The 48,197-nt window shown below is 33.4% G+C and carries 38 protein-coding genes and 2 pseudogenes; 14 read left to right on the top strand and 26 right to left on the bottom strand.

The annotated features are described in order from the left end of the window. Positions 1–259: 259 nt before the first annotated feature. Positions 260–1,570, bottom strand: coding sequence for a methyl-accepting chemotaxis protein (locus tag LS81_RS12335; protein ID WP_034346684.1), 1,311 nt, complete (start codon positions 1,568–1,570; stop codon positions 260–262). A gap of 218 nt (positions 1,571–1,788) precedes the next feature. Here LS81_RS12335 and murA point away from each other — a divergent pair, with 218 nt between their 5' ends. Next, the gene (gene murA, locus LS81_RS06885; protein WP_104696552.1) at positions 1,789–3,069 is read left to right on the top strand and encodes a UDP-N-acetylglucosamine 1-carboxyvinyltransferase; all 1,281 of its coding nucleotides are present in this window, start codon (positions 1,789–1,791) and stop codon (positions 3,067–3,069) included. Between the two features lie 1,386 nt (positions 3,070–4,455). Here the strand turns inward: murA and LS81_RS06880 are convergent. From LS81_RS06880 to LS81_RS06855, 7 genes and pseudogenes are all read right to left on the bottom strand, one after another. Then, entirely contained in the window at positions 4,456–4,698 is a 243-nt protein-coding gene (locus LS81_RS06880; RefSeq protein WP_034345907.1) for a cell division topological specificity factor MinE, read from the bottom strand. A 10-nt stretch (positions 4,699–4,708) separates the two neighbouring features. Then, positions 4,709–5,530 (bottom strand): septum site-determining protein MinD, encoded by an 822-nt coding sequence (gene minD / locus LS81_RS06875; protein ID WP_034345911.1) that lies wholly within the window; start codon positions 5,528–5,530, stop codon positions 4,709–4,711. A 364-nt stretch (positions 5,531–5,894) separates the two neighbouring features. Then, positions 5,895–6,401, bottom strand: coding sequence for a hypothetical protein (locus tag LS81_RS06870; protein ID WP_034345913.1), 507 nt, complete (start codon positions 6,399–6,401; stop codon positions 5,895–5,897). A gap of 101 nt (positions 6,402–6,502) precedes the next feature. After that, positions 6,503–7,258, bottom strand: a pseudogene (locus LS81_RS12445) (sodium:solute symporter family transporter); the annotation flags it as partial. 288 nt (positions 7,259–7,546) lie between these two features. Continuing rightward, positions 7,547–8,311 (bottom strand): annotated as a pseudogene (locus LS81_RS12440) (sodium:solute symporter family transporter); the annotation flags it as partial. Between the two features lie 293 nt (positions 8,312–8,604). Further along, positions 8,605–9,264 (bottom strand): methionine ABC transporter permease, encoded by a 660-nt coding sequence (locus LS81_RS06860; RefSeq protein ID WP_052096596.1) that lies wholly within the window; start codon positions 9,262–9,264, stop codon positions 8,605–8,607. 181 nt (positions 9,265–9,445) lie between these two features. Beyond that, entirely contained in the window at positions 9,446–10,489 is a 1,044-nt protein-coding gene (locus LS81_RS06855) for a methionine ABC transporter ATP-binding protein (RefSeq protein ID WP_034345919.1), read from the bottom strand. Positions 10,490–10,794: 305 nt separating this feature from the next. Between LS81_RS06855 and LS81_RS06850 the strand changes: the two genes are divergently transcribed. Then, positions 10,795–11,466 (top strand): porin family protein, encoded by a 672-nt coding sequence (locus LS81_RS06850; RefSeq protein ID WP_034345922.1) that lies wholly within the window; start codon positions 10,795–10,797, stop codon positions 11,464–11,466. Between the two features lie 224 nt (positions 11,467–11,690). On the opposite strand, the gene LS81_RS06845 is transcribed toward LS81_RS06850, so the two are convergent. Together LS81_RS06845 and murI are read right to left on the bottom strand one after the other, a co-directional pair. Next, complete coding sequence (locus LS81_RS06845; protein ID WP_052096519.1) at positions 11,691–12,806, bottom strand: tRNA1(Val) (adenine(37)-N6)-methyltransferase; 1,116 nt, start codon at positions 12,804–12,806, stop codon at positions 11,691–11,693. A gap of 83 nt (positions 12,807–12,889) precedes the next feature. Continuing rightward, on the bottom strand, positions 12,890–13,666 hold the full coding sequence (murI, locus tag LS81_RS06840) for a glutamate racemase (RefSeq protein WP_104696553.1): 777 nt from the start codon (positions 13,664–13,666) through the stop codon (positions 12,890–12,892). A gap of 54 nt (positions 13,667–13,720) precedes the next feature. Here murI and LS81_RS06835 point away from each other — a divergent pair, with 54 nt between their 5' ends. Next, complete coding sequence (locus LS81_RS06835; protein ID WP_034345925.1) at positions 13,721–14,251, top strand: methylated-DNA--[protein]-cysteine S-methyltransferase; 531 nt, start codon at positions 13,721–13,723, stop codon at positions 14,249–14,251. Between the two features lie 327 nt (positions 14,252–14,578). Here LS81_RS06835 and rnpA read toward each other — a convergent pair whose 3' ends face one another. The 9 genes from rnpA to rpsO all read right to left on the bottom strand — a co-directional run bounded on the left by rnpA (position 14,579) and on the right by rpsO (position 20,995). Beyond that, a complete protein-coding gene (rnpA, locus tag LS81_RS06830) occupies positions 14,579–15,028 on the bottom strand; it encodes a ribonuclease P protein component (protein ID WP_034321935.1) in 450 nt (149 codons plus the stop codon). Between the two features lie 38 nt (positions 15,029–15,066). Next, on the bottom strand, positions 15,067–15,678 hold the full coding sequence (locus tag LS81_RS06825; RefSeq protein ID WP_034345929.1) for a hypothetical protein: 612 nt from the start codon (positions 15,676–15,678) through the stop codon (positions 15,067–15,069). A 2-nt stretch (positions 15,679–15,680) separates the two neighbouring features. Next, entirely contained in the window at positions 15,681–16,487 is an 807-nt protein-coding gene (locus LS81_RS06820) for a hypothetical protein (RefSeq protein ID WP_034345932.1), read from the bottom strand. Positions 16,488–16,618: 131 nt separating this feature from the next. After that, on the bottom strand, positions 16,619–16,828 hold the full coding sequence (locus LS81_RS06815; protein WP_034345935.1) for a DUF4006 family protein: 210 nt from the start codon (positions 16,826–16,828) through the stop codon (positions 16,619–16,621). Between the two features lie 15 nt (positions 16,829–16,843). After that, positions 16,844–17,731, bottom strand: coding sequence for a cbb3-type cytochrome c oxidase N-terminal domain-containing protein (locus LS81_RS06810; protein ID WP_034345938.1), 888 nt, complete (start codon positions 17,729–17,731; stop codon positions 16,844–16,846). Positions 17,732–17,733: 2 nt separating this feature from the next. Beyond that, positions 17,734–17,967, bottom strand: coding sequence for a cytochrome c oxidase, cbb3-type, CcoQ subunit (locus tag LS81_RS06805; protein ID WP_034345941.1), 234 nt, complete (start codon positions 17,965–17,967; stop codon positions 17,734–17,736). A 24-nt stretch (positions 17,968–17,991) separates the two neighbouring features. After that, positions 17,992–18,690, bottom strand: coding sequence for a cytochrome-c oxidase, cbb3-type subunit II (gene ccoO, locus LS81_RS06800; protein WP_034345944.1), 699 nt, complete (start codon positions 18,688–18,690; stop codon positions 17,992–17,994). Positions 18,691–18,699: 9 nt separating this feature from the next. Next, on the bottom strand, positions 18,700–20,163 hold the full coding sequence (gene ccoN, locus LS81_RS06795) for a cytochrome-c oxidase, cbb3-type subunit I (RefSeq protein WP_034320458.1): 1,464 nt from the start codon (positions 20,161–20,163) through the stop codon (positions 18,700–18,702). Positions 20,164–20,719: 556 nt separating this feature from the next. After that, positions 20,720–20,995: a 30S ribosomal protein S15 gene (gene rpsO, locus LS81_RS06790; RefSeq protein WP_034345947.1), complete on the bottom strand. Its 276-nt coding sequence runs from the start codon at positions 20,993–20,995 to the stop codon at positions 20,720–20,722. A gap of 130 nt (positions 20,996–21,125) precedes the next feature. Between rpsO and flhA the strand changes: the two genes are divergently transcribed. The 5 genes from flhA (at position 21,126) to LS81_RS06770 (ending at position 26,736) form a co-directional block, all read left to right on the top strand. Then, positions 21,126–23,363, top strand: a complete 2,238-nt coding sequence (gene flhA, locus LS81_RS06785) for a flagellar biosynthesis protein FlhA (protein ID WP_034345950.1) — start codon at positions 21,126–21,128, stop codon at positions 23,361–23,363. Positions 23,364–23,506: 143 nt separating this feature from the next. Next, positions 23,507–23,899: a hypothetical protein gene (locus tag LS81_RS11995; RefSeq protein WP_237022208.1), complete on the top strand. Its 393-nt coding sequence runs from the start codon at positions 23,507–23,509 to the stop codon at positions 23,897–23,899. Positions 23,900–23,915: 16 nt separating this feature from the next. Continuing rightward, a complete protein-coding gene (locus LS81_RS06780; protein WP_233715955.1) occupies positions 23,916–24,365 on the top strand; it encodes an FkbM family methyltransferase in 450 nt (149 codons plus the stop codon). Between the two features lie 354 nt (positions 24,366–24,719). After that, the gene (locus tag LS81_RS06775; protein WP_034345455.1) at positions 24,720–25,931 is read left to right on the top strand and encodes an ABC transporter permease; all 1,212 of its coding nucleotides are present in this window, start codon (positions 24,720–24,722) and stop codon (positions 25,929–25,931) included. 97 nt (positions 25,932–26,028) lie between these two features. Then, a complete protein-coding gene (locus tag LS81_RS06770; RefSeq protein ID WP_034345452.1) occupies positions 26,029–26,736 on the top strand; it encodes an NlpC/P60 family protein in 708 nt (235 codons plus the stop codon). A gap of 542 nt (positions 26,737–27,278) precedes the next feature. Here the strand turns inward: LS81_RS06770 and LS81_RS06765 are convergent. After that, positions 27,279–28,748, bottom strand: coding sequence for a hypothetical protein (locus tag LS81_RS06765; protein WP_034345449.1), 1,470 nt, complete (start codon positions 28,746–28,748; stop codon positions 27,279–27,281). A gap of 243 nt (positions 28,749–28,991) precedes the next feature. On the opposite strand from LS81_RS06765, the gene LS81_RS06760 reads away from it, so the two are divergent. Then, positions 28,992–29,813, top strand: coding sequence for an SIMPL domain-containing protein (locus tag LS81_RS06760; RefSeq protein ID WP_034345446.1), 822 nt, complete (start codon positions 28,992–28,994; stop codon positions 29,811–29,813). Positions 29,814–30,188: 375 nt separating this feature from the next. Here LS81_RS06760 and LS81_RS06755 read toward each other — a convergent pair whose 3' ends face one another. The 4 genes from LS81_RS06755 to LS81_RS06740 all read right to left on the bottom strand — a co-directional run bounded on the left by LS81_RS06755 (position 30,189) and on the right by LS81_RS06740 (position 36,292). Then, complete coding sequence (locus LS81_RS06755) at positions 30,189–31,259, bottom strand: LptF/LptG family permease (RefSeq protein WP_034345444.1); 1,071 nt, start codon at positions 31,257–31,259, stop codon at positions 30,189–30,191. A gap of 199 nt (positions 31,260–31,458) precedes the next feature. Further along, entirely contained in the window at positions 31,459–32,394 is a 936-nt protein-coding gene (locus LS81_RS06750; RefSeq protein WP_034345442.1) for a D-2-hydroxyacid dehydrogenase, read from the bottom strand. 279 nt (positions 32,395–32,673) lie between these two features. Next, a complete protein-coding gene (gene hisS, locus LS81_RS06745; protein ID WP_034347049.1) occupies positions 32,674–33,990 on the bottom strand; it encodes a histidine--tRNA ligase in 1,317 nt (438 codons plus the stop codon). 832 nt (positions 33,991–34,822) lie between these two features. After that, entirely contained in the window at positions 34,823–36,292 is a 1,470-nt protein-coding gene (locus tag LS81_RS06740; protein WP_034345439.1) for a coiled-coil domain-containing protein, read from the bottom strand. A gap of 148 nt (positions 36,293–36,440) precedes the next feature. Here LS81_RS06740 and LS81_RS12525 point away from each other — a divergent pair, with 148 nt between their 5' ends. After that, on the top strand, positions 36,441–40,931 hold the full coding sequence (locus tag LS81_RS12525) for a DNA translocase FtsK (protein ID WP_419664290.1): 4,491 nt from the start codon (positions 36,441–36,443) through the stop codon (positions 40,929–40,931). Positions 40,932–41,466: 535 nt separating this feature from the next. On the opposite strand, the gene LS81_RS06730 is transcribed toward LS81_RS12525, so the two are convergent. Next, positions 41,467–42,759 (bottom strand): M16 family metallopeptidase, encoded by a 1,293-nt coding sequence (locus LS81_RS06730; RefSeq protein ID WP_034345437.1) that lies wholly within the window; start codon positions 42,757–42,759, stop codon positions 41,467–41,469. 321 nt (positions 42,760–43,080) lie between these two features. Then, a complete protein-coding gene (locus LS81_RS06725; RefSeq protein ID WP_034345435.1) occupies positions 43,081–43,617 on the bottom strand; it encodes a 50S ribosomal protein L25/general stress protein Ctc in 537 nt (178 codons plus the stop codon). Between the two features lie 255 nt (positions 43,618–43,872). Here LS81_RS06725 and LS81_RS06720 point away from each other — a divergent pair, with 255 nt between their 5' ends. The 4 genes from LS81_RS06720 (at position 43,873) to flhB (ending at position 48,137) form a co-directional block, all read left to right on the top strand. Then, positions 43,873–44,613, top strand: a complete 741-nt coding sequence (locus tag LS81_RS06720) for a HugZ family heme oxygenase (RefSeq protein ID WP_034345432.1) — start codon at positions 43,873–43,875, stop codon at positions 44,611–44,613. Between the two features lie 115 nt (positions 44,614–44,728). Continuing rightward, positions 44,729–45,412 (top strand): acylneuraminate cytidylyltransferase family protein, encoded by a 684-nt coding sequence (locus LS81_RS06715; protein ID WP_034345429.1) that lies wholly within the window; start codon positions 44,729–44,731, stop codon positions 45,410–45,412. A 676-nt stretch (positions 45,413–46,088) separates the two neighbouring features. After that, positions 46,089–46,916, top strand: a complete 828-nt coding sequence (locus LS81_RS06710) for a hypothetical protein (RefSeq protein WP_034345426.1) — start codon at positions 46,089–46,091, stop codon at positions 46,914–46,916. Between the two features lie 96 nt (positions 46,917–47,012). Next, complete coding sequence (flhB, locus tag LS81_RS06705; protein ID WP_034345423.1) at positions 47,013–48,137, top strand: flagellar biosynthesis protein FlhB; 1,125 nt, start codon at positions 47,013–47,015, stop codon at positions 48,135–48,137. Positions 48,138–48,197 lie beyond the last annotated feature (60 nt).

The following is a 48,197-nucleotide window of genomic DNA, read 5'->3' as shown; positions in this document are numbered from 1 at the left end:
ATATCGGTTATATTTTTGGGATAGAATCTAGATTCATTCTCTCATTCCCACTCTCATAAAAAACTTTTCTGCACAATTAGTCAGATATAAATCTTGTTGGATATAAAAAACTATTAATTTAAAATCCCAAGTGTCTTGTATTACATACCCCATTTGTTCACACAATTTAAACTAAGTAAAAACGACTCAACTTGTTGGAGTTCTTACATAGATAGTATACATAAGATAGATGCATATCCCAAAATTCTCATTCTATAAATCAAAGCGAATTGTCACAATTAGATCCACATAACTTTCGCAATTCACTATTCTTCTCATTAAGCATATTATCAATCTCACGCACGACACCCTTTGTGCCCTCTTCAAATACAGCGAGATTTTTATCGACAAAATCCTTACCTATTGTCCGACTTTCTTTCATTGATATAGCAATAGCATTTGCACAAGAATGCACGGTTGCATGCTCTTTTTCTAAATCTTTGTATCCTTTTGTGTCTCTGAAATGTTTATATCCATCACCTTCATAATACCATTTGCCAAGACGACAGCCCTTATGATCTGTAATACCAAATTCATCAGAAATATCAAGTATAAACGAATAAAGATTATTTTTATAGATCACATGATCTAGTTTTGCGAGCGAACAAAATACAAGATTATTTATAATGCTAAGCATATACTTAGATCGAACTGAGGAGGAGGATAAATCTTGCATCGTACCCACCATATCATCAACATTACAACGCATAGATTCTGAAATGGTATTAATTTCTTCTGTATTAACTTGTATATCCCCACTCTCTTGTTGCATTGCCTTCACAACAATTGCGATATCCTTTGTAGCTTTTTGAGTCTTTTCTGCAAGTTTTCTTACTTCATCAGCAACAACCGCAAATCCCCGTCCATGCTCCCCTGCCCTTGCCGCCTCTATAGCCGCGTTTAACGCAAGCAAGTTTGTTTGCTCTGCAATATCATCAATAAGTGAAATAACATTTGTAATATCATTGCTTCTTCCGCTAAGAGATTGTGCCAAAGTCTGTGCATGCTGCATCTTATCGCACAACTCACCAATGTCATACAAGGACTTTCTTGTAATATCAAGTCCTTGTTGTGAAATATCTGCAGCCGCTTCTGAACTCTTTAGAATCTGCCCTAAATCATTAAAGATAGCAACAAAAGACTCTTGTGCTGCACCAAGCCCACCTTTCAAAGCAACATGATGTAAATGTGTGATGTCTAACCCACCTAGATCCCTATCTCTGAAAGAACATTTTTTAAGACAATACAAATCCACATCATGCACTCTCTTATGTTTTACCGCATAAGACACATCATCTAAAGCTACAATTGCATTTTTACTTGCCAACTGCGTCAATAACGACTTTGTATCCTTTATAGATTCTGCATTTGCATTACGAAAAACAATCTCACCCTCAGAGACGCCAAAAATAATCTCTTCAAATGCAAATGCACTTACTTGGCGGTAAAATTCAACCTCCTGTGCCAAAGCTTTATTCTCTTGTTCCTTAGTTTGCAACTCTTGTCGCAATGTTTTTGAAGATGAAAACATACAAAATTACCTTAAAAGATTTAAAATATATGCCTATATTCTATCACAATTTTATTATTTTTCATACTTTATTTACCAAAAGAATACTATGCTTATGGTATTTTGTGTATTAATTTGATAACAAAAACTGCACATATTATAAGATTCTGTAAAATATGCTACAATAATATTTCATTAATATTTCTTTTAGTTATCAGTTTCATTCAAGAGGACTTTTTATGGATTATTTAGAAATTGAAGGTGGACATACGCTGCAAGGAAGTGTTAAAATTTCGGGTGCAAAAAATGCGGCACTACCTCTGCTTGCTTTATCACTGCTTGCTAAGCAACCTATGGAATTTTATAACCTTCCAGAAGTAGCAGATATTAATACTTTCATGCGTTTACTTACAATGCTTGGAGCAAATATCACAACAAAGAGTGCAGGACATCGAATTATAAATACCGCAAATGTAAATAACACAAAGGCAGTCTATGATATTGTGCGTAAAATGCGTGCATCAATCCTTGTTTTAGGACCACTCTTAGCACGTTTTGGACATTGCGAAGTAAGTTTACCAGGTGGATGTGCAATTGGAGCTAGACCGGTTGATTTACACATAAAGGCAATGCAAAAGCTTGGAGCTACGGTGGAAGTGCAAGGTGGCTATATTATGGCACATGCAAAAAATGGACTAAAAGGTGCTGATATAGTATTTGATAAAATAACTGTCACAGGCACAAGTAATGTGATCATGGCAGCTGCACTTGCAAACGGAAAAACACGTATTGTTAATGCTGCCAAGGAACCAGAAGTTGTACAATTGTGCCAGGCATTACAAGAAGGTGGGTTGCAAATTCAGGGTATTGGCACTTCAGAAATTGTTATAGAAGGAACAAATGGAGAGTTACTTGACTTCAAGCCAACAAGAGTTATACCAGATAGAATCGAAGTGGGTACTTATTTGTGTATTGGAGCAATTACAAACTCACAAATCACGCTACATGATGTATGCGAAGAACATATTGAAAGCATTGTATTAAAATTAAATGAAATTGGTTTTTCAACAGAGTTTTGCAATAATGATAAAAATCAATCAATAACACTTTATCCGTGTGAAAAAGCCCTACAAGCATTTCGCATCACAACAACAGAATATCCAGGTTTTCCAACCGACATGCAAGCACAATTTATGGCATTAAGCACACAATGCAATGGATCAAGCTTTATTAAAGAAACCTTATTTGAAAATCGTTTTATGCATGTTAATGAACTACAACGATTAGGAGCTGATATAGCTATTGATGGCAATGTAGCACAAATTAATGGAAAAACTGAACTCATAGGTGCAGATGTGATGGCAACGGATCTACGTGCTTCATCTGCTCTTGTGCTTGCCGCCCTTGTGGCAAAGGGAATTACGAAAATACATAGAATTTACCACTTAGACAGAGGATATGAACAGCTTGAAGTGAAACTTAGCGCCTTGGGCGCAAAGATACGTCGCTTGAGCGAGTAACAACAAGCCAATAACTAACAACAACATTGCTATAAGTATTACCAACTGATTATATCCTATCGTGTTTGCTTCTCAATGATTTATAAAAGATGGCGAATTATTCTTATAGTAAAAACATGCCCTCATTTATCAATGTCGGTAAATGGGAAAACTCTATATAAATCTTGAAAACATGAAGCAATGTATGCAAACTTAGAATGCTAATTGCAAATTATGAAGTATTGCCACAAATTATAGAATCTAGTTATACTATTTTTATCTTTTAATATTCTAGATCTATTAGATTACACGCACCATTTAAAGCTGCATTTGTTAAGAAGGTATTGCTCAAAGCTACCTTATACAACACCCACCACATTAAACCACATTTACAAGGTTTTTAGCCTGTGATGTGCTTGAGGTCTCTTTAATCTCTTACACACTATACACAAAAAACATTTTATAAAGTATGTTTTAAAGACTTCTAGCTTTTATAGATTCCTTTAAGTATTTATGTGTAGTGAGTATGTAGAAATGCTTACTAAGTTGTTTCATATTTGTATCAAATATTTAACTTAAATGTTGCATGCATGGCGTGTAAATATTGCTGCTGTTGTGATAGATTATATTAAAGGCTTAATACATTAAACGCCTTTAAGGTATATTCGTTAATGCTAAAAGGTGTTTTTTTGATTTTGCAAATGCGGAAGTATATAGAAAAAACCTATCGCATTACTCTTTGGAAAATAATCTAGTAATACTAGCAAAAAGGGAAAAAGGGTAACAAAAAGCTTTATAAAAGAAACTTAAAGATTTCTTAATATTTCTAAAACCATACATAAAAATTATTAAAGCAAGCATGTTTTAAGAATCTTTATCTTTGAATAATCTTTTAGATGTTTTGATGCAAAGAGTATGTAAGATATATCGCTATATTATTTGTGTATAGTTTGTAAGAAGTATCAAAGAAACCTAAAACACATCACAAGCTAAAAACCTTGCAAATGTAGCTTAATGTGGTGCGTGTTGTTTTTGATATATTATTTTATATGTTTATATTAATTGTTGGGTTTAAATATTACATGTATGATTTGCACTTATTTTTATTACAACATGTATATTAGAAGCTTAATAATTGGATACCTTTTTAACCTCTTTTGATTTTTTTACTCATACTTAAAAAGAGTGTTTGATGATTTGTAGAACTAAAGCAAACAAAATAAATAGAAATGTTACTCTTTTTTGAATAGCTATGTACTACAAAAAAGTAAAAGTGCGTAATTTCATTGAGATAGCTTTATAAAAACATATAAGTGTGCTTACAATACCCTGTGTGTATCTTTTACAATTAAGACATGCCCTCGTAGAGTAGATTTAACTTCACCTGCACTACCCTATATAAAGACTTTATTGCTCTGTTTTTCCAATACAAATTTGAATATCAAGGACATTATTTCTATATGCTGTTGCATTGACCACAATATGCGGTGTTTTTGCATATTGTTTCATAAGGTTTGTGATGTCTTTTGTTAAATTATCAAGATAATTAATTTGCAACCCTCTTTCATTGATTAGCACATTATTTAGTCTATTTTTTGCTAGTGTGGCAGTGCCGCTACTTTCACTCTTGTTTCTAAAAAGAAATAACATAACAAGCTCCCTAAAAACCAAAAAATTTCTTTAAACTGCCAATGAAACCAGTTGATTGCGTGAATGTTGCAAATGGCACTTCTTCCCCTAAGATTCTACGTGAAATTCTTTCATATGCTAAACCACTTTCCGTCTTTGAAAAGATAGTTGGCTCACCGCTATTTGTCGCACTGATCACCTTTTCATCTTCTGGTACGATGCCAATCAATGGCAAGGCAAGAATTTGCAACACATCATCACATGATAACATATCCTGCTTTGCAACTAGCTCTGGTCGCAAACGATTAACAATAATATGTTTTTCTAATTCTACACCTTGCTTTGCCTTGTCACTTTTTGAATCTATGATTCCAACCACGCGATCACTATCCCTCACTGAACTTACCTCTGGTGTTACCACGATAATTGCCCTATCAGCCCAAAATATTGTATGCTCAAAACCACTCTCGATACCCGCAGGACTATCAAGCAAGATATAGTCAAACTCCAGTTTTAGCTTTTCAAGCAAGTCTTTAACCTTATCTTTATCAAGTATTGTCTTATCTTTTGTTTGACTTGCGGGTAAAAAGTAAAGATTTTTTGCTTTTTTGTGACTCACTATTGCTTGAGAAAGATTGCATTTATTTTCCATCACATCAATCACATCATAAACAATACGACGCTCAAGCCCAAGTATCATATCAAGATTACGTAAGCCAATATCAAAATCTACCGCAATGACTTTTTTACCACTTTCAGCCAAACCAACACCAATATTAGCAGTAGCTGTAGATTTGCCAACACCACCTTTACCTGAAGTGATAGCAATAACAACACCTTGCTTTTTTCCCATTCATACCCTTTCGCATTTACTATCTATTATTAAAGCGTATTCTAGCCAAACTTTTAATACTTTATATAAATTAATACAAAACTTTAAAGAATATTTTAAGCTAAATCAACATGCAGATATGCTGCTTTTTACGCACGACTTATCTAATAGAATTTTTCAAAAATATTTTAATTATCTTTTAATGAAAGCATAACTCTCTTGCACTAAAACGTCCATATATATACCGCAATATTGCATCAATAATATTTTAAATTATCAACACTCCATCGCACTAAAACTCAAATACCTACGTGTAGATTCTTACACTTCATTACCAATAATTTTAGCACCACACTAATTTAGAAAAATATCTCACATATTATGTTTAGAATCTATTGTCTGGATTTGATAAAATAGCATTTTTAGAGCTCTCTATCAATGCTTCTTCCTCACTTGATTCTAACTCTTGCGATGTAAGCTTTTCATCAAATTCTTGTGTTACATCTGATTGCCTAAAAATATCTAATTCCAACACATTCATTGCATTCATAAATACACAGATATCTCGCATCGCACTATTATTTACAGGGATAGTAATCTGTATAATACTTGAGAATGGAATAACAACAAGGCTTGGAAAATTATCTTTACCAAAACCTGCTTCAAATGACATATCATCTTGCCATATTTCAATGCTATCAAATGTGAAGCCTGCAAGTATAAAGTCTATAATAGGATGAAACTGACTTGAAATCTCTTCAGGTAGTTCTGGATCAAATTGCACTTTTTGTCTACTGCACTGCACAGAAAAGTGAATATTTTGATTAATAAGCAATTGTATGATTTCTCTTGCATGTTTTGCAAGCATAGGTTTTAAATCTCTATTTTGCATTGAACTTCCTTTATTTGCAATAGCTTAAGATTATACAAAAAAACTCTAAACCCGCTAAATAGAATAATATATAATCTACTCTCCATATACAACATAAAAACCTAGATATTACCTGCTTTCATTTCCACCATCATTTTATCAAACGCTTCCTTAGTTCCTGGTCGCACAGGTTGCATTAAGCTCACGATAACAATAGCTAAACTAGCACATACAAAACCAGGCACAATCTCATATATAGGGAAATATGTATATAAAAAGTTATTATGGAGCACTACAACAACTGCTCCAGTTATCATACCAGCAATGGCACCCATACGTGTCATTCGTCTCCAAAATAGAGAAAATAATATAACACTTCCAAAACTTGCACCAAAACCAGCCCATGCATACGCCACAATGCTAAGAATACTAGAATCCTTATTTGTAGATATAAAAAATGCCACAAATGAGACAATTAAAACACTAGCTCTGCTGAAAAACATAACCTGCTTTGGTGTTGCATCAGTTTTTAGAATCTTTTTATAGAAATCTTCTGCCACGGTAGAAGCTGATACTAAAAGTTGGCTACTAGCTGTACTCATAATTGCTGCAAGCAAAGCAGAAAGTAAAATCCCAGTAACCCATGGATTAAACAAAACTTGAGACATAATAATAAAAATCTTTTCAGGATCACTAAAACTTAAATTGAATTTTGTTGCATAAGCTAATCCTAGCATACCCACAAAACACGCACCAATAAGGCTTATAATCATCCATGACATGCCTATAATAGTCGCAGTTGGAATATCTTTCGTGGATCGGATAGACATAAAGCGAACAATAATATGTGGTTGTCCAAAATAGCCAAGCCCCCATGCAACAGTAGAGATAACACTAAGCAATGTAACACCTTGAAAGAAAGAAAAGTGGTTTTTCTCTTCCAACGAACTAGCAATCGCAGAATCTATATCAGAGAGCAGAGTTTGCAACTTCTTATCAATATCTTTTGGTGGATTTGAAAGAACTGCATTTATATCATTAGCTTCTTTAGCAAGCGTCTTAAATCCTTTAGAGTTATTGCTTATCTCACTAAGGGTATTTAAAGATTCTATAAGCATAGGTAGATTCTGTTTTACATCAACAATAGATTTATTTGTTTGTGCCTGTTTGATTTCATCTAAAATTGTATTCACATCTGTGTCAAGATATTGTTGTGTCTTTAACACCCTCTCATTAAATGTTTCATCGCTTTTTTGTATATAATTCTTTGCCTCACTAAGGCCACCAATCTCATTCAACATCACAATAGGCACAATAATTAATGCCAACATCATAAGTACACCCTGTAAAAGATCGGTCCAGCAAACAGCTAAATACCCACCAAAAAAAGTATAAACTACAATGATACCAGCACCAATCATCAACGACACGTGATAATCAATATGAAAAGTCTGTTCAAAAAGTTTAGCCCCAGCGATAAGCCCAGATGAAATATAAAATACAAAAAATATAAGGATAACAATTGCTGATATAAGTCGCAAAATATGCTTATCATCAGAAAATCTTGTTTCAAAATAATCAGGGATAGTAATTGAATTGTCAATTACCTCTGTATAGATTCTAAGTCGCTTTGCTACAAAAAGCCAATTTAACAACATACCAACGCTAAGCCCAATAGCAATCCACGCATTCAAAAGCCCCGCAATATATAACGCACCAGGTAACCCCATAAGTAACCAGCTACTCATATCAGAAGCTCCAGCAGACAGAGCACTCACCGTTGGACCCATACTCCTCCCACCAAGGAAAAATTCTTCGGGATTTTTTGTCTTTCGCCAGAAATACAACCCAATACCTATCATCACTGTAGCATACAAGCCAAAAGTAGCAAAAATAGGGAATCCCAAACTCTGTACCTCAAGTGTATTCATAGTATCTCCTAAAAAATTTAATTTTCATAGCATTAGTATTTCATAATAATATAAGTTGTTAAATCGGGTTCTATTTAGCTTTTAAAAAAGTAAACCAAGCACAATAAGTAACATTATTTAAGCAGAGTATAAAATCCTAAAATAAATACAATAAGATTTAATCTATTGTATTTTAATCTTAAAAACGCAACTACAAGCTTTCTTGTCAAATCTTTAAATAACTTACCAACCCAACACTTCACTATGCTTAAAAATTACAAATCAAACAATAATTATAGTATTTATCAATCCTGCTATCTTTGTGTTCTGCCACATACCTTATACACAAAATGTATGATAGGTGTTAATACTCCATATTGATGAGTGCGTAAAATACGTGCCAAATAATCACCAGTGCTTTGCACACACTGAACCATAATAATCAATACAATCACACAAGAGTATAATACATCAAGCCTAGAATCATAAAAGCCATACTTAATTGCTAAATCACCTAAACCACCACCACCAACACTTCCAGCCATAGCCGAAAAACCAATAATTGCAATAATTGCAATTGTAGCGGCATTAATAAGTGAAGGCAAAGATTCAGCAATCATCATGAATACTACTTCCAATTTACTTGCACCCATGCTCAAAGTCGCTTCAATGATTCCATGCTTTACCTCTTCTAACGCTCCCTCAAAAAGCCTTGCCACAAAAGGTATAGCTGCGATAGACAAGGCAAAGGATGCTGCATCTGGTCCTATACTCGTGCCAATTAACATTCTTGAAAAAGGTAGCAATACTACAATTAATACAATAAAAGGAAATGATCGTATAGTATTTACTATCATACCCAAAATTTTATTGAAAGTCGGAGCACTTAAAAGAGAATCTTTTTTTGTAATCGTAAGAATCACGCCTAAAGGTAACCCAAATAATATTGTAAAAAAACTAGATAAAAACACCATATATAGCGTCTCAAATGTGCCATCTATAAGCAAATCAAGCACATCAAATACTCTTGCTGCAACATCTTCATTACTAAAAAGTAAGTAACAAAGCACTTGCAATGATGAGCTAACTTCATCATCAGCTAAAGTCTGTGGTAATTGGATAAAATTTAAAATCCATGGTTGTATATCCTGCATATTAATCCCCCAGCATAGAATCTTGTATCTGTGCAACTTTGTTTATAACTAAATCCTGCAAAGACTCTACAATTAAACCCTTACTTCTCAAATACTTTATTGCCCTCTCTCTCTCCTCCAAATCATCACCAAAATCAACAATCAAATGTCCCACCTCAGCCGTTGCGAGTGCCTCAATATTACCTGCTAGAATATTGACATCTACATTGAATTTTTTAATAATCTCAGCAATTAAAGGTTCATGAATATATTCACCAACAAATGAAATTTTATATGCAGCTTTATGCGATTTTTGCAGTATTTCCTCTTGGGATAACGCAGGTAGAAATGATATGAGTTCTTTTGTTACCTCATGCTTTGGATTTGCAAAGATTTGCTCAACACGCCCCTCTTCTACAATCTCTCCATTACTCATCACACACATGCTATTGCAGATTGAACGCACTACTTCAATTTGATGTGTAATCATAACAATAGTTAATCCAAGTTTTTTTTGAATATCTTTCAAGAGTTGTAAAATTGATTGTGTAGTTTTGGTATCAAGTGCACTTGTAGCCTCATCACACAATAAAATCTTTGGGTGGTTTGCTAGTGCCCTTGCAATCGCTATTCTTTGTTTTTGTCCACCACTTAGCTGGTTGGGGTAAAAATCTGCTTTATCTTGCAAACCCACAAGCTCTAAAAGCTCCATAACTCGTATTTTAATATCTGTCTTCTTCCATTTAGCAATTTCTAGGGCAAAAGCCACATTACCAAAGACATTTCTAGAATCTAAAAGATTAAAATGTTGAAAAATCATTCCTATTTTTTGTCTTGCTTTTTGTAGTGCAGACTCTTTTAGTGTTAAAATATTCACTCCATCAATTACTATTTCACCAGTTGTTGGACTCTCTAATTTATTTATGAGACGCACAAGTGTTGATTTCCCCGCACCAGAATAACCTATAATCCCCATAATATCCCCTTGTTTTATTTCAAAATTTAAGGGCTTAATTGCTTGGAAACCATTTGCATAAGTTTTTGTAATATTTTTTAATATGATCACTCTATGCCTTAATTAATATAATTTCTTGTGTAAGTTTCATATTCTGTCTATAACCACAAGATTCAAAAATACAACAAAGCCAAAATAATAACATATTTACATAAATACGATATGTAATTAATATTTTTAGGTGTAATTTTAACATTGTATTGTATCTTGCTAGTCAAAAGATGATGCAAGATAACTTGTAAAATTATGAAATACCTATGATATTATAAAGCACATAAACGATACTTAGTTATTCTATTATTTATATCAATATGAGATAATTCGCATTTTATTTAATTTATGTTTAGGAGAGTAACATGAAGGTTATAAAAAAGTTTGCTATTTCATTCAGTATATGCACATGTTTATCCATGTTGGTTTATGCAGATGAAAATAATGATTCCAATAAAGCAGGAAATCAAAATAAGTTTGTATTAGGGGTCTATGGTGGTGGTAGCCTCATGCAAATGTCATCAGAATATTATAGCACTTCACGCCCTTACGATGATTTGCCTGGTGATTATGACAAAAGCCTATTTGGAGTAAGCTATGGTGCTAAAATCGGCTATGACATGTATTTTCTTGCTCGTCATGGCGTAAAATTATATATTGATTACATGCACTCATATTTGAATAGCAAGGAAATGACACTTGGTGCATACAATATGCATACAATCGGACTTAATGTGGATTATCGCTTTGTTATTGCAGGTGGGTTAAGCACATTTATTGGTGCTGGATTAGCACATAATATTATCAGCACTCAATATCTTGGCAATATGAATGCTTTTGGTGGTAGTATTAATGCTGGGGTGGCTTACGCCTTATCATTTCTTGAGTTTGAATTTCGACTTCGCTATCTCGCCTATGACATACCACAAAGAAATTCAAGCTACCTTCCAAACATTATGGGACAAGCAACGCAATATCACCTAGTAGAATTAAATAGTCCATTTAGCCTCCATTTAGGTATAAACTTTAGATTCTAAGCTTATATGTTAGTCTATTAACACATTGCAAAAACAAGAGCAATGCAAGTCTTAAATAAATCTTGAAATAAGATCTCATTAAGACTTTAAAATATGTCTTATTATATAGTTTTATTCTTAATCCAAACATTTAAAATTGAATGCAGCTCCAAGCACACTGATGTTGACTAGCAAGTAAAACTAATCTTCATATAAATCAATCTAATCTCCTAATCTCACAAACATTACAATAAATCTTCCCATACAATATCATCATAGGAAACTTTAAGGCTTTGTGTATATGCGGCATTATAAATAGATATCACTTCTTCTGTATTATCTTGTTGGGCTAATCCATTGTGCGTTATAAGTGGAGGTAGGATACGCGTTTGAGCTTTACTATTATGCCTTGCATACACAAGTACAAGAGTAGAGTGTTTATCCTTGCGAGGATATACAAAACGCAAAGCTTCAATACCAAAATTAAATGCCATTAAAGATTCTAAAATTTCTGCAATCATAGTAGGAGCATAGCAAAAGATCAATTTGCCATGTGGTTTTAAGACTTTTTTTGCTAACTTTAGTATTGTTGAAAAAGGGAGAAAATGACTTTGTGTGGCTTGCGCTTTAAATGGATTATTTGATTGCAAAGTCTGCGTGTGATAAAAAGGCGGATTGCTTACAATCATATCAAAATAAGGAAGCGAAGGAATATCTGCGTGTTGTAGAGTTTGACTTTGGTGTAAAAATGCTTTAGATTCTATATGCTCTTGTGTGGAATCTAAAGCATTTCCTACTATTTGAGCACAAGTAAGACTTTTTGATAGAAATCTTTCAGAATCTATCGAATTTAAATAATTGCAAGTTTTTGAGTATAAACTTGTGGAATGGAGATTCTTGCAATCTGTTGTATTTTGTTTTAAATCATTCAAGTTTTTATCTGCTAAAACCTTAGATAATTGTTGCTTTGTAAATATTGCCTCTAATTTTTTATCGTTGCACAGCATATTTGCATGCAATTCTTTTAATATATCTTTAGATTGAATAATCATGTTGCAATCAGCATGAATAATGACAGAATCTATATGATTTATCTGTGCATTTTTTGCATTCATTAGTGCATATTCAACCTGCTTTTCGATTTGATAGAGTGCCACATTCTTTGATCTTACACAAAGTAACCCTATGATGCCACTCCCACTTCCAAGTTCAAGAATCTTGGCTCTAGGTTTTATATGCGGTAATATAAAATCCCATAAAAACAAGCTATCGCTATTATAACAATAACCCTCAGCTATCTGATAGATTTTTAAGCGTCTTTTATTGATCAACTCTTTATTTATTTGTGCATTGTGGTACATTGTTGCCTTTAATAATGTTATTAGCGTGATTATAGCAAAAACAAAAATAGATTATAATGCTATATAAACTTGCATGAAAGGTTTCATCTCTCATTAACTAAGTATGTGCCCTCTTTGAGCCACAATCTTGCAGTGCTTTTTAGCTTTGCTACATTATCACTTGCAAAAAAATCAATGAGATTTCTAGAGTTTTGTGCTATTTGAAAATGTTCTCTTACATAACATGCAATCGCCTCACCAGAATGGATAAATTTTACATTATTACCAAAAAATTTCTGCATTGGTTGCAACAAGAGGGGAAAATGTGTACAACCTAATATCACCACATCAGGCTTCAAGGTTGATGAAAAATAATGTCTCAATACAGAATCCACAACTTCTCCACTAAATACACGCTCCTCTACCAAGCTTACAAAAAGATTTGTAGCAAGGCTTGTGATATTTGTATATCCTAGATTCCGCAGACTTTTTGCATAACTATCTGATTTTATTGTAGCTTCTGTTGCCAATACAAGTATATGCTTGTCTTTTGCTATCTGCTGCTGCGTAAGTGCGGCAATACCAGATTCAATAACACCTATAATTGGTATCTTAGAGCATCCCTGCATAGCATGCAGAGCATGAGCTGAAGCAGTGTTGCATGCCACAACGAGCAAATCAAGTTCAAAATTCGAGAAAAATTCTAAAGCCTCCAATGAAAAACGGCGAATGGTCTCTGTATCCTTATTGCCATAGGGTACACGTGCAGTATCACCATAATATACAATATGATTAAAACCTACCTCCTCAATGAGGCTTTTTAACACGGTTAAACCACCCACGCCACTATCAAAAATACCAATATTGTTAATTGTTTGCATACATTACCTAATATTTAGAATCTATATCGTAATTGTAGCGTAAAAGGAAAAAGTATGCGAAATCATTATGGCGGACTATATAAAAGCGTGATTGGTGATATAGGCATTATGATTTATAAAGACAAGATTATAAATATAGAGCTCTTTAATGAGGAAACACAACATTCATTGCATAGTATTGAAATGTATAAGCTTTTAGAAGAAAACCATATAAGTAAGCAGGCTATAAAAGCCTTAACACTTTATTTATCAGGCAGTATTCCATTAAATATGAAACATAATAGCATGTTCTTATTATCCATACCATTATATATGCAGGGAACCTCATTTCAAAAGGATGTGTGGAATACACTCATGTATATTCCTCATGGGGAAACAAGGAGCTATAAAGATATTGCCAATATTCTTGGAAAACCAAATGCTATGCGTGCAGTTGGTAACGCATGTAAAAACAATCCAATATTATTTTTTATCCCTTGTCATCGCGTTGTAAGTCACAATGGAAAAATAGGTGGCTATCGTGCAGGACTTGATACTAAAAAGCATTTACTCACACTTGAAGCGCAAACAAAACACAAGTTCTAATAATATAAATCTCTGCAATATATCAACAAAATAAACATATAGATTTTATAAACCTAACTCCAAAAAAAATATAAATATGCACTGATGAAATCACAAGAATGCAGGGTTGAGGGTGTGATTTTGATACTTAGGTTCTACATATTTGCAACCATGAAATAGCCTATACATCGCAATTAACTTTCTTATTCTACCAACAACACACACAATCGAAAATTCTAGTATTTTTGTAATGTTAAACGATAAAATGAAACTCAGAAGATATATGATAAAGTTTGAAGTGTTGCTGCTTGTGCTTTTGATGTCTTAATTAGTGGACTTATTGCATAACTATGATATAGGCGAATATTTGCTTGTATCTCTTATATCTCTTGTATTTTTTGATTGAGTAAGTCGTTTTATACTATAGAGAATATGCTTCTTTAAAGCAATAAAATCATATTCTACAATACCTTTTCGACATATAAAAACAAAGGCATAGCCCTTATAATTTACATGAAACTCTTGCATAATAGCTTTAATCTGACGTCTAATAAGATTCCTCTTGCATGCTGTTGCTACTTTTTTATTTATGCTGAAACCTAAAAGCATTTTAGATTCTATCATACGATTATACTGCTTTTTTTTGCGTAAATGCAGTATAAAATCACGTAAAGGAATAACATAAATTGCCATAAATTCCCTATTAAAACGCCAACCATTCTTAAACACTATATCAAACTCATAGGAGTTTTTCAGTGTGTCTATTTTTTTACGTTTCATACCTATAGATTGTTGCATAATTTACCACTTACAAAACACTGCGGCTGTGAATTATCCTATCCATTAAATACCCAATGATAGAAATAAACAGGGAAGCTCTCATCTTGCTTTGTATTTGTAGCTTTGGCATTAATCTTAAATCGAGCCTGATAATATCCCTGCATAGGTAATGAAAAAGCTTTGGTAGAATACGTATTTTCTCCACTTTTTATCATAGGAACTGAGAGTTTGCTTGCTTTCTTCTCACCTTGATCAAGCCTAACAAACTCTAAATCAACAGATTTTATGTATATATCCTGAGTACTCTCATCATATTTCTTCCTTTCAAGATATATTGTCAACACACTATTATCTCCGTGCAATAAACCCTCATTCTTTGGTATATCCCGCGGAACGGGTATTGTGTAGTAAGGGTTTTTCATGATTGGCGCATTCACACCATCACCAATTGTGCTGATACGTACATTATAAAGATTCTCAAAAGCATTTTGTTGCTGCATGATAGAATTAATTTTTTCATCCAATTCTATACGTTTTATGTTAAAAGTATGGTCTGTATCGATACTTTGCTTACTCGAAATTCGAATACTTATCACAATGAGAACAATACCCAATGCAATAACAAGCAAAATTCCAAAAGGCCATAATGTGCGTTTTTTTGCTGTCATTTTTATCCTTTCTTCTTAAATGCAAGTAAACCAAAACGCACCAATACAAATAGACCAAGAAGAATGAGCAACATGGAATATATTATAACCTTTGTCACATCGCTTTGTCTCTCCATGGGTTTTGGTGCATTCAGCTCCACATTGTAAGATTGTGCTATTGCGTGTATTAGTGCAAGATACAAGTTTGACACTCCCTCATTTACACCATTATCATAACGTGGTGTCCCTACTTTATCTGCAGGTAAATAAGGATACGCATAATTCTCTAGTAGTTCTGCTACATTAGAATCACTTAAAAAATCCAAATTACTCTTTAATGTTATAGCATGATCACTATAGAAAAGAAATATAATAGCATAGTTACCATGTATCTGCTCTATAATGCGAGACTCATAAGATCTGCGGTTATGAAATCTTTCATTTATGTCTGTATCATCATGCTCTTTGGCATTATCCTGTGGTGTCCTTTCAACAACATGTAAAAATACCTTAACGCCTGTCTTCTTGTATAAAACACTAGATAACTCTTGTATAATTTTAGGTGCATCTTGCGAGAGTATATCAATATCTCCTTGCAAATAACCATTTTTATCTATTAAATTAGCACCACTATTTTGTTTCTTATAAGTAGTATCAGTTTGAGAATGTCTATTGGAGCTATCTAAAAGATTAGATGTCGCAGGAAATTGTTCTGTTGCAACAACACCGCTAGACTTTTCACTCTCAACTGCAAATGCAAACACCTGCAACGCAACTAAATTGATAAATACTGCAAGAACATAATGCACTCTACTCAAACTAAAACTCACCTTTCAATCTCTATATTGCATGTAAAAATTCATATGGCGTAAGCGTAAGCACTATAGTAAGCAAACCAAACCCAACAAGCACAAGTGCTACAAATTTTTCAAGTCCTGTAAATTTCATTATAAACTCCTTTTTATTCCTTATTATCTATAATCTTAAACGCATTTTGATTTGCAGTATCATTCTTTTTTAAATTATGCGAATCAACACTATAGAATGTTGTGGCACTTGATTGCTGAATCTTCATAGCATTATAACCACCAATTGCTGCCACTATTACTACAAGCAACACAGCAAGGAAAAAACCAACTAAACTATTAAGAACATTTATGATCGCTTGCATACACTTCTCCTTAGACTACTGAATCTTTTGTTTTGCCGCAATAAATATTTGCAAAGCTTCTACTTCTTTTTGACTTAGATTGAGATATTGGAAAGATGGCATAACTCCTATTTCACCTTTTTTACCATGCTGTAAAACATTTGCTAGAAACTCAGTTTTTCCATATGTTTGAAGTGCTGGACCCATATCTTCTACACCCTCACCATTGGCACCATGGCATTGGAAACATGTACCATTTTCTTCACTATGATAAATTTCATTTCCAGCTTTTACTAGCTCTTCATCATACTTCATGGAGGTATCTTTAACAATCTCACTCATCACATAGTGGGCAACTGCTTGTATATCCTTTTCCTCACTTAAAAGACCAGATGGCATACCGCCAAACTCTTCACCATTTTCTTTTGTAAGTCCAAAGCTACCATTACGAACAGTATCCATAACACCATCAAGTTTACCCCAATGAGTAAGGTTTTGTGCCTTACCATCATTACCTTCAGCACTCAACCCATGACATTGTGCACATTGCACAAGAAAGATTTGCTCACCCATCTCACGCATTTTATCTGAATCTAAATTTGCATGTACTGTTTCAAACTTTTGATTATAAGCATGAGATTCTTGATTATATTCACCAATTTGTGAATAAGCATTTAAAGGGTAGCCAAAAAGAATATACCAAACAGCCCATATCATAAGTCCTAAGAGAGATAAAAGCCAACCTGTTGGAATATTATTATTAAATTCTCTAATACCATCCCATGAATGTTCTGTAAGCTCTCCTCCTACGCTCTCTGTTTTCATCTTTTGAATATAAAACCATGCTATCGCAATAGTTAGCAAAAGAATCACCACAGCACCAATAAAGCCAATTAGATTGACGTGATCGCTTAACCAACCCATTATTATCTCCTTTCCGCCATCTTGTTGTTTTTGTTATCACAAGATTCTATCAACACATCATCTAGAGAATCTTGAAGTGCAAGTTTACTATATTTCTCATAATCTACTTCCCCAGTCGCCTGAGATCGGTAAAGATGGTAGATATAAGCATATAGCCAAATTATTAAAAAAATGGTAGAGAGCAAATAAGCCCCCTTCAAACTCAATAAATCAAAACCATATATTATAAGACTCATGCAAATCTCCTTTCAGATTTTCACCTATTTAACAATTCTGCTTGAACCTAGACTATTAAGATAAGCAATAAGTGCCACAATCTCAGTAATCTTACCATTTCCATCTTCAAACATTTGAGTTGTTTGACTATGTTTCATTTCCTCTACAATCTGTCCTGCTTCCACCTTAAATTGTTCTTTCGCTTCTTTAATAGAACCAAGCTTAACACTAGTTTTCAATCCCTCAACATCATAAGGCACATTAAAAACTTTCTTTTGAGTTAATGCTTCCGCATAAGCAGTCTCAAAATCTACTTCCTTATTGTATAAGTGCTTGTATGCTGGCATAATAGACTTGGGTACAACAGAGTTTGGATCATACATATGATTAGCATGCCAGTCGCTACTGCTTCTATCACCAATCCTATGCAAATCTGGTCCTGTCCTCTTAGAACCCCATAAGAATGGTCTATCATAAGCATATTCACCACCAAGACTATACATACCATAACGCATCACTTCGCTTTTAAACTGGCGAATAAGCTGTGAATGGCAATTATAGCAGCCCTCCTTGATATATACTTGTCTTCCAGCAGTCTCAAGCACAGTTAATGGACGCAAACCTTCTAATGGAAGAGAAGACTTTCTAAAATCAGGTATAATCTGTACCAACCCAGCTACAGAAAACACAACAACAAATGCAATTGTGAAAAAGAATGGATTTTTCTCCAACCAAGCAAACATAAAACCTCCTTAAGATGCCATAGGGGAAGCATACTCAGGTTCTTTGTTGAGCTCACGAGCAGCCACTATAGTCATTACAACATTATAAATAAACATTACAAAGCCAATAAGATATAACAACCCACCAATACTTCTCATGATAAAATATGGCTTCAACACCGCAACAGTATCAATGAAAGAGTATTTAAGCTGTCCTAAAGGTGTAATATCTCTCCACATCATACCTTGCACTATACCCGCAATCCACATGCTTGAGAAATAGAACACAATACCTATTGTCATAATCCAGAATTGCGCCTCAATAATCTTTTTAGAGTAGATTTCTCTACCAAATAGACGAGGCAACATGTGATACACGCTGGCAATAATAGTGAAAGCCACCCAGCCGAGTGCAGCATCATGCACATGTCCAATAATCCAATCAGTAAAGTGTGCTAACGCATTAACTGATTTAATAGATTGGATTGGACCCTCAAGTGTTGCCAACATATACCATGTAGACGCAAGAATTAAAAACTTGATCAACGGTGACTCTTTGAGTTGATGCCATTGTCCTCTCATGGTTAAAAGCATATTCACAGCAGTTCCCCAAGAAGGTAAAATAAGCACAACAGAGAACACAGAGCCAAGAGTTTGCACCCAATCTGGCACGGTTGAGTAAATAACATGGTGTCCGCCTGCCCAAATGTATACAAACATTAAGCTCCAAAATGAAAACAAGGTTAATTTATATGAGAAAACGGGTTGTCCAGATTCTTTTGGCAAGAAATAATAAATCAAGCCAATAATCCCTGAAGTGAAGACAAAAGCAACCGCATTGTGTCCCCACCACCATTGAATCAACGCATCATTGGTTCCAGCATACATTGAGATACTATACCAAAAGCTACCATAACCTGTAACTAGTTTTGTAGGAACAGCAAGATTGTTAAAGATATAAAGCACAGAAATAGCAGTAAAAGTAGCAATAAAGTACCACAATGAAATGTAGATAACTTTCTCCCTTCTAACCGCCATAGAGCCAAACATACTTACACCCCATAATACCCAAGTAATCACAACAAAAATATCCACAATCCATGGAAGCTCTGCATACTCTTTTGATTGAGTGATACCAGAAAACAATGTATAAAGTGCCAATACCAACACAACAAGATACATGAGAAAGTGCAACACACCAACAAACTTTAAAAATGGATGGTCATGATAAGTGATTTTAAGCACTCTTTGTCCTAAATAATACCAACCTGCCCAAATACCACTCAATGTAAAACCATAAATAATTACATTTGTGTGTAATGGTCGCAATCTACCAAAAATGGAATATTCCCCAGCAATATAGTTTAAATCTGGGACTGCTAACTGAAATGCCAAAATTACACCTATCAACATACCTAGAAAGCCCGTTGCTATACAGACAAGCAAAAATAGCTTTGCAAGCGAGTAGTCATATTGTTTTATGCCCTCTTGCATACAATTCTCCTTCTTCCAAAATTTTGAGTCACACGAACACGAATATAATTTTAGTATTCATTTTATTAGTAATAGCTTAAATGCGTTAAATGGTTAATAAAAAATTAACAACAAACATGAGCCATAAACTACAATTAAGAAGATTAAATTTAATATCAAGAATTATTAAAGAAAGATTATATTGCATATACTATAGTAACCCATATAAGATTGCATCATAAAACATCATAAATGCAAAACTAAAACGAGTTTAAGCAACAAGCTAATAAATTTAGAAATAGTGCATCTCAAATACATATAACAATTATGCAAGAATTAATAAAACTCAATTTAATAATGAATATACTCTAGGGTAGCTTGGATTCTATGCGGTATAACACTAAGATGATCGAGAAATAGGCGTGAATAACCGAAGATGGTTAAAAATTTGTGTCTCTAAATTCCAAATCCAACTCGCACACATACTCCCTCAAAAACGGGAAAAACCAAAAAAAAATGTGAAACTCTAAAAGTAACTTTTAGAGCCTAATTGATAGTTATGAAAGTAAAACTAATATCAGACTTTATCTTTAATTTCTAAAGCTTTTATAGTCTTAATATAACTCTCATATTTATTTTTCTTCAAATACTTCAACAAACTTTTTCTTTGTCCAACAAGCTTCAAAAGCCCCAACCTACTTGAGTGATCCTTTGGATTACTTTTTAAGTGTTGTGTTAAATTTGCAATCCTATGTGTTAAAAGTGCAATTTGCACCTCACTTGAGCCTGTATCTTTAGAATCTCTAGCAAATTGTGAGATAATCTCTTGCTTATTTGCCAATTCAGTAGCCATGATGACCTCCATAAATGGTAAAATGAAATTAAAGAATGGATTTTAACATATTTTTCAATATTTTTGGTAAAATATGAGGATATTTTTAGAAACTTAGAAATCATATGAAACTTTTAAGGTAAACATTACTATGGCAGACAAAGAACAAAATAGTGGTATTCTGCAGAGAGCTTTTCCATTTTTAAAACTCATTGGAAAGTCAAAGGATCTTGGTGTTGTTGTGTTTGTGGTGATGATTCTAGCAGTAATCATTATACCACTACCAGCACCAATGCTTGATTTACTTTTAACCATATCTATTGCATTATCCATTCTTATTATCTTAATTGCACTCTACATTAATAAACCTATGGATTTTTCTACTTTTCCAACACTATTATTATTTGTAACAGCATATCGACTTGCATTAAATGTGGCAACCACACGTATGATTCTTAGTGAAGGTAGCAATGGTGCAGAACATGTAAGTCGCATTGTGGAAGCATTTGGTGAATTTGTAGCAAGTGGTAGCTATACAATTGGTGTGATCATCTTTATTATTCTTATTATAGTGAATCTACTTGTTATAACCAATGGTTCGACACGTGTAACAGAAGTTAGAGCACGTTTTGCACTTGATGCAATGCCTGGTAAACAAATGGCAATTGATGCTGATATGAATGCTGGACTTATTGATGAAAAAGAAGCAAAACAAAGACGCGAAAGTTTGGCACAAGAGGCTGACTTTTATGGTGCAATGGATGGTGCGAGCAAATTTGTAAAAGGTGATGCTATTGCTGCTATTATCATTACTATCATTAATATTATTGGTGGATTCTGTATAGGGGTATTTCAAAATGGTATGACAATGGCAGAGGCTGCAAAAGTATTTACAATTCTTACAATTGGCGATGGCTTAGTAGGGCAAATTCCAGCATTGATCGTAGCGACTGCAACAGGTATAGTTGCAACACGAACTACAAAGGGCGAAGAAGAGAATTTCGCAAATAACCTTGTAAAACAATTAACAGATAAATCAAAAACACTTGTTATTGTAGGCTTTATTCTTTTTATTTTTTCACTTGCACCTAGTTTTCCCACATTGCCTCTTGCATTTGTTGGAGCAATTTTTTGGTTTGCAGCATGGCTTATCAATAAAGACAATGAAGATTCTATGTTTGCAAAGTTTAATCAACTGATAAGTGGATTTGGCGGTAAAAAAACAAAGGAAAAACTAGCAGCCAAAAAGGCAGCACAAGCGAGTGGAGAAAAAGTGCCAATACAAGAACCAGCGCCAAAACGACCGCCAAAAACACAAGAAGAAATCAAAAAAGAAGAAGAAAAAGCAATTAATGAGGTGTTAAAAGTGGAATTTTTGGAGCTCCACCTAGGCTACCACTTAATCCGTCTTGCCGCGGTAGATCAGGGAGGGGACTTGCTTGAACGAGTCCGTGGAATCCGAAAAAAGATAGCAAGAGACTATGGTTTTTTAATGCCTCAAATCCGCATGACTGATGATCCAGGCATTGGTCCTACAACCTATCAGTTTTTCTTGAAAGGTATTGAAATTGGTAGTGGTGAAGTTATGCCTGATAAATTCCTTGCTATGAACACAGGTATGGTAGCAAAAGAAATTGATGGGATACCGACAAAAGAACCAGCTTTTGGACTTGATGCAATGTGGATTGATGCAAATTTAAAGGAAGATGCAATTATTCAAGGTTACACAGTAATCGATCCATCAACTGTTATTGCAACTCATATGAGTGAACTTGTGAAAAAATATGCTGAAGAATTTATTACAAAAGATGAAGTCAAAAAGCTTATGGATAGGCTCGAAGAAGAATACCCAGCAGCAATCGAAGAGGCAAAAAAAGTGCCCTCCAGTGTTATCCGCAGTGTATTACAAGCTTTGTTGCATGAAGGTATACCTATTAAGGATATGCTCACAATCCTTGAAACAATCACAGATATTGCCCCAAGCGTACAAAATGATGTTGCAATTATTGTAGAGCAAGTTCGATCTAAACTTTCACGTGTTATTACAAATGTCTTTAAGTCTGAGGATGGTAATATCAAACTTGTGACACTTTCTCAAGATTCTGAACATTTCTTGTTAAATAAACTAAAAGACCAACATGGTGCAAAATTCTTGTTACTCAACACAAGCGAAATGCAGAAGCTAATCGATGCAGTAGAGCAAGAAAGTGTAAAAATCCTGCAAAGGAATATTACCCCAGTTATTTTAGTAGTTGATCCGCAATTGCGTATGCCTTTAAGCATTAAATTAGAGCAATTTAAATTAGATTCTGTCGTAGTATTAAGCCATGCTGAAATTGATCCAAATGCTTCATTCGAAGTACTTGGAACTATTGAAGTTGGATTTTAGATTAGCAAGAATATAAATTATTGTAATGCAATAAGTGCTCTATATTTATGGGTGGTAAATTGGAGTTAATTGATAGCAAATGTTGCTTAAATCCAAAGTGGATGTTTAAGGAAGATTAAAGTATTAATAAAAAGTTGTATGTTTTGCAAAAAAATATAATAACAAATCTTGCAATACAAAATTGTGTGCAAAATAAAGAGCATCAAGATTTGCTTTTTGCAATGCTTCAATTAGGACTACAAGTATCAGTTGATTCACGTAAATCTTGTGTTGAAAATATGAAAAAGTATCTTTATTCTGTGCGTCCAGCACAACTTAATAATCTCGTGAGAATAGGTGGTAAGATGGATGGTGGATATGTGATGTTACCCCCCCCCCCCTCATCATCAACCTCGCAGCCAAAAGCAGTCTCTCTAGGTATTTCTGATTTTTCCCCTTGGGATTTAGAAATGGCAAATATGGGGTATCAGGTGTTGCAGTATGATGCAAGTATAAAAAAAGGCACCAGATACCCACAAAAATATGATATTCCATAGAAAGTTTATTGGAACAATGAGAGATCGCCAAACAATTACTTTTGAAGATATTATACAACAATATGATTTTGATGAAAAAGCTCATAATATATTGCAAATGGATATTGAGGGTGCAGAGTGGGAAATTTTTGAAAAACTTGATTTTAATATACTTGAAAAGTATTTTTCACAAATTATTCTTGAATTCCATAATTGTGATCCAAGATCTTCATTACAGACAGAAAGACATGTGGCCATACTAGAAAAGTTTCATCATGCCTTTCATCCAATACACCTACATTACAATGCGGGTGGTCATAATTTTTATATCAAGGATCGCTTTATGTCAAGTTTATTGGAAGTAAGCTATGCAAGAAAATATTTATTGCCAAAGGATTTTGCATTACGAAATGAATGTGGTGATATACCCTATCTTGATTATCCTAACCTTGAGAAGCAACCAAATATCCCAATACTATTTCAATGATCTCTATATTACATAAAGAATAAAAGTGTGGCTTAGTAAAATGGCATACAATATGCGATGATGAACTTAATGCGATATGTTTTAAGGTATTTGTCCATTCTTAGCCTTTACTAAAAGTCTACTTTTTATTCTTTATATATACTTAATGAAACTGCATTTTATAAAAGCTTACATAAGATTTACAACTTTAAATCTCTTTTAAAAACCTCTTATTTCTTTTTTATATTTTATATAACCCCTCAACTCCATAGATTTTATACTCTAAACCCCATATTCACTTAAACAGAAGAGAATCTAGTTTGCATAAAATATCTTATAATTAAGCCTAAGATATAAGTTAATATAGAGGTATATATGATTTGGAATGCTATATCACTTGCTTTTCGGCAGATTTCACGCAATTATTTAAGAGCATTTTTAACAATGTTGGGGATTATTATTGGTGTTGGCTCTGTAATTGTAATGATTTCTTTAGGAAATGGCACGACAAAAAAGGTGCAAATGCAAATCGCAAGTATGGGTAGTAATGTGCTTGTTATACGTCCAGCATTTAGACTCAATACAGGGGGTGGTTCTCTAAGTAAAAAATTTACAAATAGAGAAGTTGAGATTTTGGAATCTAGATTAACTGCTTCTATAAAACATATTGCTCCCCTCTCTAGCACAAGTGCTATTGCACAATACATGGGTGTTAATACCAATACAACAATTAGCGGAATAACAAATAATTATTTTAAAGTAGCAGACTGGCAAGTAGAGCTTGGTCGCCCTTTTAATACTGAAGATCTTAGCTCCAATGTATGTATATTAGGGCAAAGTGTGCGTCTTGTTTTATTTAAAGATTCTAATCCTCTTGGGGAAAAAGTGCGTATCAGTAAGAGTATTTGTGAAGTTATTGGAGTGTTTAAGGCAAAAGGGCAAGGTGGTTTTGGTAACGATCAAGATGATTTTATTGCACTCCCATTTAAAACTTATTTACGTGATATATCAGGTGTTACAAGTAATTATAATATTGATAGAATCATGATATCGATGAAAGATGGTATAGATTCTAGTAATCTTAGTGAGCAGATTCGACAAATCTTAAGGGAGCATAGAAATATCAAACGAGGACAACTTGACACATTTGACATTATGGATACAAAGCAGTTTGAAGAGAGTATGACATCTACCATGCGCATTTTATTTATATTTTTAAGCTCAGCTGCAGGTATTAGTTTGATTGTAGGTGGTATTGGGATTATGAATATTATGCTTGTATCAGTGACAGAGCGAACAAAGGAAATTGGTACTCGTCTTGCCATTGGTGCATTAGAGAGAGATGTTTTGTTGCAATTCCTCATAGAATCTGTTGTAGTAAGTGCACTTGGCGGTAGTATTGGAATCATTCTAGCTTTTTTTATCTCATGGGGGGTTGCAATAAAAATGGATATACCTTTTGTGTTTGATATGTGGGTTGCATTTGGTGCATTCTTGTTCTCTGCAATAATTGGAGTAATTTTTGGTTATCTACCCGCCAAAAGAGCATCAAAACTTGATCCTATTGAAGCATTACGCTATGAGTAATATTATAGTTGTTATGATAGTTACCTTATTGCAAATTGGTTTTTTTATTTGAGGCTTTAAGCTATAATTCGTTCTTTATTTTATTGCAAGGAAAAATATGAAAAATATATTGCTTATGAGCGTGATGACAACCTTGATGTGTGCCTTACTTTTTGCAAAAGAGCAAGTAAAACATGTGGCTTATAGTGTACAGGTTGGAAGTTTCAGTGAGTTAAAAAATGCTGGGAATCTCGCTGATTTTCTCAACAAACAAGGTCTTGATGCTTTCTTTTTTAAAGAAAAAGGGATGTATAAAGTTCGCTTTGGTAACTATAAAGATTCTGCAACTGCAAGAAAGGTTGCAGACACATATAAAAAAAAGCGCATTATCAATGATTTTTTTATCATTAGCCCTCAAAGTTATGCAATAAACCAACATAAACCGCAAACACAGGACAAGGTAAGAAAAAATATTTCAAAAGATGCACATCAATATATAGGTGTCCCATATAAATGGGGTGGGACAACTTCGAGTGGTTTTGATTGCAGTGGATTAGTAAGAGCAGTGTATAGGCTAAATGGACTAACCCTACCCAGAACTTCAATCGAGCAATATAATAGCGGTAAATTTGTGGCAAAAAGCAACTTAAAGGTAGGAGATTTAGTCTTTTTTACTAATAATGGAAAACAAGTAAATCATGTTGGAATCTACATTGGCAACAATCAATTTATCCATGCACCTGGGAAAGGAAGAAAGGTAATGATAGCAAACCTCACCAATAAGTATTGGGTAAAAGCATATCGCGGGGGACGCACTTACTTATAAAAACAAGAAGAATAGCATAATACACCACAACCATCATCAAAATTATAGATAAATGAGCATCAAATGTTTTTATAATGCTTTTTACATCCTGTAAAAATGACAATCGGTATAAAAGATATTAAGATCATGCTCATCAAGAAGAACGAGAAAAACATGTTTGACACTCTGTTGCACTCATATCTCTAATCAATAAATGTAAAAGATGAATATATAGCAACAAAAAAAATCGATGGATTATATATGAAGTAAGGTTTTTAGCTAATTGCGTGAATATACTTTTGCATAGATACAACCACTTCTTATTATATAAGTTCTACTTCGCCCCAAGCAAACATATGACATTACAACTTGTATGCAAAGATTGATAGAATGATAAATGTAGCTCTTATATAAAATTTTAGATTCAATAGGACAAAAAGACTTCCATAAAACATCTAAATACAAGATTTAGGAGTTGCTAGGTCATATAAACACAACTCCAACATGATAGAAAGCAGGCACAATGCATTCAAACATTATGCGATAAGGTAATTGAGAAAAGATTAGAAGGTATATTTTAATTCTGTTCTTGTTTTAAAGAAATTTATATCACCTACTAATGTTGCTGCTAGAAATGAGAGCTCTAATTTATCAAAGAATTTGTAAGTAATATGTGGTGTAACCTCTACAAAACTTGCGTCTCTAATAAACTTTTGACTAAGTCCTGATACTTGTTCTGTAACACTATGTGGAGAGACATTAAGTTGTGGCATATAGGTATTACCAAATACATAAGCCACATCAACCCCTATTTTCAAAGGAATCTTAAATCCATATTCAGCTGCAAGATAAGCCACATTTATGCTTGAGTTTTTAAAGCTACCAGACCCAAACATACCTAAGCCTTCATAGGTTGCCGTAAGATTTCCATTCCATATTTTCCCTGCAGTATCAATACCACCTTTATAGTCTATAAGCGTACCATAACCATCACCAAAACTACCTAGATAACCAGCTTTTATGGAGAACTTATTTATAGCAAGTTTTGCTTGGACATTAAATATACCGCGAAACTTTGCTGAATTCACCAATTCTGTATCAAATCCACTTGCCTGATTTTTACCATTATACCCAAGAGCAAGTCGTGCATTACTATTTAATGATGCCATGCTTGTTTGTCCAAGTATAGAAAGCTTTATGGAATCTCCAAATTTCATCCCATACTTTGCTTCCCCATAAACAAGAAAGTCCATAAAGCCATAGATATTTCCTGCATAAATATTAAAATCTAAGGCTTTATTCATCACATCTCCACCTACGCCAACCAATGTGAGATTATTACCAATACCAACACCCGCTGCCGTCATATGATCACTGCTTGATAATCTTGTCCGCATATTATATCCTGCATGATCACCATTCCAACTATCATAGAATGACACATGATACTTAACGCTACCACCTTCTATCTTTTGCTTTGCATTTGCCACAAAACCTGTACCTAAGTCTACTTTATTATCGCTTAATGGTGAAGAGATATTTATTTTTCCAGCATCAATTTTTGCACTCATAGAACCCACATCAAATTCTTTGCTTGCAAAGATTTGTGCAATATTAAATCTATCTGAAAAATTATTTGTGAATGCAGTACCACGACCCCCCTGCACTGCACTATTTGTATTGCTGCCTACATCGGGTGTGCTTGATCCTTGTGAGAAGAAAATCCCAGCAGTTGCACTAAAACCATATACTTTACCACTTGTTACATCAAGCTTTATTCTATATTGTTGACTTTGTCCATTTTGTCCAATATTATCAAAACCATTAATGGTAAAAAACCTAGCAAAACCAAAACCACTAACTTTAGCATTTGTAACTAATCCCTTCAACTTATTTTCTTTTTTTACAGACGTTACAGCCACTTCTTGTGAGCTAGAATCTTTTGCTACTTGCTGACCACCTTGTGTTTGCGTCTCTGCAAATGCCATTTGAGATAACACGCTTGCAAGCACCATTGAAAAAACTTTTTTCATCATAATCTCCTAACTTTTAAAATGTTTGCAGTATTGTAAAAATGCTTTGTAAAAGCAAAAAATAATTTGTGTAAAATATGTATCAAATATCACTTATTAATTACTGCCTATAATTTAGTCAATCAAATATTCTACAAAATATTTACTTAGAAAGCAATTTAGACACAGCGATACACACGACTTAACTAAAACTTGAAATATGGTATTTATAATTGAGTTATTTTATAAGTAAAAAGGATTGATATGCGTTGGATTAAATTTATCGGTATTGCATGTATTGTCTTATGTTTGTTTGCAGGTGGTATTGCTTTTGATATTTTTGTAGTGCAGAAATTTGCATATAAAAATGTAATAGAATCTAATCAAAGCAATCAAATCGAAATCTCACAATCTGTTGAGACATCGCAAAATGTAAAACCAGATTTGTTGCAAATGGAAATTAGTATAGTAGAAAGCAAAACATTGGGGGCCACTTCTGCACTCACAGAATCTCAAAGAGAACATATAACAAAAAAGCTAGATTCCATTATCACTCTAACTCAGGCAAATAATGATATTTGCAAATATTCACCTTATACCTTTGGTCCAGTTGAGTTTTATAATTATCAGAATGAGAAAAAAGCAGGGTATAATATTTACCTTAATATAAAGTGTAAAATACAAGAGACAACATATAAGCAATATGAAGAATTGATGTCACAAATAAAAAAGCTTGTATACCAAGATGAATGGTTAGATTTTAGAAACTATTCATTTAATTTTTCCTTGTCAGATTCCATACAAAAAGCACAAGAAGTCACACTAAGAGAACAAATTATAAAACAAGCAAATATGCTTAAAGATGAATATAGTAAAAATCTAAATGCACAATGCCATATAGCAAATATGTCACTCCATGGAAATACAATGTATGCTATGGAGAGAAAAAATCTAGATTATGTGGCAAATGATTTTACAGAGAAGAAAACAATAGATTCTCAAATTAATATAAAAAATATCATGGAATCTGCAGTTATCCCTCTATCACTTCATATGAATGTAAAATTTGCATGTCAAACACATTAGTTGTGTAATGGGAATACATAATTGTAAAATGTATTCCCAAGAAATGTAGTCTTGGAACTTGCTTGAGTTGTATTGCAATAGATTACATCGAGTTAGCGGTTAATAACATCAAAAAGTAGCACTCATACTAACAAGATTAAGCCTACATATAACAGCCCCAAGATTACAAACTCTTAAAATATCTCACAAGTATATAAAAATAGAAAATCAGAACCGCTATGACGTTATTGTAGCACATTGTCATGCCTCAATACACCTATATACATAGAAGCTTAAATCTTGTAATATAAAGATAGCTAGTGAATTTCATTAAACAAAATGTAGGCAAGATACTTAAATAAATCCTATAAGCAAAAGCAACAAATTAATTCTGTTTTATATCTCATCTAATTTGCGATAATACATAATACTAATGATAAATAAAATACCAATGGGCACCAGCATACTAAACTCTGGTATAAAAACTGCATTGGCGTTTAATTTTCCAAGTGAGAAAAATATACCCCACACAATCAAAGAAAGTACACTAAGGCTTACTCCAAGCATAGCAAGATTCCCATATCGTGAAAGTGGTGGAGCATAGTATGCAATAATAATGCTTAACATACTAATAAAAAACGGAGTAACTGCAAGAGTATAAAGCACACCTCTTGTGCGTCCTGTATCTGCTCCTTCGTGCATGAGAATCTGTAGCGAATAAAATGCATCAACTATTGATATGGCTGGTTTATTTTTATAAAAAGTATCAAGTACTTTTGGTTTAAATCCTTTAAGCGTTGTTGTAGAGTCATGCTGGGTAGTTATCATACCTACATCGCCTAAGACATAATTTGTGGATAGAGTTGATACTTGTGGTTTTACAAGCTCCCATTCATCATCACGAAAAAAACCCTCTTTTGCACGAGTAATACTTATAAGCTTTCTTGAATCTCCATATTCTGTGTGATAGATTTGTATATTTTCAGCCTTTTGTAAAAGTGGATATACCTTTTCAAAAAACACGTAATCAGTGTTATAACGGATAAATAAATCTTTAGAAACATCAGCATTGCTATTATTATTTACAATATTATCTGCTCTTTCTTGTGCATATACAAAGTCAGTTGCATTTAAACCAATATAACTACATACAATGAGATTAATGATAAGAAAAGGTGGATAAAAAATCTTTCTGCGTGAGTATCCAAGTGAGAGCAAAGCTACATATTGATTACTTTTAATAAGACTAATGTAAAAAACGATAAGCCCAAGTAAAAGTGCTAAGGGTAAAACATAATTAAATGCATACATCGCATCAAATGCAAGAAACCAAATTGCATTATTTGCAGATTGTGCTAAAGCATCAAAGTATTGCAAACTATCCACACAGATAAAGAAAAACTCCAACCCACACAAAATTACAAGTGTTGGTCTTAGATATCTCACTGCAACAAACCAAAAAAACATATATTTCCTTGCTTTTTAAGATTCTATAATACAAAGTTATACATTACCTTGCTATTGGAGCTTAGGAGTCTATACCCTGCTCTATCTTCCCAGAATCTCTCAAAAATCATCAAACAAAAGCATACTTCATTTAAAACTTTTACTATATTGTATTTAATCATATAACTTGTATGCTTATATAAAACATGCTAAATCAGCATTAAGCAGTCACATTCAGAAACTGCTTGATATTCTCTGCCACCATCTGCAACAATCGTTCCTTTGTATCTTTATATGCCCATGCAATATGTGGTGTAATAAGGACTTTATGCATAATGTTAGAATCAAGTAAGGGATGATTTGGCTGCATTGGCTCATATTCCAACACATCTGCACCAAATAGAAAATCTTGGGTTTGTAAGGCTTGTGCTAGATCTCTTTCATTAACAATACCACCCCGACCAAGATTAAGTAGAATTGCTCCTTTCTTTAACATCTGTAATTGTTCTTTTGCAATGAGATTCCGTGTTGTATCATTAAGTGGAGCATGAATGGACAAAATATCACTTGTCTTTAAAATTTCATCTAAACTCTTATGTGGTATGTCATTTTGCGTATTATTCCCACTTGTAGAATGATAACTCACCTGTGCGCCAAAAGCCTTTGCAAGACTACATACCTGTTTACCAATACTGCCATAACCTATAATACCCCATTGCTTACCATAAATATCTTGCAGATCATAAGCAAGGTGGCAAAAAATTTCACTTTTGCACCATTGTCCTTGTTGCACATATTGTGAATAATAAGATAAACGACCAAGCAGACTTAATGCCAACATAAGTGTATGTTGTGCAACCGAATGTGTAGAATAACCAGCTACATTTTTTACTATTATATTGTGTGCTTTAGCATACTCCATATCAATATTATTTGTACCTGTTGCACTTATACAAATGAGCTTTAACTTCGGCAAAGAAGATAAAATCGCAGAATCAAGCACAACCTTATTTGTAATAATAATATCTGCGTCCTTTGCACGTTCTAAAACCTGTGCAGAATTTGTTGTCGGATACGATTTAAAATCACCAAATTGTGTAAAAATCTTCTCATCAAAATCACCAAGTGTCATCGAATCAAGTAAAACGAGTTGCATGTTCTTCCTTTCCATTTTTATATATTCCTCTAAAGTTATGACAAAACCTTCTCAATATGACTATATCAGCCTTTAACAACCAAAAACCAACAAGGTCCTATAATTCTATCATTATTTTACATAAAAGCTTATTGCAAAACTATGTAAAAATCCATAATCCAATTCTTTTGCATATTTCAATAAAAAATATAAGCTTTCTCTGATGTCGTTTGTATAGTTTCTAGAGAATATATCCTTTATTTTCTCATTTTCTTTTTAAACCCTACCCAAAAAATACCATTAAGAATTTCTTATAATCTGTAATGCATGTAAAAAGCTGACTTTCTCAATTTGTATACCAGAAGTCATATTCTTAACAGAAAGTGTTTTTGTTTGAAATTCCTCATCACCAATGATAATCCCAAACTCATGTCCTTTCGCATTTGCATAGCCCAGTGATTTTTTAATCTTTACTGCATCTGGATATACTTCAGCCTTTACATTGCTATGTCTTAAAGCCTCTGCAATCTTATGTGCAAAAGCAAAGTAAGCATCATTTGTTACAATCAATAATGCTCTTACCGCAGTCCCATGCAATTCTAAGATTCCAAGCTCCATGAGTGCAGCAATTAGTCTGTCAAGACCAATACTTGCACCAACGCCGCTTAATCGCTCTTTACTAAAACTCTGTGTCAAATTATCATAACGTCCACCACTACAAACACTCCCAATACTTTTTAATCTATTGAGTGTTGTTTCATAAACAATACCTGTATAATAGCCAAGCCCTCGAGCAATAGAAAAATTAATACGACAACTCGATATATCAAGCTCCAAATCATCAAGAATATTAAACATAGATTCCAAATCCTGTAGCCCTTTACGTAAAGCATCATTATAATCTTTAAGATAAGCAATCTCTTTAAAGAATTCGCTATAATGTGAAGTCTGCTTAATCATAACAAGCTTACAAATCTCTTGTGCTTTTTCTGCTGTAATTTGCAATTCCTTTTGCAACTCTTTTTGCACTTCATCTAATCCAATCTTATCAAGCTTATCTATGATACGCAAGCCTGATTCAATATTCTCATGCAAACCAAAGTGTGCAAAAATTCCATTCAAAATATCACGATGATTAACCCAAATGGTAAATTCCTGTAAGCCGAGCGCACTTAATGAACTATAAATAACTTGTAAAATTTCAGCATCACAGCTTAGGGAATCACTGCCAATAAAATCAAAATCACACTGCGTAAATTCTCTATATCGCCCCTTTTGTGCACGTTCTCCACGGAATACATTTCCAATCACATAGCGTTTAAAAGGCATGATAAGCTCATGGCGATGTTGCGTAATAAAACGTGCCAAAGGCACAGTTTGATCGAAACGCAAAGCAACATCCCTATCTCCATGATCTCTAAAGCGATACAACTCCTTTTGAATCTCCTCGCTTCCTTGTTTCACCAAGATATCAGCATATTCTAAATGAGGCGTTTCAATAGGCATGAAGCCATAGCTTAAAAACACTTCACTTACTTTTTCTAAAATACTTGCCTTTGCATAAGCCTCTTGAGGCAACCTATCCCTAAATCCACTTAGAGTTCTTGGTTGTATCAATGTATTATTCATTTGTTCTCCATTTTTACAAAACTCATTAGTTTATTTTTTGCTACAAATCCCTAAATAGCCTTCATTGTATATGTATCTCTTAAGTATGAGTCTAGTTTAATAAATAACATAATATCTACAACACATACTTAAGCATCATTGTTTCGTAAGTAATCTTTACGATTTAACTAGAACACGTAGATTTGCATTGTAGCAATAAAAAGTGTATTTCTAAATAACATGCAAATAAGAGACGCATTGCTTCTAACCACCAAATCATAATATTGATATACCACGACATAATATTATGGCAACTTATGATTTAAAGCAAAAAATCTAACTAGATTTTTATATCTTGGCTCATTAGTTTATATTTGCAAAATAGAAATATTCATTCTACTTTGATATTGGGCTATAAAATTAGTTTGTATAGCTATGAAGATTTAGACTTCAACCATCTTATACAGATTACAAGATTCTGAAATTGAAGTTCTTAGAACCCAAATTCCTAGTATTTTTAAAAAGCAAATAAAAAATATCCCATGTAAATATCTAATGCATAATTACAACAATAAAAATGTTATTTTAGAATCTAAAACCTTGTATTTAAGCCTTTAACGTGGAGACAACAAGTAATCATGAAACATATACTATGCTTGAATAACTATTACAAATACTAGGTATATCACAAAAATCTTACTTTATTTATTAAATGCTTAAAAAATATTCAAAGATAAAATTTGGAGAACAATATTTACTTGATATTTCTTATTACGCATGTTTAAAATACCAAAAATATAATGCTTTATGGTGAGTTAAATCTCTACCAAATGAGGTTTACTTATTCTTTCATGGAGGCAATTTGCTCTTTTGTGATAAGTGAGATATTGGCTTCTTTGTTATATTTAGATTCTTTGGTGTCAGTTAAAATACGCTGTAAAGCAGACTTATCCAATCCTGTCGTATCAATATAGATACCCTCAAATTTCTCTTTATTCACAGCAACAAAAAATTGTGAATCCTTTTTGGCAATCACAACATTATTGTTTTTACTTTGACTCATAATGTCAATTTTTACATTAACTTCCACTTTTGGCTGATTTGTGAGGATAAGAAACTTTTTGACATAATTTCTTTGATGATTTGTATAGTATTTATACATTGCCTGCTCATTAGCCGCTGTAATCTTACCTTTATCAAGCTTCTTAATAGTTTGACCTAAAAATGTCATCATACAATAAGGTTCATTAATATCATGCTTAAAAAAAACATTGCGTATGGAAACTGACTTCATGCCAAGCTCCCATATCTGATTATCAAGCTGTGTAGCAGTAACATTTAATGCTTCTTCTGTTTTTTCTCGCAGCATACTAACAGTCTTTCTAAAAACAGCTTCAAAAATTTTTAAATTCTTCTGTGCAAAGTTCTTACATAGCCCTTCGAGATTCTCATATGCTTTTGTGAGTGTTTTTGTCTCTTCATGCGCTTTATCAGAATTAGCTCTCATTCTAGCGATTTTTTCCTTGATCTCATTTTCATCGCCTTTTTTTGCCTCAAGTCTCTTGTGGAGTATTTTAAGATCATGTGCAGTTGTGCGGATTTTATTTTGAAGTTGCATAATGCGTTCTTTAATGCCATTTGCAGCACGTACTGCCCCTTTATAGTTAAACTGATATTCAAGAAAAGCCTCTTCAAATATTCTTTCTGGATTAAGCTCGTTTTTTGTAAAAAAATTATGCGAATATTCTAGTGTGCCAAGTCTTGAGTGGTATTCTGCAAACATATCAATATTGAGCTTTCTATCTGAAAAAATAAGGTGATCTAACGCTTTATTTAAAAACCTTTTACTAATTGAAAAATTGATAAGTGGTGTCAATGTTGATAGATCAAGCTCTTTTAGAAACTCAACACTTCTAAGTTCTGCACTAAAAAATTCTTTAATACAATCTTGCACACTGCGATTGATTTCAATTTCTGTTAATTTCAAATAATTTGTTTGTGCAAAAATCTTTTGCACTTCTTTTGCACGCAACTCTGATTCTTTATTTTGGAGTTCTTCATCAGTATTACTTTTCCAAAAGTCTATTTCTCTAATAAGTGCATCTGGTGGAAATGATTGATATTTTGAAGCACGTGCATCTGTTACTTGGATTCCCCCATCATTTGTTCTAAACTCCACGTACATACCAACAGCTGGGCGATTTCTACCATCATGCCAACTTTCTTTTTTTAGCTCAAAGATCTTTTTTGAAGCATTCATAATAACACCTGAACCCGTCGTAGCAGTGTAGCGCGTTATTTTTCCATGCATCACAACTCCTTATCAATCAAAATCGTAAATCAATCAAGACAAAAAATTGCTATAATTTTAACAGAAAAATTATATTTTGCAACAAGGATTCATCATAAAAAAAATTTATATATTTGTCTTTATTAGCTGTTGTATATTGTATTTATGGTTGGCAACTATCTTTGGTTATACCTCACCTGATGTGGCATTAAGTGGTGTCGCATTGTCAAATAATTTCTTCAAGATCGGGGGCTTTGGTAATAGTTTTGCAAACTTCAATCGCGGTATGTTTGGGTATCTTGCATACATATATTTACCACTGCTTTTATTGCCCATTTACAGATTCCATGATGACACAAGCTATTCTTTTCGAAAGATTCAGTTAAGCTTTGCATATTTACTGCTCTTTATAGGGTTATTGCTCTTGCAATCACTGGTATTCCATAGTGGGCAATTTGGTAATTATTTGCAGGAGATGCTTATACCTTATATCGGTTCATTTGGCGTTGCAATTGTGGCATTTATTTGTATCAGTATGGCATTATTACGTATTGCCGAACGCACTGCAACTTTTATTGTGGGCTATCTTGGAGGGAGCTTACAGATAGCTTGGTGTGCCTTGAAGAATACCACAAAAACAATATTTCATCAACTAAAGTCTAAATACGCTGATTTAAGCTTAGATCAGGCACAAAGAGAAAATAAAAAGATAGTCAATCAAGAGCTGAGCGAGAAAGTTACAACAACAAAGAGCAAATACGTAGATTATGAACCATTGCTTGAGAGAGCACTTGATGAATATCCACGCCAAAAAAACAATGATGTCTTTCAAAATACAGACACGCAAAACCAAAATTTGATGCATAATCAAGAAAGAAATCCTGGTGACACACATATTAAAACAGAAGCAAAAAAGCCACACAATCATAAAGAAAGCTTCCACATCCAAGTCAAACCTAGCAACAATATGAGCACGACACAAACGCTTTCATATCAACAATATGATGATGGCAATATTTCATCCATCACACATACGCCACGTACGCAAATGCGAAATAATGATGAAGAACTTTTGAGGAGATTCCAAAAAACAAATTTCTATCCAAAACAAAATCAACGACAAACATTTCATGCAGATGAGCCAATGACGTTTAGACTCAAAGAAGAAAGAAGTGATGCAAATCCTCTTGAAAGTTTTGCAAAAACACAGCAACCAAAGATGCTAGCGACAATGGATGATTGGCAAACCATAGACATGCCGCCACGAGAGGTAAAGACAACAAATCTCATCAAACAAAAAACACAAGATTCTATATCAATACACACCAAAACAGCAGAATCTTTTACAATAAAAGACGGGACTACAATAAAAAACGATTTAACACCAACCACACAAAGTTCTTTAGACACTTATGCAAAAAGTCATACAACTGAAACGCAACACAAAACAGCTGCACAAGATTTACCTACTATACGCATAAAAGAGCCCCAAAGACAAAGTAATGCTCACATGGTAAACACATCGCAACAAGAAGCAGTTTTAGATACAAATCACCTGGAACAAAAAAAAACGATAAAAATCACACTTAATGATGTGCAACAGGCAGAACCAACACCAACACAAGCAAGTTATAAAACACTCGACATGAGCTTTACGCAAAAAAAATCTGCTAACAGCATTAAGCATTCTCCAATTAATACAACACATAATACTATTGCAACAAAGACAGAGGTAAACCCATTAGCCAAATCGTATGAAACAAGCTCAATATCTATGGAAAAAAATAGTGCACCGGTTCATACAGATATGTATGAACAAGAATCTAATCTAGATTCCATACAAGCACAAGTCTTGCATCCATATGTTCCAAACATACATAATCTGGATACACAGGATTTACAGCCAAGTAATTTGCAAGAAAACCCATTAATACCACCATTAGAATCTATAGCCAATCATAACGATCACACAGAAACTACCACCACAATAATCCCATCATTACCAGACTATGAGAAGATAGATACACAGCTAGAGAGCTTAGATGCAGATACAACAAAACAAGATCTTGAGAGCACACAGAATTCTATTGTAGAAGATTTTATTGCACAGGATTTGGATATATATAATTCCATCGCAGAAACTCCTGCACATTCTTCAGAATCTATAGACTCTATTAAATCTATTGCTACTTCACAAGAGGATGATATAAAAGAAATTTTTATTGAGCCAATTACACAAGATTATCCACAAACCAATCATATACAAACTTATCAAAACGATGATAGTCAAATAACCCCTACCTCTATGGGATCTTATATATCAGATGTTGATCACATAGATTCTGCACAAGTAACACCTAATCAATATGACAATGCAATGGATTCCACAGCAATACAACCATATCAAACAGATTCTCATGTTTTCCAATATATAGATATGCCAGATTTTGAGATAAAAGAGATTACACAAGATGATTCAACACCTGATACAATAACATCCAGCATTACACACAAGCCACAGGAAATTATCAATCTACACATAGAATCTATGCCTAATCAAAGTGTCTCAACTAACATTACAGAATCTAATATCCACAACGCTACAGATAACACTCAAGACTCACAAAGAGCTACATCAAATAATCCCTACCGCACAAACCAATTGGACAATAATAATGACGATTCTATACAGCAAAATTTCCAAAACGCTGCAGAAAACCAGCACACAACATTGCCAACACAACAAAATATCATAATAAATACATATGATCAAATGCCACAGCACATAGCAACACACATGCACTTCCCACATTCCATAAACCCAGCAAGTACACACTACTTTACAGGCATACAAGCACACTCCTTGCAGTCACAACCCCTAATTTATATGTTTGACAATACAGCACATACAAAAGAAAATGCAACAGCATTACACAATATAGAATCTAGCATTGTGGAGCCTAATAACACAAAATCAGAATCAAGCATAACGCAATCACCCATAACAATAAAACAATCCAACAATCTACACACAGATCACACATTTACACATAAAGACACAATCACTCATGCACAACAAAAAGATTCTATGTTACACAGAGAATCTCAAATGACACATAATGAGGCAGTCCTCTCAACGCAATATATAGAACCTAATAGTCATGAAGATAGAGAAGACATGATTATAAGACAAATTGCACAAAAAAAAGAAGAAGCAAGACAGAATGATATGCTCATTGTAAATCATGATACAAATCTCTCAAAGCCAACACAAACCGCAGATATGCCACCTTTTATATTGCCACCTTTAAAACTATTGCAAGAGCCAGTAGAGCAAGATAGCATACAAGATGTTGAACTTGATTCAAAAATAGAAAAAATGTTGCAAATCTTTAATGCACATAAAATTCGTGGTGATATTATTGACACCCTGACAGGACCAGTCGTAACAACTTTTGAGTTTCGCCCAGAAACACATGTAAAAGTCTCAAAAATTCTAAGTCACAAAAACGACTTAGCAAGGATTCTTAAAGCAAAAAGCATTAGAATCCAAGCACCAATACCAGGCAAAGACGTCATAGGTATCCAAATCCCAAATAGCAAAGTAGAAACAATTTATTTACGAGAAATCTTGCATTCTCCTGCCTTCTTAGATTCAAAAGATCCACTTACTATTGCATTGGGTAAGGATATAAGTGGTATGCCAATTGTTGCAAATCTTGCAAAGTTGCCTCATTTGCTTGTTGCAGGGACAACAGGGAGTGGAAAATCAGTAGGAGTTAATGCTATTATCCTTTCGCTTTTATATCGCAATGATCCAGATAATTTAAAACTTATGATGATTGATCCAAAACAAGTAGAATTTGCACCCTATGAGGATTTACCACACCTGATTACACCTATTATCAATGCTCCAAATAAAGCTATCAAAGCTTTACAAGTAGCAACGATCGAAATGGATAAACGCTATGAGTTATTTTCACAAATCAAAGTAAAAAATATTGCTTCATATAATGAAAAAGTGGGCGTAAAGATGCCAAATTTTGTCATTATTATTGATGAACTTGCGGATTTAATGATTACAGGCGGTAAGGAAGCGGAGGCCTTTATTGCACGGATTGCACAAATGGGAAGAGCTGCTGGGATGCACTTAATTATTGCAACACAAAGAAGCAGCGTAAATGTTATCACAGGGCACATTAAAGCAAACTTGCCCTCACGTATTAGCTATCGCGTTGGCAGCCGCATTGATTCAAAGGTTATTCTGGACGAAATGGGTGCAGAAGACTTACTTGGTAATGGCGATGGACTTTTTACAACTACAAATGGACTCATGCGTATTCACGCTCCATGGGTAAGTGAACAAGAAGTAGAGCATATTGTTGATTTTATCAAAGCACAAAGAGAACCGCAATATGATGAGAGCTTTCTTAGTGAAACAAAGCCAGGTGCAAACATGGGTGATAAATTTAGCGGTGATGGTAGTCTGCTGGATAGAGCAAAAGAAGTTATGCTGCAAGATAATAAAACTTCAATTAGTTATCTACAAAGAAAGCTTGGTATTGGCTATAATAAATCTGCATCACTTGTAGAAGCACTAGAAAAAGAAGGTTTTCTCTCTGCACCAAATAGCAAAGGTGAGCGAAATATCCTAATCTAATCTACTTAGAGGCATTCAAGAAAGATTGAACTCACCAAAAGATTTTACAATACACCTTATTTGATTCATTAATCTATCATGTTTTTTTTGATATAGATTCTATGTTGCAATGTGTAAAGATATGGCCTCTTGCAAATTATTAACACATCCATTTGCAATCTATACCAATAAATATGATACATATTTGGAATATGATAAAAAATGACATAACACACATAACATATAAAGCAAGTAAAGACATATTTTAATCTTGTAATTTGCTAGTGCTTTATTCTGCATTACTGCACTGCTCTTCAATGTATTAAGACTTATATAATCAAGATACCCCTATGTTCAAATTTTATAACAAAACCAAGTAAAAGAGTGTGGTAAAAGTAGATAAGAACTTAATATGTTATATTAAAACTAATAACAATCAAGAAATTAGTTACCAAAACAAACAAAGCCTTAAAATATTATGTAAATCACTTTTGATCATCAAGATTTTTACATACTTGGAGCTTCATATAATACTACATATAAAATAAGAACTTCTTTATTTTGTGATTACTGCAAAACTTAGATCAGCAATCTCTGCATGTGCACGGATAAAATCGTTTAATGTCTGCAAATCAAGTGAAGCAACTTTTTGCAAAAATTCATCTCGATAGTCTAATGGCAAACCATTATAATAATTCATAAACCTTGCATTTAACCTCTGTCCCAAAGTCTCTTCTTGCAATGGTTTATTGCCAAGTATAAATTGCTTTGCAGAATCTAGCTCTTCTTGTGTAACTCCTTTTTCAACAAAATCTTTTACAATTTGTTTCGTTAGTGCAATAGCCTCATCTTGCTTATCTAATGCAGTTTGCATATAACCTGCAACATAAGTGCTAGTACGTGCAATATTTGGACGCATATAAGCTGAGTATGCAAGCCCTCTTTTGACTCGTATTTCCTCCATTAAACGACTACCAAAGCCAGAACTTCCTAATATAAATCCAGCAACTTGAGCCTTATAAGCATCATCTTTTATGCTTTGCAAATTTAGGGGACTTGCAAAATAGATATAAGCTTGTTGTGTGTCTTTTTTTGCCGTTTTCATTGCAATGGTTTTAACTTTATATTGTGGTATCACTACCTTTTTTCCTTGTGGTAAAAGCGAAAATATCTTTTCAAGTTTCGTAAGACTTGTTTTTATATCTAAATCTCCACCAATAACAAGCACCATATTTTCAAGCACAAGCGTTGTATCAAGATAATTTTTAACATCATTTAGTGTTACTGAATCTATCTCTTGTGTTGTATTACCAAGTGCTGGATAAGCTAATGGTGTCTTTGCAAAGATGCCTTTTTGAAGCAATAATGTCGCCTGATAATCAAAATCACTGCTTTTACTCATAAGGGCTGCGTGTAACTTCTTTTGTACATCTTGCAATGTGCTTTTTGTTAGGTTCGGATCTTTTATAAGATTTTCTAATTGCGTATAAGCAAAATCTTCATATTCTTTTAAGAAATTGAGTGTGAAAGTTAAAGTTGCCTGTCCCACGCCAACATCTAAATCAAGCGCCTTGCTCTCAAGAAGTTCTGCAAACTTCACATTACCAAGCGTTTTTGTCCCACGATTTAACATTTCACTAGCTATTTTTGCTAAAGGTTTTTTTGGTGGATTAAACATATTTCCACCACCCATGAAAATTACTTCTAAATGTCCAGTTGGAATAACACTTGATTGCTCACTAATAACAGGTATTTTAATATTATTGATTGTGAGATAAGAAAGTGTATTTGCTTGCATCGTTTGCACTCCTAAAATAAGAAAAAATAACATTACAATGTTTTTAACCATATTAAACCTTGCATACTAAATCTTGTTTGAAAAATGCCAAAGATTATACACAAACTTTGTTAAACCAGAAATGTATCACCATGATACTATGTATTGAATACTGCTAATTAGCTGATTCTAAACAAGTGTTGATAAACATAATATATCAAATCTTAATTAAATCTAATTGCATTTCTATTATAGCGACGCGATAAAGCAGCTTGATTCAACACTAACCCTATAAAATACACTGTAATATAAAAATATAAATTGTAGATAGTAAAGAAGTAAAAAGCCTTGCAACTCTGCAAGGCAAAATCTATTAATTATTAACTAGCTTTCTTACTTAGCCTTAATAACACCAACAATAGCAACTGATGGTTTCTCGATCACACTAACACCTGCAATCTCTGGTAAATCGCGGACAAGAATAGCATGTCCAACATCAAGATTGCTTACATCAAGCGTGTAATCATTTGGCAACACAGCGGCATCGCATTTCACAGCAACTCTTTTACGTGAAAACACAAGTACACCCTTATTCTTCAAACCAATAGGGGAGCCTTTAACCTTTACTGGCACTTTATACTTTGCTACACAACCTTTTGTTGCAAACATCATGTCAACATGTAAAATATCACTAGTTACTGGATCTTTTTGATATTCTTGCACCACAACATCATACACATTTCCATCAATTTTAACAGGAAAAATAAGTGTTTGTTTTGCACGCATATATTTAATAAAATCATTGCGTTTAAACGCACAATGTATATTCTCCTTACCTTTGCCATAAATATTAGCAACTAGATAACCATCTCGCTTTAACGCCTTAGCGTTTGTTTTGCCAATACTATCTCTAAGTTTGCCTTCTAACATAAAATGTCCTTTTTTAATAATTTAAAAAGGTCGTATTATAGCATTTAAACACAAACTTGTAAAGTATGACCTATAAATTCTGTTTAGTCCTAATATTATATTTATACAGCAGCAGAAACGCTCAAAATCAATACTATGCGACACAACATTGTATTATACATTTATAAAAATAAAAATATTTATCATATTTATTATTCTTGCTTATTGTTATTGTATCATTACGGAATATAATTTGTATTTTGTAAGGAGATTTACATGAGTATAGCAAGTATTATAGAACATATGAATAATCATCATTCAGCTGAATTACTGGGGTTAGTAAAGCTTTATGGTGGCTTTGAGGCAAAAGTAGCTACGTTGAAAGATGTTAATGAGAATGGTATGAAAATACAAGCAGATGGACAAGAAGTATTTGCACCCTTTCCTGCAAAAACAGAAGAAAAAGATTATAAAGATGCAATTATCAAACTCTGCATGGCAATTAGCAAAAGTAATACTCAAATTGCTGATGAAATAGAATCTTTTAAGGAGGAATTTAATACAATTTTGCTTGTTTCATTATCAAAAGACAACAAGCCACATATTAGCTATTCGCCATTATTGCGGTATGATGGAGAATACTATTTGTACATAAGTGAGGTTGCACCGCATTGCCAAAACCTACGTGCTAATCCTGATGCAACACAGGTGATGTTTATAGAAGATGAAAATAAAACAAAGAATATTTTAGCAAGAAAGCGTTTAACTTATGATGTAAGTGTAACCTTTATGCCTAGAGATGATTTATTCGATAAAGTTTATGATAGCTTTGAGTCACGTGTAGGAAAGGGTGGTGGTGTTACTCAAATCCGTGCTATGCAAGATTTCCACTTAGTAAAACTTTGCTTTAATGCAGGTCGCTTTGTAAAAGGTTTTGGTCAAGCATATCATATTGATTCTAAAGGCAAGATAGAACATATTGGTGGTGGTGGAAATATGCCACATAAACATAAATAGTAAAATTCTTTGGGCTAGATTATTATGCTACAATATAATCTTAATATGTAATATATAAAAATTTTGGCTAACCAAAACATCAGGATATATTGAGAAATCTATATAAAGGACTTATATGAATCTAGCCTTAATCCCAGCAAGGGCTGGCTCTAAAAGCATTATAAATAAAAATCTTGCAATGCTTGGTGACAAACCTCTTCTTTACTACACAATAGAATCTGCAAAAAAAGCACAATGTATTGATAAGATTGTAGTAAGTAGCGATGGCGACTCTATACTTGAGTATGCTCTATCGCAAAATGTCGAAATCCTAAATCGTCCAAAAGAAATCGCACAAGATTCTACAACAAGCAACGAAGTAGTATTACATGCAATAAAATATTACAAAGCATTTGACACTATTATATTATTACAGCCCACCTCACCCTTGAGAGATTTTAATGATATTGACGCTGCATATAAGACTTTCAAAGAAAGAAATGCAAATGCACTCATTAGTGTCACACAAACAGATAATAAAATATTAAAAGCCTTTATTGCAAATAAAGATGATAGTTTGCAAGGCATTCACAACAATGATTATCCATTCATGCCACGTCAAAGTTTGCCACAAACCTACCAAAGTAATGGAGCAATTTATATTGTGAAAAGCAACTTATTTGCACAAAATCCTAGTTTTCTGCCATCAAATACGCATTACTATCTCATGAGCGAGGAACATAGCATTGATATTGATACGTGGGCAGATTTAGAATATGCAAATACAATATTACGACTAAAGTATCAAAATAGGATATAGGCTTATATAACACACTTGATTAGGTTCTAGATAATATTAATAGCGATATTTTACACATAAACCTTTATCAATAATAATCAACAACAAGATGAGCAAAAGCAATATAAGCGGTATTTTAGACTTAAGTCATTATGCACATATAAATATAAATTTTATATGTTCTTTTTCATAAAATATCCAAAAGATTCCATAAAGATAGGAATCTTTTGGATATTTTATTTAATAATTTTTGTATATGGTTTGTAAGCGGTATTAAACCACTTTAAGTAATATCTGCAAACTAAAATCCTGCAAATACTACTTAAATTAGCGTACATATTAATACTAATATCTTTCCAATAATTTCTAAAAATTATTAAGAATACTTCAAGTATATATACAACCAAACCCTTACAATTATGGTTTAAATGATATTTATAAGAATAACTCATGACATACCTTGATGAATAATGATTATATTGAAAATATATTTAAACATCTATTGAGCAAAGATCTATTTATATCACTCATTACAGCTTGGCTATACAGATTATACAAAAGGCATTTTCACAATAATGCAAAACTTCACACAGCAGTCTAATCATATACATTAAATCATAACATTTCCAATATTAATCAACTAACACATATTATGGTATGATAACTTTCAAGTCTCACTAAAACAAAGGATATAGCCATGCTTTTTCGATACCTATTAGGTGCAATACTATTCTCCCACATTGCTTTTGCATATAAATGTTACGAAAGCTATTGTTCTCATTTTGGTGCTGGTATCGGAGCGGCCTATGCCAACTTTCAAGCAAGCAATATGCCAAACTTCAGTAGTACTGGCGGCTATCTTTCCCTACATACTAACTACTATTCAAAATGGTTAGCTTTTAATTATAGCCTACAAACTGGTTTGTTAAATGTGGTGCAACATGGACATATACAAGGCCTAAGTAATGTAAATCCACCAAGCAGTGTAGGTGGCTTTGTGCTCATGGATATTAATGCTGGACTTAATCTTGGCTCTTTAAAAACACCTATTTTATTAACATTGTCTCTACCTATTAATATGTATAACCTCGGTTGGAATATAAAGCAGAGATTACTAACTGAATCTATCTTTATGGGTTTTAATCTCTACTCTAGCACAAAACTAACAAATCGCTTTATACTTGCTTATCAGTTTGGATATGGTTACAACATATGGGGTCGCTATCGCATAGATTCTTATGGAAATATTGCAGCAATGCAAGGAGGACATCGCTTTTTATTGGATCTTAGCCTACTTTATAAAAGAAAAGATGCAGAATCTATTTTTTACAAGAAGCAAAAGGCAGACTTCTATGTATCATTAAAAGCTATATATTACATACTAGAGCCCTCAAAAACCATACATATAAACAACACCCCTGTATATTACAATGCAAGTAATAATCTCATGCTTAATTTAGAATTTGGCATAGGCTTTGGGATATCACCTTCTGCTTTTAGCAAAACATTGTCACACTCGCCTTAAATCTTGTCTCTCAATAATTAATACTAGAATCTAAAATTTGCTATAATAGTTCTTTAAGTTTATACACAATAACATCCAACAATACTAGGATACATAATGGCAGAAGAAGAAAAAACCCACGCCCCATCCCAACGCAAAATACAAAAAGCAAGAGAAGAGGGTAGTATCGCAAAGAGTTCTGATTTAGTTGGACTTGCAGGTTTAGTTGTTGGATTAGCATTACTTTTTATCATCTTTCCATTTTGGGTAAAACTTTTTAAAGGCTTATATGTTGAATGCACAAAGCTTTTTTTGGTGGATTTTAATACACATATGATCTTTGCTATTACACTCACAATATTGAAAGTTGCCGCATTATGTGCTATGCCCTTTTTTCTTGCTCTTATGGTTGCTGGTATTATTGGCAATGTTGCACAATTTGGATTTTTACTAAGCTTTAAGATCATTAAGCCAAAAATTGATAAAATAAATCCAATTAAGGGTGCAAAAAATCTTTTCTCACTGAAAAAACTACTTGATGGATTCATAATTACATTAAAGGTGTTTATTGCATTTGCAGTAGGTTTTTTCATCTTTATTGGATTTTTAGATGAGGTAGCAAATATTTCTATGAGTCCCTTAAAAGAGCAGCTCACATGGTTCTATCAAAAAGCACTTATTCTCATTGGTGCATTGCTTTTTTTATTTTTAGTTATGGGAATCTTAGATTTTCTCATTAAAAGATATCAATATATTAAGAGTTTACGTATGAGTAAACAAGAATTAAAAGATGAGTTTAAACAACAAGAAGGAAATCAAGAAGTAAAAGCAAAAATCCGTCAAATTATGATGAAAAATGCTATGAATAAAATGATGAGTGCAATTCCTAGTGCCAATGTGGTAGTTACAAATCCCACACATTATGCAGTGGCTTTACGTTTTAATAGCGAAACAGAATCTGCACCTGTCGTGGTAGCAAAAGGCATAGATCATCTTGCAGTAAGAATCAAAGGTATTGCACGGGAGCATGAGATTTTAATCATTGAAAATCCGCCCTTAGCAAGAGAACTCTATAGACTTGTTGATGTGGATAGGATGATTCCTGGAGAAATGTTTGAAGCAGTTGTAGAGCTATTCCAGCAAGTAGCCAAATTAGAAGCAGAGAGAGGAAGAGTCCCAGACTTTATGAAACGTGCAGAAGATAAAAAACAAAAAGTAATAAAAAGGCAAAGTGATATATAGAATCTAATCTTTTGTTTTTATATACGATTATAGATTCTATCCCAAAAATATAACCGATAA

This window comes from Helicobacter trogontum (assembly GCF_000765905.2).
GTDB lineage: Bacteria > Campylobacterota > Campylobacteria > Campylobacterales > Helicobacteraceae > Helicobacter_A > Helicobacter_A trogontum.
Note: the sequence above shows the minus strand (reverse complement) of the source record. Positions and strands in the feature narration are given on the sequence as shown.

Excerpts from the sequence above, each read along its gene's own strand:
- LS81_RS06760 (WP_034345446.1), top strand. The coding sequence starts at position 28,992 with ATGCGTTGGATTAAATTTATCGGTATTGCATGTATTGTCTTATGTTTG.
- LS81_RS06880 (WP_034345907.1), bottom strand. The coding sequence starts at position 4,698 with ATGTTATTTCTTTTTAGAAACAAGAGTGAAAGTAGCGGCACTGCCACA.
- LS81_RS06765 (WP_034345449.1), bottom strand. The coding sequence starts at position 28,748 with ATGAAAAAAGTTTTTTCAATGGTGCTTGCAAGCGTGTTATCTCAAATG.
- LS81_RS06775 (WP_034345455.1), top strand. The coding sequence starts at position 24,720 with ATGATTTGGAATGCTATATCACTTGCTTTTCGGCAGATTTCACGCAAT.
- ccoO (WP_034345944.1), bottom strand. The coding sequence starts at position 18,690 with ATGTTTGCTTGGTTGGAGAAAAATCCATTCTTTTTCACAATTGCATTT.
- LS81_RS06815 (WP_034345935.1), bottom strand. The coding sequence starts at position 16,828 with ATGCAAGCGATCATAAATGTTCTTAATAGTTTAGTTGGTTTTTTCCTT.
- murA (WP_104696552.1), top strand. The coding sequence starts at position 1,789 with ATGGATTATTTAGAAATTGAAGGTGGACATACGCTGCAAGGAAGTGTT.
- ccoN (WP_034320458.1), bottom strand. The coding sequence starts at position 20,163 with ATGCAAGAGGGCATAAAACAATATGACTACTCGCTTGCAAAGCTATTT.
- LS81_RS06725 (WP_034345435.1), bottom strand. The coding sequence starts at position 43,617 with ATGTTAGAAGGCAAACTTAGAGATAGTATTGGCAAAACAAACGCTAAG.
- rnpA (WP_034321935.1), bottom strand. The coding sequence starts at position 15,028 with ATGCAACAATCTATAGGTATGAAACGTAAAAAAATAGACACACTGAAA.
- LS81_RS06780 (WP_233715955.1), top strand. The coding sequence starts at position 23,916 with ATGAGAGATCGCCAAACAATTACTTTTGAAGATATTATACAACAATAT.
- LS81_RS06710 (WP_034345426.1), top strand. The coding sequence starts at position 46,089 with ATGCTTTTTCGATACCTATTAGGTGCAATACTATTCTCCCACATTGCT.
- LS81_RS12335 (WP_034346684.1), bottom strand. The coding sequence starts at position 1,570 with ATGTTTTCATCTTCAAAAACATTGCGACAAGAGTTGCAAACTAAGGAA.
- rpsO (WP_034345947.1), bottom strand. The coding sequence starts at position 20,995 with ATGGCTACTGAATTGGCAAATAAGCAAGAGATTATCTCACAATTTGCT.
- LS81_RS06835 (WP_034345925.1), top strand. The coding sequence starts at position 13,721 with ATGCGAAATCATTATGGCGGACTATATAAAAGCGTGATTGGTGATATA.
- LS81_RS06730 (WP_034345437.1), bottom strand. The coding sequence starts at position 42,759 with ATGGTTAAAAACATTGTAATGTTATTTTTTCTTATTTTAGGAGTGCAA.
- LS81_RS06810 (WP_034345938.1), bottom strand. The coding sequence starts at position 17,731 with ATGGGTTGGTTAAGCGATCACGTCAATCTAATTGGCTTTATTGGTGCT.
- LS81_RS06805 (WP_034345941.1), bottom strand. The coding sequence starts at position 17,967 with ATGAGTCTTATAATATATGGTTTTGATTTATTGAGTTTGAAGGGGGCT.
- minD (WP_034345911.1), bottom strand. The coding sequence starts at position 5,530 with ATGGGAAAAAAGCAAGGTGTTGTTATTGCTATCACTTCAGGTAAAGGT.
- LS81_RS06850 (WP_034345922.1), top strand. The coding sequence starts at position 10,795 with ATGAAGGTTATAAAAAAGTTTGCTATTTCATTCAGTATATGCACATGT.
- LS81_RS06845 (WP_052096519.1), bottom strand. The coding sequence starts at position 12,806 with ATGTACCACAATGCACAAATAAATAAAGAGTTGATCAATAAAAGACGC.
- LS81_RS06770 (WP_034345452.1), top strand. The coding sequence starts at position 26,029 with ATGAAAAATATATTGCTTATGAGCGTGATGACAACCTTGATGTGTGCC.
- LS81_RS06750 (WP_034345442.1), bottom strand. The coding sequence starts at position 32,394 with ATGCAACTCGTTTTACTTGATTCGATGACACTTGGTGATTTTGATGAG.
- LS81_RS06720 (WP_034345432.1), top strand. The coding sequence starts at position 43,873 with ATGAGTATAGCAAGTATTATAGAACATATGAATAATCATCATTCAGCT.
- flhB (WP_034345423.1), top strand. The coding sequence starts at position 47,013 with ATGGCAGAAGAAGAAAAAACCCACGCCCCATCCCAACGCAAAATACAA.
- murI (WP_104696553.1), bottom strand. The coding sequence starts at position 13,666 with ATGCAAACAATTAACAATATTGGTATTTTTGATAGTGGCGTGGGTGGT.
- LS81_RS06755 (WP_034345444.1), bottom strand. The coding sequence starts at position 31,259 with ATGTTTTTTTGGTTTGTTGCAGTGAGATATCTAAGACCAACACTTGTA.
- LS81_RS06825 (WP_034345929.1), bottom strand. The coding sequence starts at position 15,678 with ATGACAGCAAAAAAACGCACATTATGGCCTTTTGGAATTTTGCTTGTT.
- LS81_RS06715 (WP_034345429.1), top strand. The coding sequence starts at position 44,729 with ATGAATCTAGCCTTAATCCCAGCAAGGGCTGGCTCTAAAAGCATTATA.
- LS81_RS06740 (WP_034345439.1), bottom strand. The coding sequence starts at position 36,292 with ATGCATGGAAAAATAACGCGCTACACTGCTACGACGGGTTCAGGTGTT.
- LS81_RS06860 (WP_052096596.1), bottom strand. The coding sequence starts at position 9,264 with ATGGTGTTTTTATCTAGTTTTTTTACAATATTATTTGGGTTACCTTTA.
- flhA (WP_034345950.1), top strand. The coding sequence starts at position 21,126 with ATGGCAGACAAAGAACAAAATAGTGGTATTCTGCAGAGAGCTTTTCCA.
- LS81_RS06870 (WP_034345913.1), bottom strand. The coding sequence starts at position 6,401 with ATGCAAAATAGAGATTTAAAACCTATGCTTGCAAAACATGCAAGAGAA.